This is a genomic window from Allobosea sp. GW821-FHT03A12 (genome assembly GCF_058986765.1).
The window spans coordinates 1-55,665 of the sequence record NZ_JBYSVZ010000007.1 but is presented as its reverse complement, the minus strand read 5'-3'; the positions used below and the strand labels follow the sequence as shown (position 1 = coordinate 55,665).

Sequence of the window (55,665 nt, the reverse complement as noted above, 5' to 3'; positions counted from 1 at the left end):
GACCGAGTCGTCATCGCCCGACGCCTCGCTCAGCGCAACGCAGCGCTCCTGGTCGGCGAGATCCTCCGAGTGCATGAACGGCATGTAGAGGAAGCGCCGTTCCGGATTGTCGAACGCCGCGTCGAAACCACGCGCGACCGCACGGCTCGCGACGTCGCGGGCGAGCGCGTCGACTGCAAAGGCTTTGTGCGAGCCGCGATTGAGATTGCGCGGGAACTGGTCGAGCAGGATCAGCAGCGCATAGACGCCCTCCGGCGTCTCCTCCCAATCCGAAAGCTCACCGCGCGCGGCGGCGTCGACCAGTGGCCGGAAGCGCCTCGCGATCTCGGCATCGAAGGCATCGTCCTTGGCGAACCATTTGTCCGGGCCGGCCTCGCGCCAGAATGCGAGGACCTCAGCGGCGGCGGGTGGGGTGGGCTGTGTCATGGCTCGTTCCGGCGCAGATGCTGTCATAGCGAGAAGATGTCGACCTATCCGGATTCTCGGGTGCAAGCAGCCCTCAGTACCCGGCTTCCTTTTGATGCCGTACGGCGAGGATCGTTACGGCGCGCTCGTCAATGCGATAGCGGACCAGATATCCGCTATCCCCAAAGTCGATGAGCCATTCCCGGTATTGCTCGGGTAGCTGCTCGACGAGCCTGCCCATCTGGGGATGGGCGCCGAGCGCCTGGACGCCTTGGACGATCGCTTCGCCGGCTCGTTTGGCCGCCGCCGGATTCTTGGGCCGCAGGAAGGCCCTGAGCCGCTCAAGGTCGCGGAGCGCGGCCGGGGCAAAAATCACTCGTGGCATTCGGGCGTAGGCAGCTCGTTGTCAGCTCCCCAGCTCGACAGCCATTTTTCGACCTCTTCAGCCGTTGCGTGCAGCCCAGTCGCCTGGAACTCCTCCCAGGCCTCAAGGGTGTCCTGGCGCAGGGCCTCGCGCTTCTCCTCGCGATCGACATACTGCGCGATCGCCTCACGCATGATCCAGTGCGAGGTACGGCGCCGCGCAGCGGCCAGGTTCTGCACGCGGCCTTTCAGTTCGTCATCGAGTTTGATGGAGGTGACTGCCGCCATAGGTCCATCATCCAATAAGAGGTATTACCTTGGGCTACCATAGCCAGATTCCGGCTTGCCGTCCATCGCAACTGGCCGGGCATCCAGGCGCGAAGATTCCAGCATGGTCGGATATAGATGCCCTAACGGGGCGGCAGAGATGAAATTTCTCCGATGTGCTCTTGCGCCCCGGCAAGCCGTGCGCTAGATGCCAGAACCGTAACGTACGGTACTCTCCGGATCGATGAGCGACATCGCGACCCATAGCCAAGGCGAGGCGCTGAGCGAGCGGCAGCAGGCCGTGCTCGATGCCGTGCTGGCGCTGATGGTGGAGCAGGGCGACCAACTCACCATGACAGCCGTCGCCCGCCGCGCGAGCTGCTCGAAGGAGACGCTGTACAAATGGTTCGGCGATCGCGACGGCCTGCTGACCGCGACGGTGCAGTGGCAGGCCTCGAAGGTCCGGGCCGACAACTACGATCGCCAGGCGCTCGATGCGGCGACGCTGCGCAAGAGCTTGCGCGATTTCGCCGAAAACTGGCTGACCGTGATCACGAGCCAGACCTCGATCGCGCTCAATCGCGCCGCCATCGGTCATGCTGCCTCGGGCAAGAGCAATCTCGGCGGCATCGTGCTGGCGAACGGGCGTGTCGCCATCGGGGAGCGATTGAAGCCGGTTCTGGAGGCTGGTCGCGCCGCCGGACTGCTCTCATTCGACGACGCCGAGACGGCGTTCCGCACCTTCTTCGGTCTGGTCGGCCGCGATGTTCAGATCAGGTTGCTGCTGGGCGATGCGCTCGTCTCCGGCGAGGCAGACATCCAGCGCGACGCGGCCCGGGCCACCGACCAGTTCCTCGCCCTTCACGGACGGCAGGGTGCCGTACCGAAAGCCTGAAGCCAAGAGATCAACCCAAGGAAGGACGCATCCAATGCGCGTTTATTACGATCGCGACGCCGACATCAACCTGATCAAGGGCAAGAAGGTCTGCATCGTCGGCTACGGCTCGCAGGGCCATGCCCACGCGCTCAACCTGCGCGATTCCGGCGTCAAGGAGATCATCATCGCCCTGAAGGCCGGTTCGGCCACGCGCAAGAAGGCCGAAGAGGCCGGCTTCAAGGTCATGACCCCGTCCGAGGCCGCCAAGGTCTCCGACATCATGATGATGCTGACCCCAGACGAGCTGCAGGGTGACATCTACCGCGACGAGCTGCACGCCAACATGAAGGAAGGCGCCGCCCTGCTGTTCGCGCACGGCCTCAACGTCCACTTCAACCTGATCGAGCCGCGCAAGGACCTCGACGTGCTGATGGTCGCGCCGAAGGGCCCGGGCCACACCGTCCGTTCCGAGTATCAGCGCGGCGGCGGCGTGCCGACCCTGATCGCGATCCACCAGGACGCGACCGGCAACGCCCACGACCTCGGCCTCTCCTACGCCTCGGCCAATGGCGGCGGCCGCGCCGGCATCATCGAGACCACCTTCAAGGAAGAGTGCGAGACCGATCTGTTCGGCGAGCAGGTCGTGCTCTGCGGTGGCCTGGTCGAGCTGATCAAGGCCGGCTACGAGACGCTGACCGAGGCCGGCTACGCCCCCGAGATGGCCTATTTCGAGTGCCTTCACGAGGTGAAGCTGATCGTCGACCTCATCTATGAGGGCGGCATCGCCAACATGAACTACTCGATCTCGAACACGGCCGAGTATGGCGAGTACGTCACCGGTCCGCGCATCATCACCGCCGAGACCAAGGCCGAGATGAAGCGCGTGCTTACCGACATCCAGTCGGGCAAGTTCACCCGCGACTGGATGCTGGAGAACAAGGTCAACCAGACCTCGTTCAAGGCGACCCGCGCCCGCTATGCGGCCCATCCGATCGAGGAAGTCGGCGCCAAGCTGCGCGACATGATGCCGTGGATCAAGGCCAAGGCCCTGGTCGACAAGACCAAGAACTGAGGCGAGTGCCGGGCTTCGCACGCAGATTCAACGCGATGCGAGGATGATTCCGGAATCTCTTGCAACTGCTTGAAAATAAAAGGAACGGGCGCCCGGCAGGGCGCCCGTTTCGCGTCGCGGGGCCTCGTCTCGGGAACCGCTTCCCGCGGCAGGCGTTGATGCTCCAGTCGATAGCAGCAGGAGCGTGCGATGACCGGCCAGGACGAACTGAGAGAGAGGGCGATCGAGCGGCTGCATCAGCGTCATGCCCGCCATGGGCTTGCCGATGTCGCGAGGCCGGCATCCTGGGACGATCAGCTCCCGATCCTGCTGATGGGTGGATTTCTCGCCGTGACGCTGCTGGCGAGCGTGCTGCTGCGCGCCGTCGGAGGCTGACGGCCCAGAACCAGACGGAGGCCGTCATGCAAGACGACGTGAAGGTGCGCGAGGCGCGCATTCCGGAGAAAGGTGGCGAGCCGATCCCGCCGATGCGGGCGGATGTCCACTCCGATGCCGACCCGGCGGTCGAGACCCCGGTGGAGGCACGGCAGGGCTTCCTCGACCGGCCGGTGCTGGTCGTCCTCGTCGCCGGTCTGGCGCTGGCGATCGTGGGCTGGATCCTTGCCGAGATGTGGGCGTAGTGAGCCGACGCATCGACCTGTTCCCGAAGAAAGATTGTTCCGACGAGACAGACCTACGCTGAACAGATGGAGGCGATGATGACACCGATCCGATCGATGCCTGCGTCCCAGGGTTTTCAGTTCAAGTTCGCACATCTGGCACTGGGCGCTTCGTTCGCCCTACTGACAATGATCGTCTTTGGCGTGCTGTAATTCGCCGCCGCGCAAGAGCCGGCCGGCTCAGGCCCAAGCAGCCTGATCGCCGCGCCGGCTCTCTCTTTTTTGAGCGCGCCGCGGAAGGCAGGGATGTCGCAATTCTCGGTCAGCAAGCTGCTCGACAGCGAGGTCGTGCTGGTGCGCGATGTCGTCTGCTCCGGCGAATGCCGGCATCGCAGCGACGAGGAATGCGCACACGCAACCCATCTGGTCTTTCCCTATCGCGGCATCTTCGTGCGTCATGTCGGGCGTGACGATGCGGTGGCGGAGAGCAACCAGGTCCTGTTCTTCAATCCGCATGAGGGCTATCAGGTCAGCCATCCGGTCGCAGGGGGCGATGCCTGTCTCGATTTGCGCCTCGGCCAGGACGCGCTGCACGAGCTTGTGCCTCCCGAACTGCTCCGCAGGGGCACGAGCGCCTTCCTGATGCAGCGCCGCCGGATCGATCCGCGTGCGCAGGCGCTCGTCGCTCTGCTGCGATACAGCCTGCAGCGCGGCGTTGCCGAACCCTTGGAAGCGGAGACCTTGGCGCTGACGCTGGTGCGGCGCGCCTTGGGCGAACGCACGTCTCATGCGGCCGGAGCCTCGGCCGGCCGACGCAAGCTGGTCGACCGGGCCAAGCTGGTGATGGCTTCCGATCTCGCCCGGCGCTGGACATTGGCCGAGATCGCGAGGGAGGTCGGGGTCTCGCCGGTCTACCTCACCCAGGTCTTCGCTCAGGTCGAGGCCGTGCCGCTCTATCGCTATCAGTTGCGCCTGCGGCTGGCGCGGGCGCTCGACTTGCTCGGTGATTGTGACGACCTGACCCAGCTCGGACTGGAGCTCGGCTTCTCCAGCCACAGCCATTTCAGCGCCGCCTTCCGACAGGCCTATGGCCGCACGCCGGCGGAGTTTCAGCGCTCGCTCGATCTCCGCTGACAGAAGCTGTCACTGATCGCGAAAGATTCTGACAGCCGCTGACAGCCGAAAGGCGTTCTCTCCCGTCATCACAACGACGGAGACAGGTCATGATCAGCTTCATCATCGGATCGGCCAAGCCTGTGCTCGCGATTTTCGACGTGCTTGGCCGGCTTCTCGGCGCGCTCGACCACTGGCTGCGGTCGCGCCGCGACTACCGCACCCTCTGCGACATGAGCGAGCGCGATCTGCGCGATCTCGGTTTGCGCGACAGCGATCTGCGCGATGCCACCGCAGCGCCCTTCTTCGGCGACCCCACCGCGATCATCTCGCTGCGTGCCGAGGAGCGGCGCGGCCTTGCAAGTGGCGAAAGTATCGACGAGGTCCTGCGCGGCTTGAGCGCGGGAGCGCCGGTCCGGCCCGAGCGGATCGCTAAAGAATCCGACAGCGCCGAAGGTGGCCGGGTGGTCTTTCTCAGGGCGGCCGAATGAGCGGCCCCCGAGAAGGAGGAAGGCCATGAGTGGAACCTGCGCAGCCTGCGATTGCGAGCTCGACGAGAGCCCGATCAAGGTCACGATCGGCGGCAATACCGTCGAGGTCTGCTGCGACGATTGCGCCCAGGCGCTGAGGGAGGCCGATGCCTCACAGGCGCAGGCGAGCGGCCACTAACTCGCCGACAAACGAAAGAGCCGGCCGCGAAAGCGGCCGGCTCCTTTTTGTGCAAGCGGGATCAGAAGGTGACGCTGTCCTTGATCTCGGCCTCGACGTTCGAAGGCAGCACGCTGCGCTTCACCAGATCGTCGAAGTTCTTGAACTTCGCCTTGGCGCGCTCCTCGATGATCTTCTTGGAGCGGGCCTCGCCGATGCCCTTGAGCTGCTCGAGCTCGGCGGCGCTGGCGGTGTTGATGTTGACCTTCTTGGCCTGGGCCTGGGTCGCGGTGGGCGCTGCCGGCTTCGCAGCGGGGGCCGCAGGAGTGGCGGGCGTGGTCACGGGCGCCGCCGGCTTGGCCGGGGTGGTGGGCTGGGTCGCGGTCTGTGCGAGGGCCGGGCCGGCGGCGAGGGCGAGCGCGGCGAGACCGATAGCGAAACGAGACATCGTCATGGCGTGGACTCCTGTTAAGTCCTGCCCGGAGGAGCTGAACTGCGAGGATGCCGGGCCATCCGCGCCGCCGCGCCGGTTGCGAACCGGAAGGATCCGGTCCAGGCGCGATGGCTGGACTTTCGGCTGGCGCGGCTGAACGCGATCTGAGTCCAGCGTTCAGCTGGCGTTTGGCTTTCCGCCGGGTTTTCGCCGTGATTGCTCGGCGCTACTTCCCGGTGAACTGCATCATGTATTCGGAGAAGCGGCCGGCGCCGTAGATCAAGCCGAAGCCCCAGGCGAAGGACGCCGCGAAGTTCGCGATCTGGAAGGGCCAGAACGGCATCTTGACGATGCCGGCGACGAGCGCGACCACCGCCCGGATCGGCCCGAAGAAATGACCGATGGCGACGCCGAGCACGCCCCATTTCTCGAAGAAATCGTGGCCGCGCTGGAGCAGGGCCGGGTTGTCGCGCAGCGGCCAGTGGTCGCCGACGCGCGGGCCGAGGACGAGGCCGACCCAGTAGGAAATCCAGAAGCCGGAGGCCGCGCCGAGCGCCGCCGCGAGCGAGAGCGGCACGAGGTTGAGGCCGGAGGCGCCGGCGATCGCACCGAAGGTGGTGAAGAACACCGTCGCCGGGACCAGCCAGGACAGGACCGCGACGCATTCGGCGAAGGCGATCAGGAAGACGATCGGAATCGCCCATTGCTGGTTGGCGCGCATGAACTCGACAAGGTCCTGCATCCATTGTTCGAGCTGAAGCATGGGCGAGCGATTCCTCCTGCGGTCAGGCGAGCGATAGAGCAGAAGCGTCGACTTTTCGCTACCGGCGCGGTTCCGTTCGCCAGACGCGGTGTCGCAGGGCGGGTTGCCTTCGCGGATTGATCGCCTAGTGTTCGCCCCGAACGGAAATAAGCCGCGTGTGCCGGGAGGCGCCGGCGGCAGGGGACGGGATATCCATGGAGTCCAAGGTCAGCCCGCCCGGTGACAGGGGCGCGGCAGGAGAGCAGCCGGCGGTCAGGCTTGCCGGCATCGACATCACCTTCCATCTCAAGGGCGGCAGCCGCTACCAGGCGGTCAAGGGCATCGACCTATCTGTCGCACCTGGCGAGTTCGTCTCGGTGGTCGGGCCGACCGGCTGCGGCAAGTCGACCTTGCTCAATGCCGCTGCCGGCCTGCTGACGCCGTCGACCGGCAAGGTTTCGATCTTCGGCCAGCCGCTCTCGGGCCTCAACCGCCGTGCCGGCTATCTCTTCCAGCAGGACGCGCTGATGCCGTGGAAGACGGCTCTGGACAACGTCAAGGTCGCGCTGGAGCCGATGGGCGTCTCGGATGCCGAGGCCGACAAGCGGGCGCGCGACTGGCTCGGGCGGGTGGGCTTGCGCGCTTTCGTCGAGCGCTATCCGCACATGCTTTCCGGCGGCCAGCGCAAGCGCGTCGCGCTCGCGCAGATGCTGATCCGCGATCCCGAGATCCTGCTGATGGACGAGCCTTTCGGGCCGCTCGACGCACAGACGCGGCAGATCATGGGCAATCTCCTGCTCGACCTCTGGAGCAGGGACCGCAAGGCGCTGATCTTCGTCACGCACGACCTCGAAGAGGCGATCGCGCTCTCCGACCGGGTGGTGGTGATGACCGCCGGCCCGGCCGCCGGCATCGTCGCCGATTACAAGGTGCCGCTGGCCCGCCCGCGCGACATCGCCGAGATCAGGCTGGAGAAGGCCTTCCACGAGATCCATCGCGACATCTGGGCCTCGCTCCGGGTCGAAGTCCAGAAGGCCTATGCCATGGGCGAGGGCAGGGAACTGGTCGGAGGAGCCGCGTCATGAACCGCGTCAAGCTCTTGGCCCTCCAGATCCTGGTGATGATCGTCTTTCTGGCGATCTGGCATGTCGTCACCACCACCAGCCTGTTCGGCGAGGTGAAGACGATCCAGTTCTTCTTCTCGACGCCGGGCGAGGTCCTGGCCCGGACCTGGAAGCAGCTCACCGGCTCCGAGATCTACTGGCATCTCGGCATCACTCTGACCGAGACGGTGCTCGCCTTCGTGATCGGCTCGGCCGCCGGCATCTTCTTCGGCTTCGCCTTCGCCCGGAACGCGCTGCTGGCGGCGGTGTTCGACCCCTATATCAAGGCGGCGAACGCCCTGCCGCGCGTGGTGCTGGCGCCGATCTTCGCGCTCTGGTTCGGCCTCGGCATCTGGTCGAAGGTGGCGCTCGGCTTCACGCTGGTGTTCTTCATCGTCTTCTTCAACGTCTACCAGGGCGTGCGCGAGGTCTCGCCGACGGTGCTGGCCAATGCCCGCATGCTCGGCATGAACGAGCGCCAGCTCTTCCGCCATGTCTATTGGCCGTCGGCCCTGACCTGGATGTTCTCATCCTTGCACACCTCGGTCGGCTTCGCGCTGGTCGGCGCGGTGGTCGGCGAGTATCTCGGTTCCTCGGCCGGCCTCGGCTACAAGATCCACGAGGCCGAGAGCGTCTTCGACGTCACCGGCGTGTTCTCGGGCATGCTGATCCTGGCGATCTTCGTGATCGTGATCGACGCGCTGGTGACGATGGTCGAGAACCGGCTGCTGGTCTGGCGGCCGGGGCAGAGCTCGACCACGACGACCTAACGTAAGCTGCGCTTGATTCCGGGCTCGAACGAGCGCCATCCTTGCCTTCCAGCGTTGGGGGGCGGGCATGGAGCTCGACGTCTGCGATCGCATCACCGCCGACCCGACACGGGAGGACATCAGCCGCGCCATCGACCAGCGCGGCGACGATCCCGATTGGTTCATCAATCTCTCCGATGATGACGGCTATGTCGAAGCGGGGCTGGAAGGGAAGGGCCGGTTCCGGCTGGCCTATCACTCTGGCAAGGCCCGCTTCGACGCCGCCGAGACGGTCGATGCCGCGGCGCTGAAGCGAATCCTGCTCGCCTATCTCGATGGCGACAAGAGCTGGCGCGGCAAGCTGGCCTGGCAGCGCAAGGCCTCGCCGGCCAAGGCGGCCGAGGCCAGGGGCGAGCCCCCGACCTGGGCCGTGATCGCCGTCGTTGCTTCGCTTGCGCTGATCTTCGTGATCGCCGAGGTACTGCCGGAGAGCTGGGTCGAGCGGCTGCCCTTTGCCGGAACGACCATGGGCAACATCGCGCTGATCTCGCTGCCGGTGGTGGTGATGGTCGGTGCGATGATCCTCAATGCCGTGCTCAAGGTCAGGCGCGCCAGCAATTGGGCGCAGGCGCCGGGGCGCGTCATCCGCTCGCAGATGGCGGTGCGGCGGCCGCCCGAGGGCAATGAGATCGGGACCGTCGTCAACGTCCCCGCCGTGACCTATTCCTTCTCGGTCGGCGGCGTGACCTATCAGGGCACGCGCGTCAGCCTCGGCGACATCAGCGGCAAATATGCGCAGGTGGCGCTGGCGCGCTACCCGGCCGGCGCGAACGTGACCGTCTATTACGATCCGGCCGATCCCAGCGACTGCGTCCTGGAGCGCGAGGCGCCGAAGGGTGCGGTCAAGGGCTGCGGCCTCGCGCTGCTCGTCGTCGTTCTGCTCGTCTGGGGGCTCTATTGGGTGGGTACCGACGGTGCCGAGGCCCTCAAGGTGCGCATGCCGGATGCCGATGTCCCGGTGATGCTGTTCGCCGGCCTGTTCGGTGCTGCGGCGTTGCTGTTCTTCGTCGGGCACAAGCGCTATCTCGCCCGCGCCAATACCTGGCCGATCACGCCGGGGGAAGTCGTCTCCAGCGTCGTCGAGCAGCGCCATTCGACGGAGAACGGCAGGACGCGCACGACCTATCTCCCCGTGGTCGAGTTCGCCTACACCGTCGACGGCAACCGCCTGCACAGCCGGCAGGTCAAGCTCGGCCTGGAGGTCTCGGGCTCGGAGAGCCTCGCGCAGGGCATCGTCGACCGCTATCCGGCCGGCGCGCCGGTCGAGGTCCATTACGACCCGCAGGACCCCTCGAACGCGGCGCTCGAAAACCCGACGGGAACGAACTGGATTCTGCTCGGCATCGCGCTCGCCTGCTTCGCCATCGCGCTCTATGCGAGCCGCGTCTTCCGCTAGCTCGGCTCGTCCGCGCCCTTTTGGCCCGGCGAGGCTTCGAGCAGCCGTATCAGCTCGGCGTAGCGCGGCATCAGCTCCTCGCGTCGCTGCATGTCGCGGTCGAACTGCTCCTGCTTGTCCGCCACGCTGCTCTCGTCCTGCGGTGCGGCGCTCCCCTGGAACATCTCGTCGAGCGCATGGGCCATGGTGCGGTCGCTGAGCCAGACGAGCTCCTGCTGAAGCGCCGTATACTCCGTCATCAGCTTGACGCGCTTTTCGACCCAGCTCGGCTCTGCCGGATCGTCGGCGCCGGCTCCTGGCGCCTGCGGAGCGGCACCGCCCTGCGCCAGAGCGGTGCGGGCCTGGTCGGACAGGTCGAGGATGACGGCATCGTCGCGAGCGAGCGCGGCTGTGGTCACGCTGGCAGGCGAAGAGTTTGCTCTGTCCGGTGCCGGCACGCCCGCCGAGGGCGCGCTGTGCGGGAGTTCATAGGGGGAAGGCGCAGTCCGGGCCGCTACTGCGTCCACCATGACCGTCTCCTGTTTCGTCCGTTCTGGTCGAAAGCCGTCGGCAAGGCATTGTCGGGAGTCATCGCATCCGACCAGTGTGGAAGGCCGGCTTTAACAAGCCCTGAATCTTTCGCATCGCTTCCGCAGCGTCATGCGCGGGCTGCGGCGTGCCTGCGCTTGCCCCGCTCACGGCAATGCGCCTATCTTCGTCGCGAAATCGCGCCTTTTTCGAAGCGCGTCATCGCTCAACCGGAGGAAAATCGATGTTTCTCACCCGCCGCGCGGCGCTTGCCGCGCTCGCAGTCACCACGGCCCTCGGCCTTTCGCCGGCCTTCGCCCAGAACGCCGAGAAGCCCAAGCTGACGCTCGGCGTCGGCGGCAAGCAGCTGCTCTACTATCTCCCGCTCACCGTCGCCGAGAAGAAGGGCTTCTTCAAGGATCAGGGGCTCGACGTCGAGATCAACGATTTCGGCGGCGGCGCCAAGTCGCTGCAGGCCCTCGTCGGCGGTTCGGTCGACGTCGTCACCGGCGCCTATGAGCACACCATCCGCATGCAGGCCAAGGGCCAGGACATCCGCGCCGTGATCGAGCTCGGGCGCTTCCCGGCGATCACCATCGCGGTGCGCAAGGACCTCGCCGACAAGGTCAAGTCCGCGGCCGATTTCAAGGGCCTGAAGATCGGCGTCACCGCGCCCGGCTCCTCGACGGCGCTGACGGCGCAATACGCCATGGTCAAGGCGGGGCTCAAGGCGACCGATGCGGCGATCATCGGCGTCGGGGCCGGTGCCAGCGCGGTCGCGGCGATCAAGCAGAAGCAGGTCGACGTGATCTCGCATCTCGACCCCGTCACCTCGAAGCTGGAAGCGGATGGCGACATCGTCTCGCTGATCGACACCCGCACCGAGGCCGGCACCAAGGCGCTGTTCGGCGGCTCGAACCCGGCGGCGGTGCTCTATCTCAAGAACGACTTCGCCGAGAAGAATCCGGTGACGACGCAGAAGCTCGTCAACGCGCTGATGAAGTCGCTGAAATGGCTGGAGACGGCCAAGCCCGAGGATGTCGCCGACATCGTCCCGCCGGAATACCATCTCGGTGACAAGCCGCTCTACCTGACCGCGGTGAAGAACTCGCAGGAGAGCTATTCGCGCACCGGCATCCCGACCGCCGACGGCATGAAGAGCATGTACGACTCGCTCAAGCTGCTCGATCCGGAGCTGACGAACTCCAATGTCGACCTGAGCAAGACCTTCATCGATAGCTTCGCCAAGAAGGCGGCTGCGGGGTCCTGATCCGGTTCGGCCCACTCGTCACGCTGATGATGGCGTCGCTTCACAGCGACGCCATTTTCCTTGGCGGCCCATTCAAAACGCTCACTGGACTTGCAGTTGCCGCGGCGCGAGATTGCGCCGCTTACGCAAGGAGAGGCGAGATGATCGAGCGCGCCGCCGTCGAAGCCCTGATCCGCGATGCCTACGCCGCCCGCCATCGCGGCGATCTCGACGCGTTGATGGGGTACTTCCACCCGCAGTGCAGTTATCGGCTTGCCGGAGGGCCGCAGGCCGCTGAAGTCTTCGTGCAGCCGGACGGTATCGAAGCTGTCCGCGAGCAGATGGCCGGGCTCATCGCGACCTATGTCTTCAGCAATATCGAGGAACTGGCGATGACGGTCGATGGCGAGACAGCCACCCTGCACTGGCGCGCCGACGTCGCGTGCAAGCCGACGGGCCGCAGCGGCTCTTTCGAGATCATGGACGTCTTCACCCTTTCCGACGGCAAGCTGAAGAGCATTACGCAATTCACCGACACCGCCGGCGTGGCGCGGCTGAGCAGCGCCTGAGGCGAGGCCGATCAACCCTGGACATCGCTTGTGTTGCGGTTCTCGCCTGAATGGATTCGGCTTTCAGCCCCGCTGCCCGCCGACCGAGATGAAGGCCATCAGGCAGGGCTCCGGCAGCGGGTTGCGCCAGCGATGGCGGGTGCCGTTCTGCACGATGCAGTCGCCCTGGCGCAGGTGGACTAGCTGCCCGTCGTCCAGTTCCAGCGTCATCTCGCCCCGCACCACGACGCCATAGTCGATCGTGTCCGACGTGTGCATGCCCGGCGCGCTGAGGTCGAAATGGTCGCCCATGCGCGGGACCTTCTCCGACATTTCGTCCAATGCGCTCTTGAAGGTCACGCCGGCCGGCGGCTTCCAGCCCTCGGGACGCCGCGGCGGATAGGAGATAAGCCGGAACATCGTGCCGCCGGGCCCGGGAAAGGCGACCGTGCCTTTCAGCATCGGGTCGGGTTCCTGGCCGGTCAGCTGCGGTATGCCCTCGGTGATGTAGAGCTCGTAGAAGGTCAGCCCGGGGTTCGAGTCGATCTCGACCACCTTGGGCGTGACGTCGAAGGACTTGAACACCGATTTGCCGGCCGCGTCGCGGCCGGTCAGCGCCCGCTTCGGCGGCGGCAGTTCGCTGGAATCCTTCGCTTCGACGGGCGGCGACATTGCCGTCAACGCGCTGCCCCCAGCCAGCGCAGACAGCGCCTGGAGCAGGCGGCGTCGATCGCTGCCTTCAGGCTGTCCGGAAGAAATCTCGTCATCGCCCTGGGGCTTGTTCTTCTTCGTCGAGCGCCAATGCCAGGAGAACCTGCTCATCATATCCTCCACTGTTTCGATTTGGCTTTTTTCTTTTGGTGCCGGCCTGCTGCGCTGTTGCGTCAAGCATCCAGCCTTATGGGAAGCAGGGTGATGAAGAATTCAGATTTCTACAACTAGACCTTAGGCTCAGCTTTTTGCTGGCGGTCGCGCTGGATTATGGAGGGGCGTCTCACTGGAAAAACATTTCCTGCTCTTGAGGAGGCCTTTCCTGTATTCGTTTTGTAGGCGGCTCAGTTTCGGTCCGCCGAAAGTCCAATTGTCTGCAACCGCCGGTGGATGAATAGTGTGATCGCGTCTGCTGGGGGCCTTTCCGGCAGGAGGCCCAAAGGTTTTCGCATCATGCCGAATGCCGCTGCCTTGTTCGCCTTCGTCATCCTGATCCTGCCGATGGGCTATCTGCTGCTGGCGGCTCCCGGTTTCCTGTTCGTGAAGCTCGACGTTCTGCCGGTCGCCCGGCTGATGCGCATGATGTTCAGCGCCTATTTCCAGGTACTGGCCATTGCCGCCGTCGTCGGCACGGTGGTCTTCGCCCTGACGGAGCGCTGGGCCTTCGTCATCGGCGTCGGCGTCCTGGCCTCGACGCTGCTGGGGCGGCGCTGGTTCCTGGCACGGATGGATGCGCAGATCGCCGCCTGGCCCGCCGATGTCGGTCGTCGCCTGCGCCGGCTGCATTGCGGCGGCATGGCCTGCAACGCCGTCCAGCTCGCCATCGTCATCTGCAGCGTGCCCTACATCATGGGCTCGCCGGCCTAAGGGCTTGTGCCAAGCGCGAGCCCCGACGTTCAGGGGCGGTCTGCCCCCAGCGAGTGGCTATGCAGAATGCGGCGGAAGGCTGTTCGCACGCCCGCGCCACGAGCGCTCTTGGTCATCGCACGCTCGCGAGCACGCGCCCGAGCGCCGCATCGAAGTCGTCGAGGCTGAAATTCTGCGGATCGTCATGCCCGTCGCTCAAGCCCTGGTCGATCGCGGCATGGAAGGCGGGGATCATGCCTTTGTCGGCGCGAATGCTCGCCATGAGATAGAGCAGGGCCAGGCGATCATATTGCGCCGGCGAGAAGCCGGGCGTCGGGGCGTTGCCGTCGGGCTGGCTGGGATGGGCGCGGCGAGGCTGGATGTTCTCGATATGCAGGAACAGGCCTTTCGTCAGCACGCCGATCCTGTTCTCAAGCTTAGTTGCGCGCCAGGGGACGCTGAAATCGTGGCCGACATAGATCTCGCCGCGCCTGTTCAGGAAGATGTGCGCCTTTGCGTTCGAAGGGCTCCTGTAGGCGTTGAGGTTGTTGACCTGGTTGCTGGTGTCGATATCCGCCGGAAACGGCCGATTGCCGAAATTCGGGGAGCTCGTGTCGTGAATGACGAAATAGCGCGCCGTCGGAGCCTGCGGGCTGTTCGCGCTGCCGCGGGACAGGGCTGCGTCCAGGCTTCCGCCCAGGCCTGTCTCGGTCAGGCCCTGACTGGCGAGGAACTGCCGGACCTTCGCCTTGGACAGGCCGGGCGCTTCCCCGATCAACCCTGCGAGATTGGTCGGCAGCACGGCCGGCTGGTCCTCGACATTGCCGAGGATCTTGACCTTGCGCAGCAGGCAGGCCGCCTGCTCCTTGGCTGAGCCGGCGAAGGCTTGCGCCTGCGTGTCGAAGCCGCATTTGCCGAAGGCGGCGGCAATGCCGTCGCCGCTCCAAAGCGACATGCCGAGCACCAGGCACCACGAGGCATAGCGCATGCTCCGTCCTCCTTGCCATCGGCTCCCCAAAGCGGGCAGCCGGTTGTCATGAACACATGGCGCCGCCGGTCAGGCCGAGCTTGCCCCTGGCGAAGGCGCAAAGCTTGCTCACCGCATTGGCCGGGGTGATGTCCTGGGCGCGGCTGCCGGGATAGAGGATGAAGAGCACGTCGTTGCCGAGCCCGAAATTCCGGTAAGGGTAGGCGCCGTTGCCCGTGCCGACGCAGGCGAGCCCGTCGGTACTCCATTTCCGGCAACGGCTCTCGCCGATGGCTTCGAAGACGCGGCTCGATCCTTCGCCCAGCCGCATGAACGGGCCGCCGTCACCGATCAGGACCGGGGTCCACTTATCGCGGAACACCACGGCGCCCATGTCGCCGAGGCGCAGGCCGGTCCTGGTCGCGAACTCCTCGCCGAGCTCGCGGCTGGCCGAGCCCGTCAATGTTCTGATGCCGGCCGTCGGCATCACCACGAACGGAATACGGTCAGGGTCGATCTGCGCGGCACGCGACGAGACGTCCGCGACGCCGGGCCATTTATACGATGTCTCCTTGAGATCTGTGGCGCCGGGGATGCCGTTCCAAGCTGCCCAAGAGCCGTCGACGTCGAGCGCCATCTTGCTGTGCCAGAAGACGCCGCCATCCCTGAGCTTCAGCAATGCCTTCACATTGCTGGGGTCGCGGCTGCACAGGTAGAATTGCCGGCTCTCGGGCCGCCCGGCGATGCGCAGGCTATGACCCCTGAAATGATCCTTGGCTCCAACGCCGGTCAGACCGCGGTCGCAGGCCACGAATTGCTGGCGATAGCCCTCGTCCAGCGGTGTCGAGGCCGCAAAATCGACGCCTCTCAGCAAGGTGGCCGAAGCAGCTGGCGGATCATAGGCCTTTGCCGGGCTGGCGAATTGCCAGGCAAGGACAGCGGCAAGGATGAATGCAGTAGCCCGCGGCCTCCCGGACATCGTCAGGGTGCTCCCGTCGGTCATTTCAGCAAATTAGATCTATCCTGCCGCAAGGTTGTCATAGGTAAATTGGGCGGTCAATGCTTGATCTGGATGTATTGGTGTTCCTGCGCTGGCGACTCGACTGGCGGGGCGCACGATGTGATCGGCTACGATGGGCCGGCCGCTGATCGCTCCCATCACCGCTTTCGATTGGCGCGGGCTGCACCAGCCGCTAGGTTCGCCGCCTCGTGTCGTCGAAGGCTGGCCTATCCCCCATGAACATCCTCTCGATCCAGTCCCATGTCGCCTATGGCCATGTCGGCAATGCCTCGGCCGTGTTCCCGATGCAGCGCCTCGGCGTCGAGGTCTGGCCGATCCACACGGTGCAGTTCTCGAACCACACCGGCTATGGCGCCTGGAAAGGACAGGTCTTCGACGGCGCGACGATCGACGAGCTGATGGCGGGCATTGGCGAGCGCGGCGTGCTCGCCAAATGCGACGGTGTGCTCTCCGGCTATATGGGCTCGGCCGATATCGGCCACGCCATCCTCTCGGCGGTGAGCAAGGTGCGCGAGGCCAATCCGAAGGCGATGTATTGCTGCGATCCCGTGATCGGCGATGTCGGCCGCGGCGTCTTCGTGCGGCCGGGGATTCCCGAATTCATGCGCGAGCAGGCCGTGCCGGCTGCCGACATCGTCACGCCGAACCAGTTCGAGCTGGAATTGCTTACCGATGTCGAGGTCAGGACGCTGGCCGATGCGCACCGCGCCGTCGAGGCTTTGCGCGATGCGGGCCCCAAGGTCGTGCTCGTGACATCGCTGATCACCAACGAGACGCCGGACGATGCGATCGACCTGATGGCGGCGGACGGGCAGGGCACCTACCGTGTGCGCACACCGAAGATCGACATCAACATTAACGGCGCCGGCGATGCGATCGCGGCGCTGTTCTTCGTGCATTACCTGCGCGACGGCTCGGCCGCGAGCGCGCTCGGCAAGGCGGCCTCCTCGATCTACGGGCTGTTGAAGCGGACCAAGGAAGCCGGCTCGCGCGAGATCCTGACCGTGGCGGCGCAGGACGAATTCGTCACGCCCTCGCAGCTCTTCGCGCCGGAAGCGGTCTGACGCATGAAGCTGCGCCTCGGCACCTTCAACGTCGAGAACCTGCTGACGCGCCATCGTTTCGAGCCGGGCGGGCGGACCGAGACGGCGGCGGCGATGTCGCTGTTTCATTTCCCGCGTGCCGACGAGCGCGACGCGGTCGAGCGTTCGCTCGCGGTCGCGCTCGAGGACGACAAGCGCCAGATGACGGCGCTCGCCATCGCCGAGGCCAATGCCGATCTGTGGATGCTGCAGGAGGTCGACTCGCTGGCGAGCCTGCAGGCCTTCTTCGCCAATTACGTCCACCGTATCGCCGATCATCGCTACGGCCATTTCACCCTGGTCGACGGCAATGACCGGCGCAATATCGATATCGGCTTTGCCGCACGGCGCGACCTGGTGAAGCCGCCGCAGGTCACGGTGCGCTCCTACAAGGGCATGAGCTTCGCCGACGCCGAGGCGTTCTCGCCCGAGATCGCGGCTTTCGGCATCAATCCGCGCGACAAGGTCTTCGCCCGCGATTGCCTGGCGGTCGAGCTCGATTTCGGCGACCGGCGGCTCACCCTGTTCGGCTGCCATTTCAAGTCGATGAACAATGGTCGCGACGATGGCCGGCAGGCGACCCTGCCGATCCGCCGGGCCGAGGCGCTGGCGGTGAAGAAGATCGTCAAGGACTGGTTCGGCCCGGGCTGGCGCGCGGCGAACTGGGCGATCCTCGGCGATCTCAATGGCTATCGCGTCGGGCTCGGGCCGCTGGCGGCGCCGGTCGACGAGGGCGATAGCGGCATCGAGCCATTGCTTGAGGATTTCGCCGTCGATCCGATCGAGAGCTTGCCGGCGCATGAGCGCTGGACGCATTTCCGGCGCTACTGGTCGGAGGAGCGCCAAGCCCTGGTCGACAGCCATATGCCGCTCGACCATATCCTGCTCTCGCCGGCGCTGGCGGCGGCCAATCCGAACCCGGCGATGCAAATGATCCGGCGCGGCCTGCCTTATCGCGTGCCGCTCGACCCGCGCGAGGCGGACCGCTCCATGGCCAAGCTCGCCCTGACTTGCGATCGCTATCCGCGTGTCGGCTGGGACCGGCCGAAAGCCTCCGACCATTGCCCGCTGACGATCGAGCTGACCATCCCGAAGGAGATTGCATGAGCCGCCGCTTCGTCACGCTCGACGTGTTCACCACGCGGCCGCATGCGGGCAATCCACTTGCCGTGGTGCTCGATAGCGAGGGGCTCGATACCGCCGCGATGCAGACCATCGCCCGCGAGTTCAACCTGTCCGAGACGGTCTTCGTCGCGCCGCCGGCGAATCCCGCTCATCGCGCCGCGATCCGCATCTTCACGCCAGGGCAGGAGTTGCCCTTCGCCGGCCATCCGACGGTCGGCACCGCCGCGCTGCTGGCGTTGCGCGATGCCGCCGAGGGGCGGGCGGCGGACAGGCTCGTCCTGGAGGAGAAGGTCGGGCTGGTGCCCTGCGTGATCGCGCTCGGCAATGCGCGTTCGGCCCGCGCCACCTTCATCTTGCCGAAGCTGCCGGAGCAGATCGCGCAGCCGATCGCCGAAGCGGCGCTGGCGGAGGCGCTCGGGCTGGATGCGGCTGATCTTGGCTTCGAGGGGCATCGGCCGAGCGCCTTCTCGGCAGGTGTCGCCTATACGATGGTGCCGGTTGCCGGCCGTGAGGCGATTGCGAGGGCCCGCGTGGCCGGATCGTTCGAACACGCGATGGCGGCTGCGCCGAATGGCAATGCCTTCGTCTATTGCCATCAGACCGAAGAGGCCGGGCATCACTATCACGCCCGGATGTTCTGGCCGGAAGCCGGCGTGACCGAGGATCCCGCGACCGGCTCGGCCGTCGCCGCCTTCGCCGGGGCGATCATGGCGTTCGACAAGCCGGGCGACGGCACGCACCGGCTCGTCATCGAGCAGGGCTACGAGATGGGGCGGCCCTCGCAGATCGAACTGACGCTGACGGTCGTTGGCGGCGCGCTGGCGTCCGCGACCATCGGCGGCGCCGCCGTGGTGATGAGCGAGGGCGTGCTGCTGTGACCGGGAATGGCGTCGTCGATGGCGAGATCGTCGCGCTCGATCGCGTGGAAGCGAAGGTCGAGGCTTTCGACTGGGGATTTGCCCGCGAGCGTGCCGACGAGATCGCGGCGCATTGGGCTGGGATCAGCGCCGGCAAGCCGGCGATGTTCAACGGCCGCGTCATGCTGCAGCACCGCGCCGCGATTGCGGATGGCGTCTTCCATGCCGGCTATTTCGAGGCGGATTATGCTGCCTTCATGAGCTGGCGCGATTTCGGTGTTCAGAGTCCCTTGCCGGGCCCGGTGATCCGCAACGGCTTCGCCATGGCGGCGCTCAGGGCGGCCGACGGCGCCTTCCTGCTCGGCCGGATGGGCGATCACACCGCCAATCCCGGCAAGGTCTATTTCGCCGCCGGCACGCCGGACCGGGAGGATGCCCGCCCCGACGGCACGCTCGACCTCGCTGGCAGCGTTACCCGCGAGCTTTGCGAGGAGACCGGTTTGACGCTCGACGAGATCGCGGTCGAAGCGCGTTGGACGGCGGTGATTGTGCCCGGCCGTGTCGCCTTCATGCGCCCGGTCGGGATCGGCCTGCCGGCCGAAGATGCCCGTGACATGATGCTGGCGCGGATCGCGCAGCAGGACGGGCCGGAATTGTCCGACATCGTGATCGTCCGCAATCTCGCCGATTGTGCGGCTTATGACATGCCGCCCTTCATGACGTCCTATCTCGCCCATATCTACGGGCAGGATTGACCCCTTACCGATCGAGGTTGCCGATGGCCGATGCGTCCGAAGTCCTTGCCCTGCCCACCGGCAACCCGTTCGGGCGCGCCTGGGAGACGCCGTTCGGCCTGCCGCCCTTCGCGGAGATCACGCCAGAGCACATCAAGCAGGCTTATCCGGCGGCTTTGGAGCAGCACCGGGCCGAGGTCGAGGCGATCAAGGCCGAGGCTGCGGCACCGAGCTTCGCCAACACGATCGAGGCGCTGGAGCGCTCGGCCCGCGGCATGAGCCGGCTCGGCGGCGTGTTCTACAATCTCGCCGGGGCCGACACCAACGAGGCGCTGCAGGCGATCGAGCGCGAGATGTCGCCGGTGATGTCGCGGCACTGGTCGGCGATCATGATGGATCACGACCTCTTTTCTCGCGTCGATGCCGTGTTCGAGGCGCGCGAGAGCCTGGGTTTGACCGAAGAGCAACTGCGCCTGCTGGAGCGGACGCATCGCGGCTTCATCCGCTCCGGCGCCAAGCTCGAAGGCGAGGCCAAGGCTAGGCTGGCTGCGATCAACGAGCGATTGGCCGGGCTCGGCACCAGCTTCGGCCAGAATCTCCTCAAGGACGAGGCGAGCTATGCGCTGATCATCGAGGACGAGGCCGATCTCGACGGCTTGCCGCCCTTCGTCGTCGCGGCGATGGCGCGTGCCGCTGCCGATCGCGGCCAGGACGGCAAGCATGCGGTGACGCTGGCGCGCTCGATCATCGAGCCCTTCCTGACCTTCTCGACGCGGCGCGAGCTGCGCGAACAGGCCTTCACCGCCTGGAGCAAGCGTGGCGAGAATGGCGGCGAGACCGACAACCGCGCCATCGTAGCCGAGATGGTGAGCTTGCGGGCCGAGAAGGCCAAGCTCCTCGGCTTTGCCACCTTCGCCCATTTCAAGCTCGACGATTCCATGGCGAAGACGCCGGAGAACGTGCGCAACCTGCTCGAGCTGGTCTGGAAGCCGGCCCGCGCCCGCGCCGGGCAGGAGGCGGCCGATCTTGCCGCGCTCGCCCAGAGCGAGGGCGAGAACGCGCCGATCCGCCCGTCCGACTGGCGCTTCTATGCCGAGAAGGTCCGGCAGAAGACCTATGCGCTCGATGAGGCCGTGCTGAAGCCCTATCTCCAGCTCGACAAGATCATCGCCGCCGCCTTCGACACGGCCGGCAAGCTGTTCGGGCTCTCCTTCGCCGAGCGCTCGGACCTCAAGGGCTATCATCCGGATGTGCGCGTCTTCGAGGTGACCGAGACCGCGACCGGCCGGCATATCGGCCTCTTCCTCGGCGATTATTTCGCCCGCGCCTCGAAGCGCTCGGGCGCCTGGATGAGCGCCTATCGCGGCCAGCGCAATTTTGACGGCGAGGTCCGGCCGATCATCGTCAACGTCTGCAACTTCGCCAAGCCGGCGGAAGGCAAGCCGGCGCTGCTCTCGATCGACGATGCCCGCACGCTGTTCCACGAGTTCGGCCATGCCCTGCACGGCCTGCTCTCGGACGTGCATTACGGCTCGCTCGCCGGCACCTCGGTCTCGCGCGACTTCGTCGAACTGCCCTCGCAGCTCTACGAGCACTGGTTCCTGACGAAGGAGGTGATGCAGCGCTTCTGCCTGCATGCCGAGACGGGCGAACCGATCCCGGACGCACTGATCGAGAAGATCAAGCGGGCGCAGACCTTCAACCAGGGCTTCGCTACGGTGGAATACACCTCCTCGGCGCTGGTCGATCTTGCCTTCCACTCGCTGGAGGCGCCGGCGGAGGTCGATCCGCTCGCCTTCGAGGCGAAGGAACTGGCGCGGATCGGCATGCCCAGCGAGATCACCATGCGCCATCGCACGCCGCATTTCTCGCATGTGTTCTCGGGCGACGGCTATTCGGCCGGCTATTACAGCTATCTCTGGTCGGAGGTGATGGACGCCGACGCCTTCAACGCCTTCATCGAGGCGGGCAACGTCTTCGCCCCCGAGGTCGCCGGCAAGCTCAAGCGCTACATCTATTCGGCCGGCGACACGCGTGACCCGGCGGAGGCCTATACGCTGTTCCGCGGCCGCCTGCCGACGCCGGATGCGCTCTTGGAGAAGCGGGGGCTGGCGGCCTGAGCCGCCGCCTTCACTCCCGGGCCAGCACGACCAGACGCGCGCCGCGCCCACTCAGCAGGACGAGCGCGCCGCGCTCCATCCGCCAGCTCTGCGTCGCCTCCAGCGCTGCGCGGAACTGGTTCTCGACCTGCATGCGCGGCTCGGGGCAGGTCATCATCGTGCCGACCAGCGGTCCGAAGCGGATGTGCCGGTCGCGGATCGTCGCCTGCCCGCCCATGCCGTTGCAGCCGCCATGAGCTGAGACGCTTCCGTTCGACTCGATCTTCAGCGTGGCGCGGACGCCCTCGGGGAGCGGCCGGCCGCGCAGATTCTGGACCAGCCAGGAGCCGGTTGGACCGCCGACCTCTGCCGGCGGCGCAACCCGCTGGACGATGATCTCGCTGCTTGCATCGGGCACCAGTGCGGCGTGGTGCTCCATCGTGGTGAACCAGAGCTGGCCGCGCACCCTGATCTCGGCGCGCAGCGCGTAGCGGCGGCTGGGCCGGATTTGTCCGTCGTTGAAGCGCAGCCGGAAGGGGATCGGCACCTGCCGGCGCGGGACGATGCGGGTGCGGGCGATGGTGCGGGACGGAGCGTCGGCGAGCGAGACGTCGAGCAGGCTGACCTCGACCACTGCGCCCGGCGGCAGCGCGATCCGCTCGCGATAGGTCACCGTGCCGGAGAGCGTGCGTGACGCGGCGAGGGCGGGTAATGGCAGCGCAGCCAGAGCGAGGGGCGCAGCGGCGAAGATGCGGCGGGTGATCATGGGCTGACGCCTCTTCCTTCAGGCCGGCTTTGACCCGCGAACCCTGTCACCGCCGGGAGGGCGACGCAACCGAGGGCAATTTTCTCCAGGGGGCGCCCTGGCCCCTCCCTTCCCCCTTGTGGGGAAGGGTATGGGGATGGGGGTGGTGCCGCTTGGTGACCGGGTCGGGATTGCAGTAACGACAGCGCCGTCTGGTCCCGCCTATGGCTTCGGCTTTGCGACCCCCACCCCTGCCCCTCCCCACAAGGGGGAGGGGGCGCGCGCCTTCGTCTTTCGCCGAGGAAACCCGAAAGGCAGGTCAGCCTGCCGGATAGCCGAATTTCGTCCGTGTGGCGCGGATCTGGGAGGTCGCGCCGGCCTCGTTGCCGGCGGCGCAGCTCTTGCGGGCGGTGTCGATCTCGGCGCTGACGCGGCTGTGGACACCCTTGGTGGTGTGGCCGGTCGAGAGGTCGTTGTCCATCACCGCCTGGAAGCGGTCGACCTCGCCGGCGCAACCCGAGCCGGTCGGCATGCGGAAGGTGTTGGGCGTAACGCCGGTCGGCGCCTGCTCGGGCGAGGGGGCGGGAGGCGGCGCGGCGCTCTGGCAGGCGGCGAGGGAAAGGCCGAGGGCGGCGGCGAGGAGGGCGGCGCGCATGGACAGGGCTCCGGCTGGTCGGAGCGGAACCATGGTTGATTCCGCCCGCGAGGCAAAGACCTCCCGGAGAAGCTCAATCCTGACTCGGCATGAAGAAGGCGACGATGGTGAAGCCGCCTGCCGCCAGGGCCGCCAGCCAGATCGCCCCCAGCCCGACATGCCCATGCACATAGGCGCCCAGGAACGCGCCGACGAGCAGGCTGACCCAGAGCACGAAATGGCGCAGGAAAGCGCGTTTGGAGCCACCGAGCAGAGCGCCGGCGAGGCGCTGACCCATCTTGACCAGCGTGCCGGTCATGTAGGTCAGGCCGATCGTGACCTCGCCGTCGCGCTGGAAGACGGCGTTCTCCGTGCCCATCGCCAGAGCGAGAGTGCCGGCTGCGGCTATGGCCAGCCCGGCGCCGTAGAGGGCGGCCGAGAGCGCCAGCGCCAGCGTCACGAACGCGAGCACCGCGGCCTGGCGCCGGCGCCTGCCGACATGGCCGATGAGCGAGCCGCAGATTACCCCGACGACGAAGAGGGCGATGATCATGCCGGCCACCAAGATGCCGTCGATGCGGCCTTCCGCCAGCTCGATGCCGAGGCGGGTGGTGTTGCCGGTCATGAACGAGACGAAGAAGCCGCCGATGTTCAGGAAGCCGAGCGCATCGACGAAGCCGGCAAGCCCCGAGAGGCCCAAGGCGAGCCCGACGGCGGGACGATCATAGCGCTGCATCGGGCGCGGCACTCCGGTTGGCAGGTAGACATCTGATGGGTGTGGCCATAGGCCGAATCGCATCAGGCAGCTAATCCACGCAGCTGGCCCGTCATGCCAAGGCAATGGCGGGTCATGCGTGCCTGGAGCCTCTTACTCCCGTCACAATTCGACGGAACCCTGATCGTCATGACCGTGCTGCATACCGCCGAGCTCGAAATCTTCGCCGACTACTTCCAGTTCTATCTCCAGGACGAGGCGGTCGACGAGGATTGGGGGACGTTCTGGACCGACGAGACGGTGGAGCGGATGCTCGCCGTCGGCGAATGCTCGGTCGGCGTCGCGACCGCCAGGAACATGAATGTCCCGGTCGTGCTCTCGGTCCATGACACTGCACCCGAGGCCGATTTCGGCGAATGGGAACTGGTCAACGAGTGCTCGTTCAGGGTGCGCTCCGGCCAGGTGATGCTGATCGGCTGCACGGAAGGGTCGCCGCAGGAGCGGGCGCGCTTTTCGCTCGCGCCCGGGAGCTATCGCCTGCGAGTCTCCTATGTCGGCCTCGACAACCTGAGCGAGGACGGGCTGGAGGGCGACGACTTCTACCGTTTGCAGGTCTGGCCGGGGCCGCCTGGGCCGACCAGGACGCTGAAGGAGCGGGCAGGCGCTGCGGGGTGAGGCGCTGGGCCGTTGGAACCGTCATTGCGAGGAGCGTAAGCGACGAAGCAATCTAGGGACTGCAGTGCTCTACGTCTTCCTGGATTGCTTCGCTGCGCTCGCAATGACGGATAAGCTGGATGAGCGAAGTCCGGCGTCACGCACGAACGTTCAAGACCTTTCCGGCTTGCCTTCCTATCCTCCGATCCGGTAGACAGCTTCCGTCGAGACGAGGATCGTTCGTGGCCGCATCCGCCACCCATGCCGAGAGCCTGAACCGCGCCGCTGCGCGGACGGCCGGCATGCGCGCTCCCTCGCTCCTTGGTCAGCTGCTTCTTCTTACCAGCCCCTGAGGGCCGGCCGGGCACGTGTGCCTGGGCGCTCAGGGGATGACGAGAACATAGCTCCAGACCTCGCGCGCCAGCCCGAAACCGAGATGCGGCGCGCCCTGACCAGGGACAAGACCCATGAGCAATGCAGGCAACACCGTGTCCGCCAAGGACCGCGTCATGATCTTCGACACCACCTTGCGCGATGGCGAGCAATGCCCCGGCGCGACCATGACCTTCGAGGAGAAGCTCGAGGTCGCCGACATGCTGGACGCGATGGGCGTCGACATCATCGAGGCCGGCTTCCCGATCGCTTCGGACGGTGATTTCGAGGCGGTCTCGGCGATCGCTTCCCGGATCAAGCGTGCGACCGTCGCTGGGCTCGCCCGCGCCATCTCCGCAGACATCGCCCGCGCCGGCGAGGCGGTACGCCATGCCGCCAAGCCCCGCATCCACACCTTCGTCTCGACCTCGCCGATCCATCTGCAGCACCAGATGCGAAAGAGCGAGGAGGAGGTGCTGGAGATCATTGCGAAAACGGTGACGCAGGCGCGCAACCTGGTCGAGGACGTCGAATGGTCGGGCATGGATTCGACCCGCACGCCGATCGACTATCTCTGCCGGGCGGTCGAGACCGCGATCAGGGCCGGGGCGAGCACGATCAACCTGCCGGACACGGTCGGCTACGCCACGCCCGAGGAATACCGGGCGATGTTCAAGGCGGTGCGCGAGCGCGTGCCGAATGCCGACAAGGCGATCTTCTCGGCGCATTGCCACAATGATCTCGGCCTCGCCGTCGCCAATTCGCTGGCGGCGATCGAGGGCGGGGCGCGCCAGGTCGAATGCACCATCAACGGCATCGGCGAGCGCGCCGGCAATGCGGCGCTGGAAGAGATCGTGATGGCGCTGCGGGTGCGCGGCGATGTCATGCCCTACGACACCGGCATCGACGCGACCTATCTGATGCGCGCCTCCAGGGCGGTCTCGACCGCCTGCTCCTTCCCGGTGCAGTACAACAAGGCGATCGTCGGCCGGAACGCCTTCGCGCATGAGAGCGGCATCCACCAGGACGGCATGCTGAAGCACCAGCAGACCTACGAGATCATGACCCCGGCCTCGGTCGGCGTGACCAAGACCTCGCTGGTGATGGGCAAGCATTCCGGCCGCGCCGCCTTCCGCTCCAAGCTGACCGAGATGGGCTACGACCTCGGCGACAACCAGTTGGAGGACGCCTTCACCCGCTTCAAGGCGCTCGCCGACCGCAAGAAGCATGTCTATGACGAGGACATCGAGGCGCTGGTCGACGAGAATCTCGCCACCGCCCATGACCGGGTGAAGCTGGTCTCGCTGACGGTGATCGCCGGGACGCGTGGGCCTCAGCGCGCCATGCTGAAGCTCGACATCGATGGCCGGATCGTCGCCGAGGAGGCCGAGGGCAACGGGCCGATCGACGCCGTGTTCAACGCGGTCAAGGCGCTGGTGCCGCATGAGGCGGTGCTGGAGCTCTACGACGTCCACGCCGTCACCGAGGGCACCGATGCGCAGGCCGAAGTCACCGTGCGCCTCGGCCAGAACGGCGCGGCGGTGACCGGCCGCGGCGCCGATCCCGATACGCTGGTCTCCTCCTGCAAGGCTTACCTCGCCGCGCTCAACAAGCTGGTTGCCCGCGGCAGCCGCATGCACGCGCAGGCGGCGGAGTAGTCTCTGGCCTTGTAATCTCGGGTTTTGCGGCCAAGGCCGGTGTGCTGCGCTGTGACCAGCGCGGCACACCGGCTCAATTTTTGCTTTCCACAGGAACAAAGTCTGGATTCGCAAAACAGGTGTCGCTCTCATGGGCACGGGGATCACCGCGAGACGTTCTTGATGAAGCTGCTGCGCCTTTTCTCGGTCAGCGCATTTGCCATGTTGGCTGCCTGGCCCGCCGTGGCCTATGCGCCTGCCGCGCTGCCCGAGCGGGCGGAGCGAGCCCAGGAACGCCTGCGCGTCTGCATGGGCGCGATCGAGGCCGGCGGCGCCGAACGGCGGGCAGCCTGTGACGAGAGCCTGACCGGCGAGTTCAACCGCGCCGTTCGCGCCGATCTGCTCGCCAGCCGCGGCTGGATCTCCGAGGCCGAGAACGCCCTCGACGCGGCGTTGCGCGATTTCGATGCGGCGCTCAAGGCGGTGCCGAATCATCTCGCTGCCCTGCGCGGCCGGGCGCACGCCTTGTCCGAGCTCGGCCGGCATGCCGAGGCGGCGGCGCTGATCGAACGGGCGATGGTCCTCGGCGGGCGCGCGACGCTGCTGGCCGACCGGGCGCTGCTGCGCGAGCGCGCCGGCAACATCGCGGGAGCGCGGGCCGATCTCGACGATGCCATCGCCCTCGATCCCTCCAATAGCTGGGCGCGCGGCACGCGCGGGCGGTTCCGGCAGGACGAGGGCGAGCACGAGGCGGCGCTGGCCGATCTCGACGCCGCCCTGGCGCTGGAGCCGGAGGTTACCTCCTATCATTACCGGCGCGGGCTCTCGCTCGTCGCATTGGCGCGGCCGCGCGAGGCCATCGCTGCCTTCGACGCCGCCCTGCGGCTGGAGCCGACCGTCGTGCAGGTCTGGCTGGAGCGCGGACGGGCCTTCGAGGCGCTCGGCCATGACGGGCCGGCGCTGGCCAGCTATGAGCGGGCGCTGCGCTTCGATAGCCGGCACGAGACGTCGCTGTCCCGGCGTGCCTTCCTCCTGCAGCGGATGGGCCGTGTCGAGGAGGCGATCGCGGCCTATGACCGTTTGCTGGCGGTCCAGCCCAGCGCTGCCTTCGGCCTCAACAACCGCGCCGGCCTGCTTGCCGGGCTCGGTCGCCGCGAGGAGGCGCTTGGTGATCTCGACCGCGTCATCGCGCTCGTTCCCGGCGACGGCAATGCCCTGCGCAACCGCGCGCAGCTCCTGCTGCAGCTCGGCCGCAACGACAAGGCGCTGCGCGATCTCGACCGGGCCGGGCCGGGGCACGATGCCGGCGCCTGGCATGGCATGCGCGGCGATGCGCTGCTGGCGCTTGGCCGGCCGGTTCCGGCGCTGGCGGCCTATCGCGCCGCGCTCGCCTTGAAGCCGCAGGATCGCGCCACGCTGTTCGGCTTCGGCCTGGCGCAGGAGGTTCGCGGCGATCGCAGCGCGGCGGCGGCTGCCTATGGCGCGCTGCTTGCGGTCGATCCGGAGCATGAGGGGGCGCTCGAACGGCGTGAGGAACTGCTGCCGGCGCTCGGCCGCTCGATCGAGGTCTGGCCGGCGCGCCTCGCCGGGCTGTGGCGGAGCGCAGGCGACAGCTATGAGCGGGAGCGTGCCGCGCTGCAGAGCGCCTATCGCGCGTTGCGGCCGCAGCCGCAGATGGCTTCGGCGCCCCTGCCAGTCCCGCCCAATCCGCTAGCGGCGCTCGATGCGGCGCTGGCGCTCGACGTCTTCGACGTGCCGCGCCTGGTCCGGCGGGCGCAGTTCAGCATCGGCCAGCCGCAGCGCGAGGCACAGGCGCGGGCCGATCTCGCCGTTGCCCTGCTGCTCGAGCCGGAGAACCCGGCGGCTTTGGTGCAGCGCGCCCGGCTGAATTTCCGCGACGGTGCCTTCATCGCGGCGCAGGCCGATGCGGATGCGGCGTTGCGCGGCGAGCCGCGTTCGATCGAGGCGCTGTTCCAGCGGGCGAGGGCGCTGACGGCGCGCGGGCAGCTCAGCGCCGCGCTCAAGGCCTATGACGATCTCGTCGCGGTTGCGCCGGCCAATGCCGCGGCGCTGCTCAACCGGGCGCTGCTGCTGCAGCATGCGCGCGAATACGAGCGGGCGCTGGCCGATCTCGACGCCGCGGTCGCGGCCAACCGGGCCGATCCCGACGGCTGGGTGGCGCGCGCTGCGCTGCGGACGGCGCTCGGCCAGACCGATGCTGCGATCGCCGATTTCGACCGGGCGCTGTCGCTCGATGCCCGGCTCGGCCAGGCCTGGTACGGTCGCGCCTTGGCGCATCAGCGCCGTGGCGACGTAAACGAGGCGGCGGCCGACTTCGCCAAGGCGAAGGCGCTCGACGCACAGGCCGAGGAGCGTTACCGCGCCTTTGGCGTGGCACCCTGAGGCGCTTCGGCCTGGAGATGAGAACCGGCTTTCAACAGGGTTCTGCGTCCTAGCGCGCTGTTTGCGGTGGACGGCGTGGGGCGCTCGCTTGGCGCAGGCCCGATTCTTGCCACTATTGCCTCCCGGTGCGCGCAGGCGCGTTGGCTGGGAGCGGCGAGATGGCTGGCTATTTTCCGAACTGGACGCTGAAGACCTCCGGCGACGTGATGCCGGACGAACGCCTGCCGACCGGGCAGACGATCATCGCCGGCCTGCAGCATGTCGTCGCCATGTTCGGCTCGACGGTGCTGGCGCCGATCCTGATGGGCTTCGACCCGAACGTCGCGATCTTCTTCTCCGGTATCGCGACGCTGCTGTTCTTCGTGATCACCGGCGGGCGGCTGCCGAGCTATCTCGGCTCCTCCTTCGCCTTCATCGGCGTCGTCATCGCCGCAACCGGCTATGCCGGCTCCGGCCCGAACGCCAATTTGCCGGTCGCGCTCGGCGGCATCATCGCCTGCGGCGCGGTCTATGCCGCGATCGGCATCCTGGTGCAGGGCATCGGCACGCGCTGGATCGAGACCTTGCTACCGCCGGTGGTGACCGGCGCGGTCGTCGCCGCAATCGGCCTCAACCTGACGGCGGTCGCGATCAGCATGATCTCGGCGAGCCCCTACACCAAATGGATCGCGCTGTTCACCGTGGTCGCGGTGGCGCTGGTCGCCGTCTACGGGCGCGGTCTGGCGCAGCGCCTGCCGGTGCTGATCGGCGGGCTCGCCGCCTATATCCTCTACGCCGCGACGGCGACCAGCTTCGGCGCGCCGCCGGTCGATTTCGGCAAGGTCGCGGCGGCCGCCTGGTTCGGCCTGCCGAACTTCGTCGCGCCGGTGTTCGATTCGAAGGCGATCGCGCTGATCGTGCCGGTCGCGATCATCCTGGTCGCGGAGAATCTCGGGCACATCAAGGCGATCTCGGTGATGACCGGGCGCAATCTCGACGGGCTGATCGGGCGCGGCTTCTTCGCTGACGGCCTGGGCACGATGATCGCGGGCTCGGGCGGCGGCCCCGGCGTCACGACTTACGCCGAGAACATGGGCGTGATGGCGGTGACGCGGGTTTATTCGACGCTGGTCTTCGTCGCTGCCGGCGTGGTTGCGCTGCTGCTCGGCTTCTCGCCGAAATTCGGCGCGGTGATCGGCACGATTCCCGTGGCGGTGCTCGGCGGCCTCGCCGTCGTCGTCTTCGGCCTGATCGCCGCGACCGCCGGCCGGATCTGGGTCGAGAACAAGGTCGACTTCGCGCAGCCGAAGAATCTGCTGACGGTGGCGACCGCGCTGATTCTCGGCGCCGGCGATCTCAAGCTGCCGATCTTCGGTTACGAGCTCGGCGGGATCGGCACGGCGACCTTCGCCGCGATCGCGCTCTACCATTTGCTCAACCGCCGCGCAGCGACCTGAAAACCCCGCAAAAACGGCCTGCCACGCGCCGTGCGGCAGGCTTTTCCAAGGCTTGCCACGAGGCGGCGCAGAGTTCTCCAAAACGAGTTTGCATATTTCTGTCGTAAACGGGTGGACAGGGGCGGGGGTGTTTGCTACATCGCCGCCCGTCGGGACGCGGTCCACGCCTCGCCGACGACGTCTTCGTGGCGTATGGGTGATTAGCTCAGTTGGTAGAGCAGCTGACTCTTAATCAGCGGGTCGTAGGTTCGAGCCCTACATCACCCACCACGACATCAAGCACTTGACGGTAGCAGGTTGAGACGAGGCGCGAATACGGCGCCTTTTTTCGCGTTCCAAAACTCCCGAACTCCCATGAAAGCCGATTCGCTGATTGCGTAACGGGTCGCTGCTTGCCGCCGCATCCAGTCGTCTGCGTGTATCCGTACCGCGGCCGGCCTTGCGGGAACCCGACTCGACAATCCAGCAGGCCGGATCAGCTCGCTTCACAGATTGAGCGGAGCTGCAAACTTTGGAGCGCGGTCGAGGCCTTGGACTGCGCGCCTGCGAGCGCGGATCGGCGCAAGGCACTCTCAAAGGCCCCAAAACAGCCGTTCTGGCGCGGGTCCTGACGCATCGGGCCGCGCCTGCTTCTCTGGAATGCTTCGTGCTTGGCGCGCGGCAGCTTTCTCACGAGATCCATCGTTATGGCCGCAGCTTGTTCCGCCGGACTCGATACCGGCTTCGCCACGCTCGATGTCGGGCAAGTCATCGTGCTCGGGCTGGTGCAGGGGATCACCGAGCTGCTGCCGATCTCCTCGACGGCGCATATGCGGGTGGTGCCGGCGCTGCTGGGCTGGCCCGATCCCGGCTCGGCTTTCTCGGCGCTGATGCAGCTCGCCGCGCTGGCGGCCGTGATCAGCTATTTCAGGCGCGATGTCGGGAGCATGGCGGGCGGGGCCATCGACGCGCTCCGGACCCGCCAGTTCACGACGGGGCCGGGCCGGCTGGCCTTCGGCGTCGTGCTCGCGACGATCCCGATCGTGCTGGCCGGCGTAGCACTGGCGCCGCTGCTCAACCGCTGCGGCTCGCCCTTGCGCTCGCTCGGCGTGATCGGCGCGGCTTCGCTGGTGATGGCGCTGCTGCTCGCGGCGACGGAGTGGTTCGCGAGCCATCGCCGGACGGCGGAGCAGGCTGGTATCCGGGACTACCTGCTGATCGGCCTGGCGCAGGTCGGCGCGCTGATTCCCGGCGTCTCGCGCTCCGGCTCGACCCTGACTGCCGGGATGGGGCTCGGCTTCAAGCGGGCCGAGGCGGCACGGCTGTCCTTCCTGCTGGGCCTGCCCGCCATCGCCCTGGCGGGGCTGAAGGAGGCCTGGGAGATCGCCCGGGCCGGGCTGGACGCCCATGCCGTGGCCCTGCTCGCCGTCGGCCTGCTCGCGGGCTCGCTGGCGTCATTCGCGGCGATCTGGGGGCTGATGCGCTATCTCGAGAGGATGTCGAGCTGGGTCTTCGTCGTCTATCGCGCCGGGATGGGCATTTTCCTGCTCTGGGCCGTCGCGACCGGCTGGCTCTCCTAGAGCGCGCTCCCGGAGAGGCATCAGAGGCATGAGCATCCGGGCGAAACGGTTGCGCGAGGGCGGCTTGCACAGGCTCGCGAGGCTCGCGCTTCTTCTCTTGTGCGTATCGGCACGGCCAGCGCTGCCGGCTTCGGCGGCGGATTGGCGCTATTGCTATGCGGGCTCGGACCGGGAGCATCGCTTCTATGTGTCGCGGCCCTTTCCGGCCGGTGCGTCCGTGGACGCCATCGAACAGCAATGGATCGCCTGGCTGGCACGGCAGGCCTTGCGCTACGAGACGACCGGATGCCCGCGCGGAGCCGATAGCGCTGCGGTTGAGGCCGCGCTTGGATCGGCCATTCGCTACAATGCCCGCCAGGGCCGCCATGCCAGCGAACTCGACTGGCAGCCCACGCCATGACGCGTCTCTCGCAAGCTCTCATCGACGCGCTCGACCAAAGCCTTGGAGCGATCTGCCTGGCGGCCCGCTGGCTGGCCTTGCCGCTGGTGCTCCTGCTCTTCCTGCAATGGCCGCTGCGCGATCTTGTCAAGGGCTGGTCGCGGGAGGCCAACGATCTCGGCCAATGCGTCTTTGCGCTCTATGTCGCGGTGTCGCTGACGGCGGCCACGCGCTCCGGCGCCCATCTGGCGAGCGACGCTCTGGCGCACCGGCACGGGCAGAGGCTGCGGCGGGCCCTGGAGATCGGCCTGATCGCGTTCGGACTCTTACCCTGGTCGCTGTTTCTGCTGATCGTCGGCTGGCCGGCTTTGCTGGCCAGCCTCCGGGTCTTCGAATCCTTCCCGGATACCGGCAATCCCGGCTATTTTCTCATTCGCGCCTCGGGCTTCATCCTGGCGGGGCTCGTCTTCGCGTCCGGCCTGCTCGGCCTGCTGCGGAGGCGCCTGTGAGCCAGTGGATCGGCCTTGCCATGCTCGCCGGCGTCGCGCTGGGCGCGATCGCGACGGGGCTGCCCGTCTGGGGCGTGCTGATCAGCCTCGCCACGCTCGGAGCCGCCGCGTCGGTGGCGCTCGATCCGTCCAGCGCGGCGCTGCTTGCGGCGCTGCCCAGCCGGATCGTCGGATTGCTGGAATCGGACCTGCTGCAGGCGATGCCGCTGTTCGTCTTCATGGGGGCGCTGCTGAACCGGCTGCCGCTGGCGCGGATCCTGTTCCGGGCGGCGTTGCGCCCCTTCGGCGGCGCCCGCGGAGCGACCCTGGCGCTCGGCGCCATATTGGGGCCGATGAACGGTTCCGTCAGCGCCAATGCGATCGCACTGACGCGCGCGATCGAACCGGCGCTGGCCGAGCAGGAGGTGGCGCCGGCCGAGAGCATCGCCCTGCTGACGGTCGCCAGCACGCTTGGCGTGCTCGTGCCGCCTTCGCTGGTGCTGATCCTGCTCGGCGATGCGATGATGGCGGCCCATACCATCGCCCTCAACGCGACCGGCCGGGTCGATCGCATCGTCAACACGCAGGACGTCTTTCGCGGCGCCATGCTGCCGGCGGGGCTGTTTCTGGCAGCCTGCCTGGTCCTGGCGTTCCTGCGCCGGGACCGTGGCCGGCGCCTGCCTATGCCGGCACTTGGCGAAGCCGTTCTGGCGCTCCTCGCCGTCGGCTTCATCGGCGGGCTGCTTGTCGGCGTCGCGCTCGGCTATTTCTATGCGGTCGAAGCGGCGGCGATGGGAGCCGTCGGCCTGCTGGCCGCGGGCCTGCTGAGCCGCCAGCTCGACCTTGCACGCCTGAAGGCGGTTCTCGACGACACGCTGGCGATGACCGGCGCGTTGATGGCCCTGCTGGTGGCGGCGACGACCTTCACCCTCGTCTTCCGCATCCTCGGAAGCGACCGGCTCGTCGCGAGCTGGATGGAGGCCGTGCCCGGCGGCCCTCTCGGTATTCTCGGCGCAGGTCTCGGCCTGATCTTTCTGGCAGCCTTCGTTCTCGATGCCTTCGAGATCATCTTCGTGCTGGTGCCGATCCTGCTGCCGCCGATCCTGATGCGGGTCGAGGATGCGCAATGGGTCGCGGTGCTGACCCTGCTCGTCCTGCAGACCAGCTTCCTGCTGCCGCCGCTCGGCTATGCGCTGACGATGACGCGGGCGGCGGCGACCCGGCGCGCGCCGCTGCGGGCCGCGATGGCGGCGCTCGCCCCCTTCATCCTCGTGCAGCTGCTGGTGACGACGGCGGTGATCTGCTGGCCGCGCCTGGCCCATCTCGGACAATCGCCAGCACCGGTCGCGGCCGCACCCTCCGAAGCCGACATCACACGGCGTCTCGGCGAAATTGCGCCTCCTGCCGGCCTGCTGGAGATCGGGCCGCCGAAATTCTGAAGAGGGTGGCAAGGCGGACGCGGCTGCAAGCCTGTGATGGCCTCTTGCGCCTTCATAGCCGTTCCGCGCAGTCGCCCATCTGCCATTGCGGCTCGGCGCGCGTTGCCGACACTGGATCGCCGCTCTATCCCTGACGAGAGAACAGGCGAAGAGGGCAGGGCGACCATGGCCGGCGAGACCAGCATCGGCAGCTTCGACTACGTCATCATCGGCGCCGGCTCGGCCGGCTGCGTGCTGGCCAACCGGCTCTCGGCCGATCGCCGCCGCAAGGTGCTGATCGTCGAGGCCGGCGGCAAGGACGACTGGATCTGGTTCCACATCCCGGTCGGCTATCTCTACGCCATCGGCAATCCGCGCGCCGACTGGCTGTTCGAGACCGAGGTCGAGGCCGGGCTCGGCGGGCGTGTCCTCGCCTATCCGCGTGGCAAGGTCGTCGGCGGCTGCTCGGCGATCAACGCGATGATCTACATGCGCGGCCAGGCGGCCGACTATGACGGCTGGCGCCAGCAAGGCCTGACCGGCTGGGGCTGGGACGACGTGCTGCCGCTCTTCCTCAAGCATGAGGACCATATCGCTCCGGAGGGACGCTTCCATCGCGCCGGCGGGGAGATGCGCGTCGAGCATCCGCGCGTGCGCTGGGACATCCTCGATGCGGTGCGCGACGCGGCCGAGGCGGCCGGCATCCGCAAGATCGACGACTTTAACACCGGCGACAATGAGGGCTCGTCCTATTTCCAGGTCACCCAGAAGCGCGGCCGGCGTTTCAGCGCGGCGCGTGCCTTCCTGGAGCCGGCGCTCGACCGCGACAACCTCAGGGTCGAGCTCGGCTGCATGGTCGAGCGCATCGTCGTCGAGGACGGCCGGACGACGGGCGTCGTGCTGACGCGCAATGGCGAGCGCTATCTCGCCGAGGTTTCGGGCGAGGTGCTGCTCAGCGCCGGCTCCGTCGGCTCGCCCGCCATCCTCGAGCGCTCCGGCATCGGCGACGGCGAGCGGCTGCGCGGGCTCGGCATCGAAACCGTCCGGCATGCCCCTGGCGTCGGCGAGAACCTGCAGGACCATCTGCAGCTGCGGCCGATCTACAAGGTCGAGGGCGTGCGCACGCTCAACACCGACTATGCCAAGCTCTGGCGCCGGCCCTTGATGGCGCTGGAGTATGCGGCGCGCCGCACCGGCCCCTTGACCATGGCACCCTCGCAGATGGGCGCCTTCGCCAGGTCGGCGCCGCATTACGCGACCGCCAATCTCGAGTTCCACTTCCAGCCGCTCTCACTCGACAAATGGGGCGACGGGCTGCACCCGTTCGGCGCCTTCACCGCGAGCGTCTGCAATCTGCGCCCGTCGAGTCGCGGCAGCGTCCACCTCAAATCAGCCGATCCGGCCGCCGCGCCTGCGATCGCGCCGAACTACCTTTCGACGGAGGAGGACCGGCAGGTCGCGGTCGATGCGCTGAAGCTCGCCCGCCGCATCGTCGCGCAGCCGCCGCTGGCGCGCTTCAAGCCGCAGGAGCATCTGCCGGGGCCGGGCTATGAGAGCGACGAGGCGCTGGCCGAGGTCGCCGGGCGGATCGGCACCACGATCTTCCATCCGGTCGGCACGGTGAAGATGGGCCGCGAGGACGACGCCATGGCGGTGCTCGACGAGCGCCTGCGCCTGCGTGGCGTCACGGGCCTTCGCGTCATCGACGCCTCGGTGATGCCGGCGATCACCTCCGGCAATACCGCCGCGCCGAGCATGATGATCGGCGAGAAGGGCGCGCAGATGGTGCGCGAGGACGCGCGCTAGCGCCGATGGCCTCGCCGGCCCGAGCCGCGAGGGTCTGAAAGGCGAGCGCAAGCCCAAGGGGGGCGCGGGGTCGGTCGCGGCAGCGTTCTGCCGCTGTGTCGAATGTCGATGTCGAGTGTCGAAGCGGCCAACTGCTCGCCGCTGCCGAACCCCGCGCGCGATTCTCTTCAAGGAACCTCGCCGTGCCTTCAGGTCGGGCAGGACCTGGCTTCGCCCGGCGCGGTCCCTCCGCCATTCCAGCCCGCGACGGCTGTTCAAGACGGACACCGCTCTCCCGCCCGGCCGCACGATGCCTCGCGACAGCCCCCTTGGTCGGACGGGACGCGGCGAGAATAACGCAGGTTTCGGGAGCGGGGATTGATTGCGGTGTTGTCCCCGCGACGCTGACGGGCATGTCCTTGACGTTGGGGCAATATCCCTGTGTTGTCGGATGGGGGATTGGTCGAAACATGATGACGGAATCGCGGCCGAGTCGACATCTGCTTTCGATGGCGGAAAGCGACTTTGCGTGACGGGCAATCACCATGATCCGAGGCGGCGGATACGAGTGCTGCGACAACTCTGCAACAGAGTGCCGTTGCTGACGGATGTGAACGGCTGTTCATAGCCGGCGGGAGTACTGCGCGGTATCATTTCGATTGGTTGGGGGACTTCGTGACATCCGCGCTCTTTGCCGAGGCTGAGAAGCCGAGCCGTATGCGGCTTGCTGCGCGCCTGCGCATGGGGACCGCGCTTGCGTTGCTCGCCGTGACGTTCACGGCCGTGGCAGCAGGGCCGGCCATGGCGGGTGGCGGCGCTGGCGGCGGCGGCTCCCTCGGTGGCCTCGACAATCCCGATAGCGCCGGCAATGCGGGCGCCAACGGCACCGGCAACGTTGGTGGCGCCGGCGGCGGCGCCGGCCTGAGCGGCGGCGCCGGTGGTAGCAGCGCCGGCGCCGCCGGCGGTCAGGGCGGGCTGAACCCGGGAGATCCCGGCAGCCAAGGGTCCAACGGCTCGGTCGGTGCCGGCGGTGGTGGCGGTGCCCATGGCAGCGTCGGCGCAGCGGTGCCGGGCGGGTTCAAGCAAGGCGGCGCTGGCGGCCGCGGCGGGCATTCTGTGGGCGGCGGCGGCGGTGGCGGCGGTGGCGCCGGCGGCTGGGGAGCCGTGATCACCGGCACGGGAGCGCTCGGCTCGCTGACCGGCGCAGGCGGCGACGCGGCGACCGGCGGAGCCGGTGGCCGCGGTGGCTCTGCTGCCGGCGGCCCGGGTGGCGGTGGCGGCAGCGGCGGTCACGGTCTGGTGGTGACCGGCGGAGCCGGAACGTCATTGGCTGTCGACGGCATGATTCAAGGCGGCGTCGGCGGGGAGGGCGGTAGTTCCAGCGGTATTTCTGGTGGCAGCGGTGGGGCCGGCGGGGCAGGCCTGTTCCTGAGCGACGCCTCGACGGTCACCATCAACGCCGGCACCTCCGGCGGCACTGGCGGAGCAGGGGGAGCGGCCTTTGGCGGCGCGGGAACCGGTGGCGCGGGCGGTGCGGGCGGTGCCGGCGTGAACGCCAGCAATGGCGCGACGATTATTGTCAATGCGACGGTTCGCGGTGGCCTCGGGGGCGATGGCGGTTTCGGGACCGTCGCTTCGGGCGCTCGCGGCGCGGACGGAGCGGGCATCGCCGGCAGCAACCTCAGCATCACCCTCGGCGCGACCGGCTCGATCACCGATGCCGATGGCGCCGGCGGCCTTGCCGGCAACGCTCTTCAGTTGAGCGGCAACAGCAGGCTGAGCGTCGCGGCGGCCGGCACCGCCAGCATCATCGGCAATATCGACATCGCCAGCGGCACGCTGACGCTCGACCAGGCCAGTGGCGTCAACGTCACGATCGCCAATGCCATCACCGGCGGAGGCGCGCTCGCCAAGGCTGGCGCGGGCATGGTCATCCTCACGGGGACGAGCACCTACACCGGCGGCACGACGCTCACCGCCGGCACGCTCTCGATCTCTTCGGACGCCAATCTCGGCGACGCATCGGGCAGTGTCACCTTCGCCGGAACCAGCACCTTGCAGGTGACGGGAAGCTTCTCGACTGCACGGGCAGTGGCGCTCAACGCCAACGGCACGGTCGAGGTGACCGCCGGCCAGACCTTCACCATGGCTGGTACCATCTTCAGCGCCGGCAGCCTGACCAAGACCGGTAGCGGCACGCTGACGCTGACCGGCACCAATTTCTACACCGGCGGCACGACGATCTCGGCCGGCACGGTGTCGGTCTCGTCCAACGCCAATCTCGGAGCGTCCAGCACCACGATCACGTTGAACAACTCCACCATCGTCGGCGGCGCGGGCACCGGGGCGGATGCGGTGCTGCGCACGACCGCGAGCTTCTCCAGCAATCGCAATGTCGCTTTCAGCAATGGCGGTGGGCGGATCGAGACCGCGACTGGCACGACGCTGACCCTCAGCGGTTCGATCATTACCGGCGGCAGCGCCAGCTTCATCAAGCAGGGCGCCGGCACGCTCGTGCTGACCGGCGACAGCTCGGCCGGCTACAATGGCCGCACCTGGGTCAACGACGGCACGCTGCGGATCGAGGGCGGCGGCAAGCTCGGCAGCAACAGTGCCGGCGGGCAGGCCTATATCAGCAACGGCGCGACCGCGATCGTCACCGGCGTAGGCTCGAGCTGGGAGACCTTCGGCCAGATGCGGGTCGGCGAGCACGGCTCCGGCACGCTGCGCATCGAGAATGGCGGCTCAGTGACGACCGGCGGCGGCGGGGGCACGGTCGGCATCGTCGGCGGCGGCGGCGACAGCTCGGTTACGATCAGCGGCAGCGGTTCGCAATGGGTCGGCAACGGCACGCAGGTCTATATCGGCCACTCCAATGCCGGCTCGCTGACGCTCTCCGACGGCGGCAAGTTCGAGCTCACCGGCGCCAGCTCGGTCCTGCAGGCCGGCCTCGTCGGCGGCAGCGCCGGCGGTACGATCAATATCGGCGCGGCCGAGGGCAGCGCGGCCACGGCGGCCGGCGAGCTCGTCGTCGAGACCGTCTCCCTGAACACCAGCGCCAGCAAGCTCGTCTTCAACCACACCAATGTCGGCTATGCGTTTTCCGCCGACATCACCGGCCTCGGCTCGGTGCGCCAGCTCGCCGGCATTACCGTTCTGACCAGCAACAACAACGATTATTCCGGGCAGACTCAGGTCCTAGGTGGCCGGCTCGTCGCCGGCAGCTCGGGCGCCTTCTCGGCAAACTCGGATTATACGGTCGCCACCGGCGCCGTGCTCGAAGTGGCCGGTGGTTTCGGGACGGTTGCGACTGTCGGCTCGCTCTCGGGAGCCGGCTTCGTCCGGATCGGCGTCGACGAGACGCTGATCACCGGGACCACCAACCAGACCGCCACCTTCTCGGGAACCTTCCTCGGTGACGGCTCGCTCGAATTCGAAGGTTCGGGCACGCAAATCTACACCGGAACCGGCACGCTCGGTGGCGGTCTCTCGATCTGCGCCTGCAGCACCGGCTCTTTCATCGTCCGCGGCGGCTCGCTGACACTCGGCATGGATATCCAGGTCTCGGGCGGCACGCTGGTGGTCGACCAGGGCGGCAAGCTCGACAACGGCCCAGCGACCTTCGTGGTGACGTCGAGCGCCTTCGCGAGCTCGGCCGTCCGCATCGACGGCGCAGGGACAACGGTGACCACCGGCTCGGCCTTGGTCATCGGCTTCGTCGAAAAGGCCGAGGTCACGATCTCGGGCGGCGGCAACCTGGTCGGCGCCGGCGGCGCGGCGGTCATGAGCGCCGGTGACGGCACCGCGACTGCGGTTGTAACCGGAGTAGGCTCGCGCTGGAGCATCGCTGGCGGCGGTCTTTCGATCGGTAGCCTGGATGGGACCGGCCAGGCCTCGGTCGCTGTCGCGGAGGGCGGCGCACTGGCCATCGCCTCGGGCGATCTCGGTATCGATGCGGAAGGCACGCTCCGGATCGGCACAGGCGGCGGAGCGGGTAAGGTCACGCTCGCGGCCGGCGCGATCCTGAATGACGGTGCGATCGTCGCCGACTTCACCGACGGCGCGACGCTGGCGGCCGCGATCGACGGCACGGGCACGCTGACCAAGCGCGGCTCCGGCACGCTGAGCCTGACCGGCACCAGCACCTATACCGGTGGCACCAAGGTTTCCGGCGGCAAGCTGGTGGTGAACGGCTCGATCGCGAGCTCGGTGGTGACGCTCGATGGCGGTGTGCTCGGCGGCTCGGGCACGGTCGGCGGCATCGTCACCAACGCAGGCGCGACGGTGGCGCCGGGCAACTCGATCGGCACCTTGACCGTCTCCGGCAATGTCGCCTTCGCGACCGGCTCGACCTATCAGGTCGAGGTCAATGCCGCCGGCCAGGGCGACAGGATCGTCGCCTCGGGCAGCGCGGCGATCTGGGGCGGGACGGTGCAGGTGCTGGCCGAGAACGGCAATTACGCGGCGGCGACCACCTACACCATCCTGACCGCCACGGGGGGCGTGACCGGCCAGTTCTCGAGCGTGACCTCGAACCTCGCCTTCCTGACGCCGTCGCTGGCCTATGACAGCCAGAACGTCCGGCTGACGATGACGCGGAACGACAATTCCTTCGGCCCGGACAATGGCGGCTCCACCCCTAGCCCCAGCACGGGTGGCACTTATATCGCCGCGAGCCGCAACCAGGGCTTCATCGCGATTGCGGCGGAACGGCTCGGCGTCGGCAATCCGATCTATGACACGCTGATCTCGGGGACGGCGGCCGAGGCGCGGGCCGGCTTCGACCTGCTCTCGGGTGAGGCCCATGCGCAAGCCGTCAGCGTGATGATCGACGAGAGCCGGCTGGTGCGCGACACCATTTTGGGCCATCTGCGCGGCCCGCTGCTGACGCAGGCGCCCGGTCAGGTCGCCGCGAGCTTCTCGACCGACCTGCCGGGCCGCAAGGGGGCGGTGACGATGCCGGCCCCGGTGCCGCAGCCGCGCTATGCCTTCTGGGGCACGGCTTTCGGCAGCACCGGCAACACCGACGCCGACGGCAATGCCGCGAGCCTCAACCGTCGCAGCGGCGGCGCCCTGCTCGGCGCGGATGTCATGCTCTATGAGGCGCCCGGCTCGTCGCTCAAAGTCGGCGTCGCCGGCGGCTACAGCCAGTCCCGCTTCGATCTCGATGCCCGGCTGTCCTCAGGCAGGCTCGAGAGCGGCCATGCCGCGCTCTATGCCGGCGCACGCTTCGGCAATCTCCGCTTCGATGCCGGTGCGGCTTACTCCTGGTCGGAGAGCGACATCCGCCGCCAGGTCCAGATCCGCGGCTTCGGCGATCTCTTGCGCCTGCAGCGTCCGGGTTCGGTGACACAGGGCTTTGCCGAACTCGGCTATGCCTTCGCCTTCAGCGGCGTCGCGCTGGAGCCCTTCGCCCAGTTGGCGCTGATCCGCGTCAGCACCGATGCCGGCACCGAACGTGGCGGGGCGGCGGCTCTGCGCGTGCTCTCCTCCGACCAGACGCTCGGCTTCACCACGCTGGGTCTCAGGGCCGAGGCGCAGCTCGGGGCGATGCCGCTGTTCGCCCGGGCCATGCTCGGCTGGCGCCATGGTTTTGGCGAGCTGACGCCGCAGGCCCGCACCGCCTTCGTCGCCGGCACCACCCCAGCCACGGTCTTCGCGGCCCGCATCGACCGCGAGGCACTCGTCGCCGAGGCTGGCCTCGACTGGCGCATCTCCCAGGCTACCGCCCTCGGCCTCACCTACTCGGCGGCCATCGGCGAACGCTCCAGAGACCACGCCCTCAAGGGCAGGGTCGAGATGCGCTTCTGAGGAACGGGAGCAGGCCAGCGCCAGAGATCAATCCAAGGCGCCCGGCACTCGCCCCACAACAAAAAGCCCGGCCGAACGGCCGGGCTTCGTCTTTTAGCGAACCAGGCCTTTAACCGCTCAAGCGGCGAGGCCGCCCTGCGAGCCGCGGTCGCCGCGCAGCATGTTGCGCAGCTGGTAGGCGAGGGCGACCGGCGCCGGGAGGCGCTTGCGGCAGAAGGCGATCTTGCGGACGTAAGTGTCGATCCGCCAGGTCGCCCAGGTCTTTCCGGCGAAATAGGCGATGTCGCCCTGGCGCAGCGTGCGCTGCGAGCCGTCCTGCGCGGTGACATGCACCTCGCCTTCCAGGATCATCACGGTCTCGTCCCAGTCGAAGAACCAGCGGAATTCGCCGGCGGTGCAATCCCAGACCGCGGTCGAGGCGGCATCGTCGCCGCTGCGCGAATGCAGGCCGACGCGCGCCATCGGCTCGCCGGCGATGACCCAGGACGGCTCGATCGGAGCCGGCTCCATCGGCAGGTCGTCCAAGGCGTGCGAGACGAGCGGGTTCTGTTCAACCGGTGCCACCAGCGGAATCTGCCTGAGCATCATGGCGGCCGCGCCGGCGAGCATCATCTTCAGAGCCATCAATACCTCCCTAAAATCGCGGGGATCATAGGGGAGGAGGGGTAAAGGCGGCCCTCGGGATTTCCCTCGATTTGTCGGTATCCGGAAACGGCTCGGGTAACCCTCCCGAGCCGCTCTCCGCACAGCGAGGATCAGGCGCGATCGACCGCGATGATGGCGTCGGCGAAGGCCGCCGGAGCCTCCTGCGGCAGGTTGTGACCGATGCCGCCATCGAGCGTCCGGTGCCGGTACCAGCCGGAGAACTTCTTGGCATAGGCGGCGGGATCGGGATGCGGCGCGCCGTTGGCGTCGCCTTCCAGGGTGAAGCTCGGCACGGAGATCACCGGAAAGGCCGCGAGCTTCGCTTCCAAGGCGTCGAATTGCGCCTCGCCCTGCGCCAGGCCGAGGCGCCAGCGGTAGTTATGAATCGAGATCGCGACATGGTCGGGATTGTCGAAGGAGGCCGCCGAGCGCGCGAAGACCGCATCGTCGAACGCCCACTTCGGCGAAGCGGTCTCCCAGATCAGGCGGGCGAAGTCGCGGGTGTTCCTGGCGTAGCCGGCGGCGCCCCGCTCGGTGGCGAAATAGAACTGGTACCACCATTGCTGTTCGGCCTTGGGCGGCAGCGGCGCCTCGTTCAGCTTCTGGCTGCCGATCAGGTAACCGCTGACCGAGACCAGGCCCTTGACGCGCTGCGGCCAAAGCGCCGCGACGATGCAGGCGGTGCGCGCGCCCCAGTCGCAGCCGCCGAGCAGGACCTTGTCGAGCTTGAGCGCATCCATCAGCGCGATCACGTCGACGGCGAGCGCGCCCTGCTGGCCGTTGCGCGGCGTATCGGCGGAGAGGAAACGGGTTTCGCCATAGCCGCGCAAGGACGGCACGATTACCCGGTAGCCCTTGGCCGCCAGCAGCGGAGCGACGTCGACATAGGTGTGGATGTCATAGGGCCAGCCATGCAGCAGGATGACGGCCGGGCCGTCGGCCGGGCCCTGCTCGGCATAGGAGATGCTGAGCACGCCTGCGTTGATCTGCTTGAGCTGACCGAAAGACGATAGCACCGGCGCGGCCGCCAGTGCCGGCCGGCCGAGGCCGAGCCCGGCTGCGGCGACCGCTGTGGCCATGGCGCCGACGAAGAGGCGGCGGCTGGGATCGATGGTCTCGGAGGTCTTGGCCATAGGGAATACCTTCTGCGCGGGATGGTCGAGGAGGGAGGCGCCGGCGGAGATGTCCGCGCGGCGCCGTCCGATGGAGTCAGACGAGGTTGATCTCGACCTCGATGTTGCCGCGGGTCGCCTTGGAGTAGGGGCAGGTCTGGTGTGCGGCATCAACCAGAGCCCGGGCGGTCTCACGATCCAGCCCCGGCAAGGCGACATTCAGACGGGCCTGCAAGACATAGCCGCGCTCGCCATGGCGCAGGTCGACCTCGGCATCGACCGCGGTCTCGGCGGGCACCGCGACCTTGCGCTCGCGCGCCGCCAGCCCGATCGCGCCGATGAAGCAGGCCGACCAGCCGGCGGCGAAGAGCTGCTCGGGATTGGTGCCGGCCCCGGGCGCGCCGGGCGAGGTCAGGTTGACGTCGAGGCGGCCATCCGAGCTGCGGGCAGCGCCGTCGCGGCCGCCGGTGGTGTGGGTCCGGCCAGTGTAGAGAACCTTGTCGGTGGAGGACATGTCGGGCTTCCTTCTGTGATTTAGATCGTATCCGATCTAATCGGATACGGCTTTATATGTGAAGCGCGGAAGCGATGTCAACTCTTCCGATTTAATCGGATGCGATATATATCTGAGCGATGATGACGCACTCACGACGAGGCCCGGCCATGCCCGCTCCGACCCAAGACGATCCGAAGGTGCCCAGGCTGGCGGATTTCCTCTGCTTTGCGATCTATTCGGCCAATCTGGCCTATGGGCGCGCCTACAAGCCGATCCTCGACGAGCTCGGGCTGACCTATACCCAGTACATCGCGATCGTCGCGCTCTCGGAGGAGGACGATCAGAGCGTCGGCAGCCTCGGCGAGAAGCTGTTCCTGGAATCGAACACGCTGACCCCGATCCTGAAAAAGCTCGAAGCGCTCGGCTATGTCCGCCGCCAGCGCGACCCGGCCGATGAGCGCCAGGTTCGCGTCAGCCTGACGCCGGAGGGGCGCAAGCTGCGCGAGAAGGCGCGGCCGATGAACCTGGTGGCGGCGGCCGGGCTCGGCGAGGATTTTCCGGTGATGCAGAAGGCCGTGGTCAGGCTGCGCCAGAACCTGCTGCGCGCGGCGCGCGGGCAGGGGGTGAATGCCGTCGAAGTGGCCGAGGCCGAGTAGGTCTCAGGCTGTTTTTGCCGTCATGGTCGGGCTTGTCCCGACCATCCACGTCTTCGCTGGTCGAGACTGGTGTTCAAGACGTGGATGCTCGCCACAAGGGCGAGCATGACGGAGTTGGGATAGCTGCTTCTGTCTGAAGCTCAGGCCACGGCCTTCGCCTGGTTGCCGGGTTCGGCGCTTTCGAACTCAGCCATCGCCGCCGCGACGCCGCCGCTGCGATGCGGAACGCCCGCCGCGGCAAGGCCCATCTCGACGCCGGAAAGAGCGCCGAGCAAGGCGAGCTCGTTGCACTCGCCGAGATGGCCGATGCGGAAGACCTTGCCGGCGACCTTGCCGAGGCCGGAGCCGAGCGAGATGTTGTACTTCTCCAGCGCGATCTTGCGGAAGCGGTCGGCGTCATGGCTCGGCGGCATCAGGACGCCGGTCAGCACGGGCGATTGCTCGGCCGGGTTCTGGCAGAGCACTTCGAGTCCCCAGGCCTTGACCGCGGCGCGGCAGGCGCTGGCAAGGCGCTGATGGCGGGCAAAGACGTTGTCGAGCCCTTCCTCGCGCAGCATGACGAGCGCTTCCTTCAGTCCGTAGAGCAGGTTCGTCGCCGGCGTATAGGGGAAGAAGCCGGTCGCGTTGAACTTGATCATCTCCTGCCAGTCCCAGAAGGACCGCGGCAGCGTATTGCTCTTCGAGGCCGCCAGCGCCTTCTCCGAGACAGCGTTGAAGCTGAGGCCGGGCGGCAGCATCAGCCCCTTCTGCGAGCCCGAGACGGTGACGTCGACCTGCCATTCGTCATGGCGATAGTCGACCGAGGCGAGCGAGGAGATGGTGTCGACCATGAACAGGGCCGGGTGGCCGGCGGCGTCGATCGCCTTGCGGATCTCGGCGATGCGGCTGGTCGCGCCGGTCGAGGTCTCGTTGTGGACGACCATCACCGCCTTGATCTTGCGGGCCTTGTCCTCGGTGAGCCTGGCCTCGATCGCGGCCGGATCGGCGCCGCGGCGCCAGTCGCCCGGGATGAACTCGACCTCGACGCCGAAGCGCGTCGCGATGTTCTTCCACAGGGTTGCGAAATGGCCGGTCTCGGCCATCAACACGGTGTCGCCGGGGGAGAGCGTGTTGGTGATCGCGGCCTCCCAGGCGCCGGTGCCGGAGGCGGGATAGATCACCACCGGCTGCTTCGTCTTGAAGACGGCCTTGCTGCCTTCGAGGACCTCTTTGCCGAGCGCTGCGAACTCGGCGCTGCGATGGTCGATGATCGGCATCGCGATGGCGCGCAGGATGCGGTCCGGAATCGGGCTGGGGCCGGGAATGTGCAGAAAGTGACGACCCTGCATGATGTTGTTATCCTCCCATCGGCGCGCGGTGGTGCCGCCGTCTGATTTTATTTTGCATTCATTTTTGATAAGATCAACCTCATTGTCGGATGCATCTTTGGACGGGCGAGGGCTCGACAGCCCGCGGGCGGCAGCTTAGCGAGTGATTATGAGCGAGATGTCATTGGATGAACATGAGGGGGCGGCTCGCGAGCCGGCCGAGGCGGCGCGGCCGTCCGGGACGCTGCATGGCGAGTTGCTGGTGGCGCTGCGCGATTTCATCGTCGAGGGCAATCTCGAGGATGGCGCCCGCGTTCCCGAGCGGGCGTTGTGCGAGCGCTTCAACATCTCGCGTACGCCCCTGCGCGAGGCGCTGAAGGTGCTGGCGGCGGAGGGGTTGATCGAGCTTCTGCCTAACCGTGGCGCGCGCGTGCGTGAGCTGAGCTCTGCCGATGTCCGCGAGCTTTTCGATGTGATGGGCGGGCTGGAAGCGCTGGCGGGCCGGCTGGCCTGCGAGCGGATTACGGAGGTGGAATTCGCCGAGATCGAGCGGATTCACCACGAAATGTACCGTTTCTATCTGCGCCGCGACATGCATGGCTATTTCCAGTGCAACCAGGCGATCCATCAGTTGATCGTCGTGGCAGCCGGCAATGCCACGCTGGCTACGACCTATGCCGGCCTGGCCGGGCGGATCCGCCGCGTGCGCTATTCCGCTAATCTCGCCAAGGATCGCGATCGGCTGGGCGAGGCGATGCGCGAGCATGAGGCGATTCTCGATGCCTTGCGCCGGCGGGCGGGCGCCGAGCTCAGCGATATTCTGTTCGTGCATCTGCGCAACAAGCTGAAGGCAGCGCAGGCTCCGGCGTCGATGGAAGGCGAGTGAAGAAATCGGCTGCCGGCGGAAATATGGTGGTCAATTTGGAAGTCATCAACTTTTAGATTGAATGCAAAATTTTTTGGCCTTAGGCTCCCTCGCATAGCGCCACCAGAGCGCGCTCTAGGGAGAGAGCCACCATGAAGCACTATTGGCTTGCCGCAGTCCTGCCGCTCGGCGCCGTCGCGCCAGCCTTTGCCTGGGAACCGACGAAACCGATCGAGATCGTGGTGCCGTTCTCGGCGGGCGGGGCGTCCGACCAGATGGCGCGGACGATCCAGGGCATCATCCAGAAGCACCAGTTCACCAACCAGCCGATCATCGTCGTCAACAAGCCGGCCGCCGGCGGCGCCGAGGGCATGCTCGACATTCAGAAATCGGCCGGTGACCCCCACAAGCTGATCACCACCTCGAGCGGCATCTTCATGACGCCGATGGCGACCAAGCTGGCGCTGAACTGGACCGACTACACGCCGGTGGCGATGCTGGCGCAGGATTCCTTCCTGCTCTGGGTCAACGCCAAGGCGCCCTACAAGAGCGCCGGCGATTTCGTCGCGGCAGCCAAGGGCGCGGCGACCCCGCTGAAGATCGGCGGCACCTCGTCCAAGCGCGAGGACAACCTGATCGTCTTCGCCATGGAGAAGGTGGCCGGCGCCAAGTTCGCCTATATCCCCTACACCTCCGGCGGCCAGGCCTCGACCCAGCTCTCGGGCGGGCATGTCGAGGCCAACACCAACAATCCGGCCGAGGACCTCGCCAACTGGCGCGGCGGCGCCACCCGCCCGCTCTGCGTCTTCGCCGAGCAGAAGATGGCCTATACCGAGAAGGTCGCGGACGGGCAGTCCTGGGCTGACATCCCGACCTGCGCCTCGCAGGGGCTAGGCGTCAGCTACCAGATGCTGCGCGGCATGTTCATGCCCGGCAAGGTCGGCAAGGACCAGCAGGCCTTCTACACGGCGATGTTCAAGAAGGTCTCCGAGACGCCGGAATGGAAGGACTATCTCGCCCGCAACGCGCTCGTTCCCGATTACCGAGACGGCGAGGCCTTCGTGTCGTTCCTGAAGGACGATGAGGCGAAGCACGCCCGGCTGATGACCGAAGCCGGCTTCATGGCGAAGTGAGGCCTCAGGCGCGACCGCGGCCTTTCGCGTCATAGTCGGGCGTGTCCCGACCATCCACGCCTTCGCTTCGCTGATCACGTTCGGTGTCCAAGGCGTGGATGCTCGGCACAAGGCCGAGCATGACGAAGCTTTCATCTGTCGAGTGTCCACGCGTTCCGAAGCGCCGCTGAGGCGGCTTGTCCGGGATGACCAGCGGGAGTGATCGATGTCATTGCCTTCCGAGACTGAAGCACCGGAGCGCAGCATTTCGCGCCGCCCGGTCGAAATCGCCACAGCCTTGCTCCTGATCGCCTTGGGCGGGCTCGTTCTCTATGATTCCTATGGCCGCGGCGCCGGCTGGGATGGCGGGCCGCAGAACGGCTTCTTCCCGGCCCGGATCGGCTGGATCTTCCTGGCGGCCTCGCTGTTCATCCTGTGGAACGCCTTCCGCCGCGAGGATGGCGTGTTCGTCACCTATGCGCAGCTCGGCCAGGTCGTCCGCGTGCTGGGGCCGCTCCTGCTCTTCGTGGCGCTGATCGCCCCCTTGGGCCTCTATGTCGCCTCGGCGCTGTTCATCATCGCCTTCATGGGCGTGGTCGGCACCTCGCGCTGGTGGTCGATCCTGCTGACCGCGGTGCTCGTGCCGATCGTCTGCTTCTGGATCTTCGAACTGCAGTTCCGCGTGCCCTTGCCCAAGGGGCCGCTCGAAGCCGCGCTCGGCTACTGAGGAGCAGACATGGACGATTTTTCCTCGCTTCTCGCCGGTTTCCAGGTCGCGCTCTCCTGGCACAATGTCGGCTTCATGGCGGTCGGCGTCATCCTCGGCATCATCGTCGGGGTGCTGCCGGGCCTGGGCGGGCCCAATGGCGTCGCGATCTTGCTGCCGCTGACCTTCGGCATGGACCCGACCTCGGCGATCATCCTGCTCTCCTCGATCTACTGGGGTGCGCTGTTCGGCGGCGCGATCACCTCGATCCTGTTCAACATCCCCGGCGAAGCCTGGTCGGTCGCGACCACCTTCGACGGCTATCCGATGGCGGTGCAGGGCAAGGCGGCGGAAGCGCTGACGGCGGCCTTCACCGCCTCCTTCATCGGCGCGCTCTCGGGCGTCGTGCTGATCACCTTCGTCGCGCCGCTGGTCGCCCAGTTCGCGCTGCGCTTCGGCCCGGCCGAGTTCTTCGCGGTCTTCCTTTTGACCTTCTGCTCCTTCATCGGCATGGGCCGGGAGAACCGCGCCAAGATCATCGCCTCGCTCTGCATCGGCTTCCTGCTCGCGGCGGTCGGCCTCGATTCGATCTCGGGCGACCTGCGCATGACTTTCGGCTCGACCGAGCTGATGCGCGGCTTCGACTTCCTGATCGTGGTGATCGGCCTGTTCGGCGTCAGCGAGATCCTGCTGACGGTCGAGGAAGGGCTGGTGTTCAAGGGCAAGCAGGCCAGGATCGACCTGATGGTCGTGCTGCGGACCTGGGCCGGCCTGCCGCGCTACTGGGCGACGCTGCTGCGCTCGGCGGTCGTCGGCATGTGGATGGGCGTGACGCCGGGCGGGGCCATCGCCGCCTCCTTCATGGGCTATGGTCTCGCCAAGCGCTTCTCGAAGAACGGCAACAATTTCGGCAAGGGCGAGATCGAGGGCGTGCTGGCGCCGGAGACGGCCGCCCATGCCGCCGGCACCAGCGCGCTGCTGCCGATGCTGGCGCTCGGCATTCCCGGCTCCGCGACGGCGGCGGTGCTGCTCGGCGGCCTGCTGGTCTGGGGGCTCCAGCCCGGGCCGATGCTGTTCGTCGAGCAGAAGGAGTTCGTCTGGGGCCTGATCGCCTCTATGTATCTCGGCAATCTCGCCGGCCTCGTCATCGTGCTCGCGACCGTACCGGTCTTCGCCGCTGTGATGCGGATCCCGTTCTCCTTCGTCGCGCCGGTGATCCTGATCGTCTGCGCCATCGGCGCTTACACGATCTCGAACTCGACCTTCGACATCTGGCTGATGCTGATCTTCGGTGTGGTCGGCTATGTCTTCAAGAAGCTCGACTATCCGCTGGCGCCGCTGGTGCTCGCCCTCGTACTCGGCGACAGGGCGGAGGACGCCTTCCGCCAGGCGCTACTCGGCTCGGGCGGTTCGCTGAACGTGTTCTGGGCGAACGGTCTCGTCGGAACGCTCGTCGTGCTCGCGCTGCTGCTGCTGTTCTGGGGCCCGATGGGCGACCTGATCGCAGCGCTGCGGGGCAAGAACCACCCCAAGACCGCCGAGGCTGCGGAATGAACCAGACGACACTGCCGCGCCCGCACAGCCGCAATCTCGGCTTCGAACGGAAACTGGCGCAGGCGCTCGAAGGGGAGGTGCGTTTCGACGCCTTCACCCGCGGGCGCTACGCCACCGACGCCTCGATCTACCAGATCGTGCCCCAGGGCGTCGCCTTCCCGAAGAGCGAAGCCGATATCGCCGCGGCGCTGACGATCGCGGCCGAGCACGGCGTGCCGGTGATCGCGCGCGGCGGCGGCACCTCGCAGAACGGCCAGCCGATCGGCGATGCGCTGATCCTCGACATGAGCCGGCATTTCAACGCGATCCGCGACTACGATCCGGCCGCGCGCACCGTCTGCGTCGCGCCGGGCATCGTGCTTGAAGCGCTGAACGGCCACGTGAAGAAGGACGGCCTGTTCTTCCCGGTCGAGCCCTCGACGGCGAGCCGCTGCACCATCGGCGGCATGGTCGGCAACAATTCCTCGGGCGCACGCTCGCTGCGCTACGGCAAGACCGTCGACAATGTCATCGGCCTGAAGGCGATGTTCCATGACGGCGAGCCCTTCGCGCTCGGCGAGGGGCCGGTCGGCGACAATGCCTCGCCGCGGGCGCGGGCGCTGATGGAGACGATGCTGGCGCTGGCCGACCGGCATCGCGACGAGATCGAGGCGATCTTCCCCAAGGTGCAGCGGCGCGTCGGCGGCTACAACCTCGACGAGCTGATCGTGCCGCAGCCGAACCTGTCGCACCTCCTGGTCGGCTCGGAGGGCACGCTGGCGCTGACGACGCAAGCGACGCTCAAGCTCTCGCCCCTGCCGCAGCACCGCGTCATGGGCGTCTGCCATTTCCCGAATTTCCGCGCGGCGATGGAGACGACGCAGCACATCGTCGCGCTCGGGCCGGTCGCGGTCGAGCTCGTCGACAACAATGTGCTGGTGCTCGGCGCCGATATCCCGCTCTTCGTGCGCACCCTCGCCGACATCACCAAGGGCAAGCCCAACTGCCTGCTGCTGGTCGAGTTCGCCGGCGACGATCTAGCTGCCCTGAAGGGCGACCTCAGACGGCTCGACCAGTGCATGGCCGATCACGGCTTTCCCGATGCCGTGGTCGAGGTGGTCGAGCCCGCCCGACAGAAGCCGGTCTGGGACGTCCGCGAGGCCTGCCTCAACATCATGATGTCGATGAAGGGCGACGGGAAGCCGGTCTCCTTCATCGAGGACTGCGCCGTCCCGCTCGAGCATCTCGCCGACTATACCGATGCGGTCACCGCTTTGTTCGAGCGGCACGGCACGCGCGGCACCTGGTACGCGCACGCTTCGGTCGGCTGCCTGCACGTCCGCCCGATCCTCAACATGAAGACGGAAGCCGGGGTGAAGGCGATGCGCGGCATCGCCGAGGAGGCCTGCGAGCTCGTGCGCCGCTTCAAGGGCTCGTTCTCCGGCGAGCACGGCGACGGCATTTCGCGTTCGGATTTTGTCGAGCCTATGTTCGGTGGGCCGCTGACCCGCGCCTTCGAGGCGGTCAAGGACGGCTTTGACCCTAACAACCATCTCAACCCCGGCAAGATCGTCCGGCCCTATCATATGGACGATCGCAGCCTGATGCGTTTTTCGCCCGGCTATGCGACGCCGGTTCCAATGGAGACGGCGCTCGACTGGTCAGACTGGGGCGGCCTCGGCGGCGCGGTCGAGATGTGCAACAACAACGGCACCTGCCGGAAGATGGCGGGCGGCACGATGTGCCCGTCCTGGCGCGCGACGCGCGAGGAGCAGCATCTCACTCGCGGACGGGCCAATACGCTGCGGCTCGCCATCTCCGGCCAGCTCGGGGAGGGGGCCTTCACCTCGCCCGAGATGAAGGAGACGCTCGATCTCTGCGTCTCCTGCAAGGGCTGCAAGCGCGACTGCCCGACCGGTGTCGACATGGCCCGGATGAAGGTCGAGTTTCTGCATCACTACCATGGCAAGCATGGCCTGCCGCTGAAGGAGCGCCTGATCGCCTTCCTGCCGCGCTATGCTCCGTTCGCGGCGAAACTCGCGCCGCTGATGAACCTGCGCGATCGCATCCCGCTGCTGGCCAAGCTCAGCGAACGCTGGCTCGGCTTCTCGGCGCGGCGCTCGCTGCCGGTCTGGCGCACGCCCTGGCGCGAGGCTGCTGCGCCGTCGGACGTGTCTGCCGTCAAGGGGGACGGCCGCGACATCGTGCTCTTCGGCGACACCTTCAATCGCTATTTCGAGAGCGAGAACCTGGAGGCGGCCGAGCGGGTGCTCAAGGCGGGCGGCTACCGCCTGCATCGCGTCGAAGCTGCGGGCGGAGGCCGGCCGCTCTGCTGCGGGCGCACCTTCCTGTCGGCCGGGCTGGTCGACGAGGCCCGCGCCGAGGCAAGGCGGACGCTCGATGCGCTCGCGCCTTTCGTCGCCAAGGGGGCGCGGGTGGTCGGGCTCGAACCGTCATGCCTGATGAGCTTCCGCGACGAGTTCGGCGCGCTGCTGCCGAAGGCCGAGGTCGAGCCCCTGGCCAAGGCGGCGCTGCTGGTCGAGGAGCTGCTCGCCGCCGACATGGCCGCGGGCAAGACCAGCTTGCCGCTGAGCGACCAAGGCGGGCGCGTCGCGCATCTGCACGGGCACTGCCACCAGAAGGCCTTCGACGCGATGGGCGCGGTCGAGAAGACCTTGCGGGCGGTGCCGGGACTCGAGGTCAAGCCGATCGAATCGAGCTGCTGCGGCATGTCCGGCGCCTTCGGCTATGGCGCCGCGACGATCGATGTCTCGCTGGCGATGGGCGAGCTTTCGCTGCTGCCGGCGGTGCGCAAGGCGGCGCCGGACGATCTCGTCGTCGCCGACGGCACGAGCTGCCGCCACCAGATCCATGACGGCGCCGGTCGCGAGGCCGTGCATGTCGTCAGGGTTCTGGACGCGGCGCTGAAGGAGCAGATCGCACACGCATAGAGAACGACAGACCCCGGAAAACCGGGCCATCAAGGGAGGACGACCATGCAAAGGACGACGCTTCTCGGCACGATGGTGGCGCTTTGCGCCATCGCAGCGGCGCAACAGGCCCAGGCCAAGGATTATTTCCTCGCGAGTGGGCGCTGGGACAATGTCGTCCTGGTCATCGATCTCGACAAGGCGATCGACCCTGCCAATGACGGGACGGCGAAGGCGGTGGTCAATCGCCTGCGCGTCACCCCGGACATCCAGGTCGACGGCAAGACCGTGATATCGAGCGGCCAGCCGATCTCGATCGCGATCGCGCCGGACCAGCGCCGCGCCTATGTGGTCAACCATTCCGGCCGCTCGACGCCGGAGGCTGCCGCCGCCTTCCAGCATGGCCATGCCGGTACGGTGACGGTGGTCGATCTCAAGAAGGCGCTCGATCCGGTGAGCAACGGCACGCTCGGCGCGGTCGAAGGCTATATCGAGACCGGCGGCTTCGGCCCGACCGGCTTCGCCATTGCCGCTGACGGCAAGCATGCGGTGCTCGCCCATGCCGAGCAGGAGGGCGACGAGGATGGCGGGCGCCATATCAGCATCGTCGATCTTTCCACCAACAAGGTGATCCGCAAGGTCGAGCAGGCCTATGGCAAGCCCGGCTTCCCCTGTCCGCCCAATCCGGTGCCGCATCGCGCGCCCGATCCCAAGTTCGGCTGCTTCCCCGACACCGATGGCGTCACCATCAGCCCGCTCGGCGGTGGCACGATATTCGGCGCCAATGGCGGCACCGACGACATCACGGTGATGAGCCTGCAGAAGGCGATCGCCGGCGAGAGCGGCGCGGAAGTGGCGCGCATCCCGGTCCAGGCCGGCGGCTTCGGCATCTCGACCAGCCCGGACGGCAAGCTCGTCGCGCATGCCTCGCGCGAGAACGCTCAGACAGACACGCCTGGCAACACCGTTACGATCGTCGATGTCGAGAAGGCGCTCAGCGATCCCGGCAAGGCCGAGGTGGCGCGCGTGCTCGTCGGTACCGATGACGAGAAGACACCGACGCGTCCGTTCGTCGCCGCCTTCCTGCCGGACGGCAAGCGCATCCTCTCGACACAGTTCCGCTCCAACAACATCGACGTCATCGATGTCGCCAAGGCGCTCGCCGGCCAGCCTGCGACGATCAAGCGCGTCGAACTCAAGACGCCGGGCGGCGAACCGTCGCGGCCGCGCGGCATCGCGATCACGCCGGACGGGAAATACGCGGCGATCACCGGAGCGCCGAAGGGAAAATCCAATTCCAGCGTCGTCTGGATCGTCGATCTGGCGAGCTATGAGGTGAAGGGGCGCGTCACCGAGATCGGCAATGAGAGCTATATGATCGGCACCTTCCGGGCCGATTGAGAGCGCGGGACGCAGGTCACGATCCACAGCAATCTCCGGCGCGAATTCAGGGGCTGTTAACCCTGCGCCGGTACCTCTCGATGCTCAGTCGAGTGAGTGTCGGGCCAGCGTTGATCCATGCGTCGAATCCATCGCAATCTCCAGACGAACAGCGCCTCTCCCGCCGCGCGGATTTCGGATCAACTATCTGATTTCGCAGATATTCCGGCGCCGGCCCCGGCCGAACCCCGCGCCGGCGCGTCGGGGCTCGTCCGCTATGGACGCACCCCCGACAAGACTCGTCGGCAGGAGGTCGAGCGCGCGGCTGCCGAGGCGGCGATCCCGCTACCAGAGCCCGAGCCGGAAGCGCCCGCCGATCCCGGCCGCGTCCGCTATTGGCGCACCCCCCAGCGCATGCTGCAGCAGGTCTGGGGCGGCGGAGCTCTGGAGGCTCCGGCGCCCGAGGTGACGCAGCAGGGCGAGCCCGAGATGGCGGGGGAGGGCGAGGATGCGCTGATCGGGCCGGATCTCGATGCGCTGCTGCCGGAGGAGACCTCGGCCGAGGCGGTGACGACCCCGTTCGCCTTCCTCTCCGACGCCGCCTTCTGGGAGTTCATCCCGGACGCCGAGCAGGAGGATGACGCTGCCTTCGAGAGCGCGCCGCCGGTCCTCGCAGCGAGGACGCCGCTGGAGACGCACCGGCCGATCGCGCCGGTAGCGGTCGCCGAGCCGGTGCGCCCTGCGCCTGCACCGATTCCCGCCGCTACATCGGCGACGATGACGTTCGGCTGGACCCAGCCCTATCGCTTCGAGCTCAGCCTGACGCCGCCTGCTCTGCAGGTCATTGCACCGGCCCCGGAGGCCGCTCCGGCCCCCGCGCCGAAGGTTGCGGCTCCGCGCCGCCGGATCATGGGGCAGCTTGCTCCCGCCGCCACCCCGGCCGTTGCGCCTGTGCCGAAGGTGGCCGAGGTGGAAGCTGCGCCCGCGGCCGCGCAGCCGAAAGTCTCGGTCGTGCCTGCGGCGCCAAAGCTGCGCGCGGCCATGCCGGTGCCCAAGCCGATTGCGTCGATGGGCTTCGAATTGCCGCCGATCGAGTTCCTGGCCGAGCCGCCGCAGATCGCGACGGCGATACCGATCGAAATCATCCAGCAGAATTCCGGCCTGCTAGAAGGAATCCTGGAGGACTTCAACGTTCGTGGCGAGGTCGTGCAGGCCTGCCCCGGCCCAGTCGTGACGCTGTACGAGCTTGAGCCTGCTCCGGGCACGAAGAGCTCCCGGGTGATCTCCCTCGCCGACGACATTGCGCGCTCGATG

General features: G+C 67.4%; 52 protein-coding genes and 1 tRNA gene (1 of these 53 only partly in view). 37 read left to right on the top strand and 16 right to left on the bottom strand.

The features are described 5' to 3' along the window. The 3 genes from AC3WLC_RS25455 to AC3WLC_RS25445 form a co-directional block, all read right to left on the bottom strand. On the bottom strand, window positions 1–426 hold the 5' portion of the coding sequence (locus tag AC3WLC_RS25455; RefSeq protein ID WP_493686704.1) for a DUF924 family protein. The gene continues 129 nt to the left of window position 1, outside the view; only the first 426 of its 555 coding nucleotides appear in the window; it begins with the start codon at window positions 424–426; its stop codon lies off the left edge, out of view. Window positions 427–499: 73 nt separating this feature from the next. Beyond that, the gene (locus AC3WLC_RS25450; protein ID WP_493686703.1) at window positions 500–790 is read right to left on the bottom strand and encodes a type II toxin-antitoxin system RelE/ParE family toxin; all 291 of its coding nucleotides are present in this window, start codon (window positions 788–790) and stop codon (window positions 500–502) included. Next, window positions 778–1,056 (bottom strand): CopG family ribbon-helix-helix protein, encoded by a 279-nt coding sequence (locus AC3WLC_RS25445; RefSeq protein WP_493686702.1) that lies wholly within the window; start codon window positions 1,054–1,056, stop codon window positions 778–780. Before AC3WLC_RS25445 ends, AC3WLC_RS25450 begins: the two co-directional genes overlap by 13 nt. Before the next feature lie 223 nt (window positions 1,057–1,279). On the opposite strand from AC3WLC_RS25445, the gene AC3WLC_RS25440 reads away from it, so the two are divergent. The 7 genes from AC3WLC_RS25440 (at window position 1,280) to AC3WLC_RS25410 (ending at window position 5,365) form a co-directional block, all read left to right on the top strand. Beyond that, a complete protein-coding gene (locus tag AC3WLC_RS25440) occupies window positions 1,280–1,930 on the top strand; it encodes a TetR/AcrR family transcriptional regulator C-terminal domain-containing protein (RefSeq protein WP_493686701.1) in 651 nt (216 codons plus the stop codon). A 34-nt stretch (window positions 1,931–1,964) separates the two neighbouring features. Further along, window positions 1,965–2,984: a ketol-acid reductoisomerase gene (gene ilvC / locus AC3WLC_RS25435; RefSeq protein ID WP_061966828.1), complete on the top strand. Its 1,020-nt coding sequence runs from the start codon at window positions 1,965–1,967 to the stop codon at window positions 2,982–2,984. A gap of 189 nt (window positions 2,985–3,173) precedes the next feature. Continuing rightward, window positions 3,174–3,359: a hypothetical protein gene (locus AC3WLC_RS25430; RefSeq protein ID WP_493686700.1), complete on the top strand. Its 186-nt coding sequence runs from the start codon at window positions 3,174–3,176 to the stop codon at window positions 3,357–3,359. A gap of 26 nt (window positions 3,360–3,385) precedes the next feature. Further along, a complete protein-coding gene (locus tag AC3WLC_RS25425; protein ID WP_493686699.1) occupies window positions 3,386–3,604 on the top strand; it encodes a hypothetical protein in 219 nt (72 codons plus the stop codon). A 285-nt stretch (window positions 3,605–3,889) separates the two neighbouring features. Continuing rightward, window positions 3,890–4,717 (top strand): helix-turn-helix transcriptional regulator, encoded by an 828-nt coding sequence (locus AC3WLC_RS25420; protein WP_493686698.1) that lies wholly within the window; start codon window positions 3,890–3,892, stop codon window positions 4,715–4,717. Window positions 4,718–4,806: 89 nt separating this feature from the next. Beyond that, window positions 4,807–5,187 carry a DUF1127 domain-containing protein gene (locus tag AC3WLC_RS25415; protein WP_493686697.1) on the top strand — a complete coding sequence of 127 codons (381 nt, stop codon included), beginning with the start codon at window positions 4,807–4,809 and terminating at the stop codon, window positions 5,185–5,187. Window positions 5,188–5,212: 25 nt separating this feature from the next. Next, entirely contained in the window at window positions 5,213–5,365 is a 153-nt protein-coding gene (locus AC3WLC_RS25410) for a hypothetical protein (protein ID WP_171019413.1), read from the top strand. A 61-nt stretch (window positions 5,366–5,426) separates the two neighbouring features. Here AC3WLC_RS25410 and AC3WLC_RS25405 read toward each other — a convergent pair whose 3' ends face one another. Continuing rightward, window positions 5,427–5,798 (bottom strand): ComEA family DNA-binding protein, encoded by a 372-nt coding sequence (locus AC3WLC_RS25405; protein ID WP_493686696.1) that lies wholly within the window; start codon window positions 5,796–5,798, stop codon window positions 5,427–5,429. 205 nt (window positions 5,799–6,003) lie between these two features. After that, the gene (locus AC3WLC_RS25400; protein WP_493686695.1) at window positions 6,004–6,540 is read right to left on the bottom strand and encodes a DedA family protein; all 537 of its coding nucleotides are present in this window, start codon (window positions 6,538–6,540) and stop codon (window positions 6,004–6,006) included. A 194-nt stretch (window positions 6,541–6,734) separates the two neighbouring features. Between AC3WLC_RS25400 and AC3WLC_RS25395 the strand changes: the two genes are divergently transcribed. The 3 genes from AC3WLC_RS25395 (at window position 6,735) to AC3WLC_RS25385 (ending at window position 9,827) form a co-directional block, all read left to right on the top strand. Further along, on the top strand, window positions 6,735–7,604 hold the full coding sequence (locus AC3WLC_RS25395; RefSeq protein WP_493686694.1) for an ABC transporter ATP-binding protein: 870 nt from the start codon (window positions 6,735–6,737) through the stop codon (window positions 7,602–7,604). After that, complete coding sequence (locus tag AC3WLC_RS25390; RefSeq protein WP_493686693.1) at window positions 7,601–8,392, top strand: ABC transporter permease; 792 nt, start codon at window positions 7,601–7,603, stop codon at window positions 8,390–8,392. The genes AC3WLC_RS25395 and AC3WLC_RS25390 overlap by 4 nt, the downstream gene beginning before the upstream one ends. Before the next feature lie 67 nt (window positions 8,393–8,459). After that, complete coding sequence (locus tag AC3WLC_RS25385) at window positions 8,460–9,827, top strand: DUF3592 domain-containing protein (RefSeq protein WP_493686692.1); 1,368 nt, start codon at window positions 8,460–8,462, stop codon at window positions 9,825–9,827. Here the strand turns inward: AC3WLC_RS25385 and AC3WLC_RS25380 are convergent. Continuing rightward, window positions 9,824–10,225 carry a hypothetical protein gene (locus AC3WLC_RS25380; RefSeq protein ID WP_493686691.1) on the bottom strand — a complete coding sequence of 134 codons (402 nt, stop codon included), beginning with the start codon at window positions 10,223–10,225 and terminating at the stop codon, window positions 9,824–9,826. The genes AC3WLC_RS25385 and AC3WLC_RS25380 overlap by 4 nt on opposite strands. A 353-nt stretch (window positions 10,226–10,578) precedes the next feature. On the opposite strand from AC3WLC_RS25380, the gene AC3WLC_RS25375 reads away from it, so the two are divergent. Together AC3WLC_RS25375 and AC3WLC_RS25370 are read left to right on the top strand one after the other, a co-directional pair. After that, window positions 10,579–11,604 (top strand): ABC transporter substrate-binding protein, encoded by a 1,026-nt coding sequence (locus AC3WLC_RS25375; RefSeq protein ID WP_493686690.1) that lies wholly within the window; start codon window positions 10,579–10,581, stop codon window positions 11,602–11,604. 140 nt (window positions 11,605–11,744) lie between these two features. Then, on the top strand, window positions 11,745–12,152 hold the full coding sequence (locus tag AC3WLC_RS25370) for a nuclear transport factor 2 family protein (protein ID WP_493686689.1): 408 nt from the start codon (window positions 11,745–11,747) through the stop codon (window positions 12,150–12,152). A gap of 63 nt (window positions 12,153–12,215) precedes the next feature. On the opposite strand, the gene AC3WLC_RS25365 is transcribed toward AC3WLC_RS25370, so the two are convergent. Beyond that, on the bottom strand, window positions 12,216–13,019 hold the full coding sequence (locus tag AC3WLC_RS25365; RefSeq protein ID WP_493686688.1) for a cupin domain-containing protein: 804 nt from the start codon (window positions 13,017–13,019) through the stop codon (window positions 12,216–12,218). 276 nt (window positions 13,020–13,295) lie between these two features. Here AC3WLC_RS25365 and AC3WLC_RS25360 point away from each other — a divergent pair, with 276 nt between their 5' ends. Then, window positions 13,296–13,709 (top strand): hypothetical protein, encoded by a 414-nt coding sequence (locus tag AC3WLC_RS25360; protein WP_493686687.1) that lies wholly within the window; start codon window positions 13,296–13,298, stop codon window positions 13,707–13,709. Between the two features lie 112 nt (window positions 13,710–13,821). Here the strand turns inward: AC3WLC_RS25360 and AC3WLC_RS25355 are convergent, their stop codons facing one another. Further along, on the bottom strand, window positions 13,822–14,676 hold the full coding sequence (locus AC3WLC_RS25355) for a peptidoglycan recognition protein family protein (RefSeq protein ID WP_493686686.1): 855 nt from the start codon (window positions 14,674–14,676) through the stop codon (window positions 13,822–13,824). Between the two features lie 46 nt (window positions 14,677–14,722). Then, window positions 14,723–15,634 carry a hypothetical protein gene (locus tag AC3WLC_RS25350; protein WP_493686685.1) on the bottom strand — a complete coding sequence of 304 codons (912 nt, stop codon included), beginning with the start codon at window positions 15,632–15,634 and terminating at the stop codon, window positions 14,723–14,725. 257 nt (window positions 15,635–15,891) lie between these two features. Between AC3WLC_RS25350 and pdxY the strand changes: the two genes are divergently transcribed. The 5 genes from pdxY to AC3WLC_RS25325 are packed head-to-tail and all read left to right on the top strand — an operon-like array spanning window position 15,892 to window position 21,594. Further along, window positions 15,892–16,740 (top strand): pyridoxal kinase PdxY, encoded by an 849-nt coding sequence (gene pdxY, locus AC3WLC_RS25345; RefSeq protein WP_493686684.1) that lies wholly within the window; start codon window positions 15,892–15,894, stop codon window positions 16,738–16,740. 3 nt (window positions 16,741–16,743) lie between these two features. Then, complete coding sequence (locus tag AC3WLC_RS25340; protein ID WP_493686683.1) at window positions 16,744–17,865, top strand: endonuclease/exonuclease/phosphatase family protein; 1,122 nt, start codon at window positions 16,744–16,746, stop codon at window positions 17,863–17,865. Further along, entirely contained in the window at window positions 17,862–18,761 is a 900-nt protein-coding gene (locus AC3WLC_RS25335; RefSeq protein ID WP_493686682.1) for a PhzF family phenazine biosynthesis protein, read from the top strand. Before AC3WLC_RS25340 ends, AC3WLC_RS25335 begins: the two co-directional genes overlap by 4 nt. Continuing rightward, window positions 18,758–19,495 (top strand): NUDIX hydrolase, encoded by a 738-nt coding sequence (locus AC3WLC_RS25330; RefSeq protein WP_493686681.1) that lies wholly within the window; start codon window positions 18,758–18,760, stop codon window positions 19,493–19,495. Before AC3WLC_RS25335 ends, AC3WLC_RS25330 begins: the two co-directional genes overlap by 4 nt. A gap of 23 nt (window positions 19,496–19,518) precedes the next feature. Next, the gene (locus tag AC3WLC_RS25325) at window positions 19,519–21,594 is read left to right on the top strand and encodes a M3 family metallopeptidase (RefSeq protein ID WP_493686680.1); all 2,076 of its coding nucleotides are present in this window, start codon (window positions 19,519–19,521) and stop codon (window positions 21,592–21,594) included. 10 nt (window positions 21,595–21,604) lie between these two features. Here AC3WLC_RS25325 and AC3WLC_RS25320 read toward each other — a convergent pair whose 3' ends face one another. From AC3WLC_RS25320 to AC3WLC_RS25310, 3 genes are all read right to left on the bottom strand, one after another. Then, on the bottom strand, window positions 21,605–22,339 hold the full coding sequence (locus tag AC3WLC_RS25320; protein ID WP_493686679.1) for a YbaY family lipoprotein: 735 nt from the start codon (window positions 22,337–22,339) through the stop codon (window positions 21,605–21,607). Between the two features lie 298 nt (window positions 22,340–22,637). Then, complete coding sequence (locus tag AC3WLC_RS25315; protein WP_493686678.1) at window positions 22,638–22,973, bottom strand: hypothetical protein; 336 nt, start codon at window positions 22,971–22,973, stop codon at window positions 22,638–22,640. A gap of 73 nt (window positions 22,974–23,046) precedes the next feature. Continuing rightward, window positions 23,047–23,688: a YoaK family protein gene (locus tag AC3WLC_RS25310; RefSeq protein WP_493686677.1), complete on the bottom strand. Its 642-nt coding sequence runs from the start codon at window positions 23,686–23,688 to the stop codon at window positions 23,047–23,049. Between the two features lie 168 nt (window positions 23,689–23,856). Here AC3WLC_RS25310 and AC3WLC_RS25305 point away from each other — a divergent pair, with 168 nt between their 5' ends. From AC3WLC_RS25305 to AC3WLC_RS25255, 11 genes are all read left to right on the top strand, one after another. After that, window positions 23,857–24,342 carry a hypothetical protein gene (locus tag AC3WLC_RS25305; RefSeq protein WP_493686676.1) on the top strand — a complete coding sequence of 162 codons (486 nt, stop codon included), beginning with the start codon at window positions 23,857–23,859 and terminating at the stop codon, window positions 24,340–24,342. A 446-nt stretch (window positions 24,343–24,788) separates the two neighbouring features. Continuing rightward, window positions 24,789–26,351, top strand: a complete 1,563-nt coding sequence (locus AC3WLC_RS25300; protein WP_493686675.1) for a 2-isopropylmalate synthase — start codon at window positions 24,789–24,791, stop codon at window positions 26,349–26,351. A gap of 162 nt (window positions 26,352–26,513) precedes the next feature. Then, a complete protein-coding gene (locus AC3WLC_RS25295; RefSeq protein WP_493686674.1) occupies window positions 26,514–28,733 on the top strand; it encodes a tetratricopeptide repeat protein in 2,220 nt (739 codons plus the stop codon). Window positions 28,734–28,891: 158 nt separating this feature from the next. Continuing rightward, window positions 28,892–30,169, top strand: coding sequence for a solute carrier family 23 protein (locus AC3WLC_RS25290; RefSeq protein WP_493686673.1), 1,278 nt, complete (start codon window positions 28,892–28,894; stop codon window positions 30,167–30,169). A 194-nt stretch (window positions 30,170–30,363) separates the two neighbouring features. Continuing rightward, a tRNA-Lys gene (locus tag AC3WLC_RS25285) sits at window positions 30,364–30,439 on the top strand. A 416-nt stretch (window positions 30,440–30,855) separates the two neighbouring features. After that, window positions 30,856–31,728, top strand: a complete 873-nt coding sequence (locus AC3WLC_RS25280; RefSeq protein ID WP_493686672.1) for an undecaprenyl-diphosphate phosphatase — start codon at window positions 30,856–30,858, stop codon at window positions 31,726–31,728. Between the two features lie 28 nt (window positions 31,729–31,756). After that, entirely contained in the window at window positions 31,757–32,128 is a 372-nt protein-coding gene (locus AC3WLC_RS25275; RefSeq protein ID WP_493686671.1) for a hypothetical protein, read from the top strand. Continuing rightward, on the top strand, window positions 32,125–32,616 hold the full coding sequence (locus tag AC3WLC_RS25270; RefSeq protein WP_493686670.1) for a TRAP transporter small permease subunit: 492 nt from the start codon (window positions 32,125–32,127) through the stop codon (window positions 32,614–32,616). The genes AC3WLC_RS25275 and AC3WLC_RS25270 overlap by 4 nt, the downstream gene beginning before the upstream one ends. Continuing rightward, window positions 32,613–34,034: a TRAP transporter large permease subunit gene (locus tag AC3WLC_RS25265; RefSeq protein ID WP_493686669.1), complete on the top strand. Its 1,422-nt coding sequence runs from the start codon at window positions 32,613–32,615 to the stop codon at window positions 34,032–34,034. The genes AC3WLC_RS25270 and AC3WLC_RS25265 overlap by 4 nt, the downstream gene beginning before the upstream one ends. Before the next feature lie 165 nt (window positions 34,035–34,199). Further along, window positions 34,200–35,819 (top strand): GMC family oxidoreductase, encoded by a 1,620-nt coding sequence (locus AC3WLC_RS25260; RefSeq protein WP_493686668.1) that lies wholly within the window; start codon window positions 34,200–34,202, stop codon window positions 35,817–35,819. A 654-nt stretch (window positions 35,820–36,473) separates the two neighbouring features. Then, complete coding sequence (locus tag AC3WLC_RS25255; RefSeq protein ID WP_493686667.1) at window positions 36,474–41,609, top strand: autotransporter domain-containing protein; 5,136 nt, start codon at window positions 36,474–36,476, stop codon at window positions 41,607–41,609. Window positions 41,610–41,726: 117 nt separating this feature from the next. Here the strand turns inward: AC3WLC_RS25255 and AC3WLC_RS25250 are convergent, their stop codons facing one another. The 3 genes from AC3WLC_RS25250 to AC3WLC_RS25240 form a co-directional block, all read right to left on the bottom strand. Continuing rightward, window positions 41,727–42,233, bottom strand: coding sequence for a cupin domain-containing protein (locus AC3WLC_RS25250; protein WP_493686666.1), 507 nt, complete (start codon window positions 42,231–42,233; stop codon window positions 41,727–41,729). 131 nt (window positions 42,234–42,364) lie between these two features. Further along, the gene (locus AC3WLC_RS25245) at window positions 42,365–43,387 is read right to left on the bottom strand and encodes an alpha/beta fold hydrolase (protein WP_493686665.1); all 1,023 of its coding nucleotides are present in this window, start codon (window positions 43,385–43,387) and stop codon (window positions 42,365–42,367) included. A gap of 76 nt (window positions 43,388–43,463) precedes the next feature. Continuing rightward, window positions 43,464–43,880, bottom strand: a complete 417-nt coding sequence (locus tag AC3WLC_RS25240) for an organic hydroperoxide resistance protein (RefSeq protein WP_493686664.1) — start codon at window positions 43,878–43,880, stop codon at window positions 43,464–43,466. Window positions 43,881–44,029: 149 nt separating this feature from the next. Here AC3WLC_RS25240 and AC3WLC_RS25235 point away from each other — a divergent pair, with 149 nt between their 5' ends. Continuing rightward, complete coding sequence (locus AC3WLC_RS25235; protein WP_493686663.1) at window positions 44,030–44,518, top strand: MarR family winged helix-turn-helix transcriptional regulator; 489 nt, start codon at window positions 44,030–44,032, stop codon at window positions 44,516–44,518. A 140-nt stretch (window positions 44,519–44,658) separates the two neighbouring features. Here the strand turns inward: AC3WLC_RS25235 and AC3WLC_RS25230 are convergent, their stop codons facing one another. Continuing rightward, a complete protein-coding gene (locus AC3WLC_RS25230; RefSeq protein ID WP_493686662.1) occupies window positions 44,659–45,846 on the bottom strand; it encodes a pyridoxal-phosphate-dependent aminotransferase family protein in 1,188 nt (395 codons plus the stop codon). A gap of 148 nt (window positions 45,847–45,994) precedes the next feature. Here AC3WLC_RS25230 and AC3WLC_RS25225 point away from each other — a divergent pair, with 148 nt between their 5' ends. From AC3WLC_RS25225 to AC3WLC_RS25195, 7 genes are all read left to right on the top strand, one after another. Continuing rightward, a complete protein-coding gene (locus AC3WLC_RS25225) occupies window positions 45,995–46,711 on the top strand; it encodes a GntR family transcriptional regulator (protein WP_493686661.1) in 717 nt (238 codons plus the stop codon). Window positions 46,712–46,842: 131 nt separating this feature from the next. After that, a complete protein-coding gene (locus tag AC3WLC_RS25220) occupies window positions 46,843–47,823 on the top strand; it encodes a Bug family tripartite tricarboxylate transporter substrate binding protein (protein ID WP_493686660.1) in 981 nt (326 codons plus the stop codon). Between the two features lie 205 nt (window positions 47,824–48,028). Continuing rightward, complete coding sequence (locus AC3WLC_RS25215) at window positions 48,029–48,529, top strand: tripartite tricarboxylate transporter TctB family protein (protein ID WP_493686659.1); 501 nt, start codon at window positions 48,029–48,031, stop codon at window positions 48,527–48,529. A gap of 9 nt (window positions 48,530–48,538) precedes the next feature. Then, window positions 48,539–50,062, top strand: a complete 1,524-nt coding sequence (locus AC3WLC_RS25210) for a tripartite tricarboxylate transporter permease (RefSeq protein ID WP_493686658.1) — start codon at window positions 48,539–48,541, stop codon at window positions 50,060–50,062. Continuing rightward, window positions 50,059–52,992 (top strand): FAD-binding and (Fe-S)-binding domain-containing protein, encoded by a 2,934-nt coding sequence (locus tag AC3WLC_RS25205; RefSeq protein WP_493686657.1) that lies wholly within the window; start codon window positions 50,059–50,061, stop codon window positions 52,990–52,992. The genes AC3WLC_RS25210 and AC3WLC_RS25205 overlap by 4 nt, the downstream gene beginning before the upstream one ends. 45 nt (window positions 52,993–53,037) lie before the next feature. Next, window positions 53,038–54,372 (top strand): YncE family protein, encoded by a 1,335-nt coding sequence (locus AC3WLC_RS25200; protein ID WP_493686656.1) that lies wholly within the window; start codon window positions 53,038–53,040, stop codon window positions 54,370–54,372. A 117-nt stretch (window positions 54,373–54,489) separates the two neighbouring features. Continuing rightward, on the top strand, window positions 54,490–55,665 hold a 1,176-nt coding region (locus AC3WLC_RS25195; protein ID WP_493686655.1), incomplete at its 3' end, for a DNA translocase FtsK.

Bases quoted from the DNA above. Each gene is read 5' to 3' on its own strand.
- AC3WLC_RS25350 (WP_493686685.1), bottom strand. From the start codon at position 15,634: ATGTCCGGGAGGCCGCGGGCTACTGCATTCATCCTTGCCGCTGTCCTT.
- AC3WLC_RS25270 (WP_493686670.1), top strand. From the start codon at position 32,125: ATGACGCGTCTCTCGCAAGCTCTCATCGACGCGCTCGACCAAAGCCTT.
- AC3WLC_RS25205 (WP_493686657.1), top strand. From the start codon at position 50,059: ATGAACCAGACGACACTGCCGCGCCCGCACAGCCGCAATCTCGGCTTC.
- AC3WLC_RS25240 (WP_493686664.1), bottom strand. From the start codon at position 43,880: ATGTCCTCCACCGACAAGGTTCTCTACACTGGCCGGACCCACACCACC.
- AC3WLC_RS25260 (WP_493686668.1), top strand. From the start codon at position 34,200: ATGGCCGGCGAGACCAGCATCGGCAGCTTCGACTACGTCATCATCGGC.
- AC3WLC_RS25440 (WP_493686701.1), top strand. From the start codon at position 1,280: ATGAGCGACATCGCGACCCATAGCCAAGGCGAGGCGCTGAGCGAGCGG.
- AC3WLC_RS25400 (WP_493686695.1), bottom strand. From the start codon at position 6,540: ATGCTTCAGCTCGAACAATGGATGCAGGACCTTGTCGAGTTCATGCGC.
- AC3WLC_RS25310 (WP_493686677.1), bottom strand. From the start codon at position 23,688: ATGCAGCGCTATGATCGTCCCGCCGTCGGGCTCGCCTTGGGCCTCTCG.
- AC3WLC_RS25315 (WP_493686678.1), bottom strand. From the start codon at position 22,973: ATGCGCGCCGCCCTCCTCGCCGCCGCCCTCGGCCTTTCCCTCGCCGCC.
- ilvC (WP_061966828.1), top strand. From the start codon at position 1,965: ATGCGCGTTTATTACGATCGCGACGCCGACATCAACCTGATCAAGGGC.
- AC3WLC_RS25325 (WP_493686680.1), top strand. From the start codon at position 19,519: ATGGCCGATGCGTCCGAAGTCCTTGCCCTGCCCACCGGCAACCCGTTC.
- AC3WLC_RS25200 (WP_493686656.1), top strand. From the start codon at position 53,038: ATGCAAAGGACGACGCTTCTCGGCACGATGGTGGCGCTTTGCGCCATC.
- AC3WLC_RS25370 (WP_493686689.1), top strand. From the start codon at position 11,745: ATGATCGAGCGCGCCGCCGTCGAAGCCCTGATCCGCGATGCCTACGCC.
- AC3WLC_RS25385 (WP_493686692.1), top strand. From the start codon at position 8,460: ATGGAGCTCGACGTCTGCGATCGCATCACCGCCGACCCGACACGGGAG.
- AC3WLC_RS25335 (WP_493686682.1), top strand. From the start codon at position 17,862: ATGAGCCGCCGCTTCGTCACGCTCGACGTGTTCACCACGCGGCCGCAT.
- AC3WLC_RS25405 (WP_493686696.1), bottom strand. From the start codon at position 5,798: ATGACGATGTCTCGTTTCGCTATCGGTCTCGCCGCGCTCGCCCTCGCC.
- AC3WLC_RS25360 (WP_493686687.1), top strand. From the start codon at position 13,296: ATGCCGAATGCCGCTGCCTTGTTCGCCTTCGTCATCCTGATCCTGCCG.
- AC3WLC_RS25280 (WP_493686672.1), top strand. From the start codon at position 30,856: ATGGCCGCAGCTTGTTCCGCCGGACTCGATACCGGCTTCGCCACGCTC.
- AC3WLC_RS25215 (WP_493686659.1), top strand. From the start codon at position 48,029: ATGTCATTGCCTTCCGAGACTGAAGCACCGGAGCGCAGCATTTCGCGC.
- AC3WLC_RS25415 (WP_493686697.1), top strand. From the start codon at position 4,807: ATGATCAGCTTCATCATCGGATCGGCCAAGCCTGTGCTCGCGATTTTC.
- AC3WLC_RS25395 (WP_493686694.1), top strand. From the start codon at position 6,735: ATGGAGTCCAAGGTCAGCCCGCCCGGTGACAGGGGCGCGGCAGGAGAG.
- AC3WLC_RS25430 (WP_493686700.1), top strand. From the start codon at position 3,174: ATGACCGGCCAGGACGAACTGAGAGAGAGGGCGATCGAGCGGCTGCAT.
- AC3WLC_RS25425 (WP_493686699.1), top strand. From the start codon at position 3,386: ATGCAAGACGACGTGAAGGTGCGCGAGGCGCGCATTCCGGAGAAAGGT.
- AC3WLC_RS25250 (WP_493686666.1), bottom strand. From the start codon at position 42,233: ATGGCTCTGAAGATGATGCTCGCCGGCGCGGCCGCCATGATGCTCAGG.
- AC3WLC_RS25420 (WP_493686698.1), top strand. From the start codon at position 3,890: ATGTCGCAATTCTCGGTCAGCAAGCTGCTCGACAGCGAGGTCGTGCTG.
- AC3WLC_RS25320 (WP_493686679.1), bottom strand. From the start codon at position 22,339: ATGATCACCCGCCGCATCTTCGCCGCTGCGCCCCTCGCTCTGGCTGCG.
- AC3WLC_RS25300 (WP_493686675.1), top strand. From the start codon at position 24,789: ATGAGCAATGCAGGCAACACCGTGTCCGCCAAGGACCGCGTCATGATC.
- AC3WLC_RS25340 (WP_493686683.1), top strand. From the start codon at position 16,744: ATGAAGCTGCGCCTCGGCACCTTCAACGTCGAGAACCTGCTGACGCGC.
- AC3WLC_RS25445 (WP_493686702.1), bottom strand. From the start codon at position 1,056: ATGGCGGCAGTCACCTCCATCAAACTCGATGACGAACTGAAAGGCCGC.
- AC3WLC_RS25210 (WP_493686658.1), top strand. From the start codon at position 48,539: ATGGACGATTTTTCCTCGCTTCTCGCCGGTTTCCAGGTCGCGCTCTCC.
- AC3WLC_RS25245 (WP_493686665.1), bottom strand. From the start codon at position 43,387: ATGGCCAAGACCTCCGAGACCATCGATCCCAGCCGCCGCCTCTTCGTC.
- pdxY (WP_493686684.1), top strand. From the start codon at position 15,892: ATGAACATCCTCTCGATCCAGTCCCATGTCGCCTATGGCCATGTCGGC.
- AC3WLC_RS25220 (WP_493686660.1), top strand. From the start codon at position 46,843: ATGAAGCACTATTGGCTTGCCGCAGTCCTGCCGCTCGGCGCCGTCGCG.
- AC3WLC_RS25275 (WP_493686671.1), top strand. From the start codon at position 31,757: ATGAGCATCCGGGCGAAACGGTTGCGCGAGGGCGGCTTGCACAGGCTC.
- AC3WLC_RS25355 (WP_493686686.1), bottom strand. From the start codon at position 14,676: ATGCGCTATGCCTCGTGGTGCCTGGTGCTCGGCATGTCGCTTTGGAGC.
- AC3WLC_RS25390 (WP_493686693.1), top strand. From the start codon at position 7,601: ATGAACCGCGTCAAGCTCTTGGCCCTCCAGATCCTGGTGATGATCGTC.
- AC3WLC_RS25305 (WP_493686676.1), top strand. From the start codon at position 23,857: ATGACCGTGCTGCATACCGCCGAGCTCGAAATCTTCGCCGACTACTTC.
- AC3WLC_RS25230 (WP_493686662.1), bottom strand. From the start codon at position 45,846: ATGCAGGGTCGTCACTTTCTGCACATTCCCGGCCCCAGCCCGATTCCG.
- AC3WLC_RS25235 (WP_493686663.1), top strand. From the start codon at position 44,030: ATGCCCGCTCCGACCCAAGACGATCCGAAGGTGCCCAGGCTGGCGGAT.
- AC3WLC_RS25450 (WP_493686703.1), bottom strand. From the start codon at position 790: ATGCCACGAGTGATTTTTGCCCCGGCCGCGCTCCGCGACCTTGAGCGG.
- AC3WLC_RS25290 (WP_493686673.1), top strand. From the start codon at position 28,892: ATGGCTGGCTATTTTCCGAACTGGACGCTGAAGACCTCCGGCGACGTG.
- AC3WLC_RS25410 (WP_171019413.1), top strand. From the start codon at position 5,213: ATGAGTGGAACCTGCGCAGCCTGCGATTGCGAGCTCGACGAGAGCCCG.
- AC3WLC_RS25295 (WP_493686674.1), top strand. From the start codon at position 26,514: ATGAAGCTGCTGCGCCTTTTCTCGGTCAGCGCATTTGCCATGTTGGCT.
- AC3WLC_RS25225 (WP_493686661.1), top strand. From the start codon at position 45,995: ATGAGCGAGATGTCATTGGATGAACATGAGGGGGCGGCTCGCGAGCCG.
- AC3WLC_RS25375 (WP_493686690.1), top strand. From the start codon at position 10,579: ATGTTTCTCACCCGCCGCGCGGCGCTTGCCGCGCTCGCAGTCACCACG.